Genomic DNA, 57,017 nt, shown 5'->3' with positions numbered 1-57,017 from the left:
CCACCGCCGCCAATGGCCAGCGAGGTCTCACCCTTCGGCGTCGCATAGCTCGATATGCCCGGAAGTTTCAGGTCGCCGACACCGTCCTTTTCCTGCGCAAGCGCAAGGGCCGTCGGCGCCATGAACAGCATGGTGCAGAGCCAGACCAGGAAAAGACGCAGGCGCCCCTCAAACATGTCTTGCGTTGAAGCCCATGGCGGTGGCAATTTCAAGGCTTAAGAGTCCGATCCGTGTCTCTTCAGCCCGGCGCTTTCGCGCCTTTGCCCGAGCCGCCCGAATTCCCGATGGTGCGCTTCAGCTCAAAACCGAGTGTCTAGGAGACTTGCGCCCATGGCGTGGCCGATCATCGACTTCCTGCTGACCCGCAATTCCGCGCCGATTCCCGAACTCAAGGAGCCGGCACCGAGCGATGCCGATGTCGCGACGATGATCGCGGCCGCTACAAGGGTGCCTGATCATGGCCGGCTCGAACCCTGGCGCTTCATCCTCTATCGCGGTGATGTCCGCGTCGAGATCGGCAAGAAGCTGGCCGAACTCGCCGAACAGCGGGAAGGCCCGTTGCCCGAAGGCCGCCGCAACCAGGAGCTGGCGCGGTTCTCGCGGGCGCCGCTGGTGATCGGGGTAGTGTCGGTACCGAAGGAGAGCCCGAAGATCCCGCAATGGGAAATGTTCCTGTCGGGCGGCATGGCGGCCATGAACCTGATGATATCAGCCAATGCGCTGGGCTATGGCACCAACATGATCAGCAACTGGTATTCCGATGTTGCGGAGGGCAGGGCGATACTCGGGCTGGCGCCGCAGGAACGCGTCGTCGGCTTCATTCACATCGGCTCCTACGCCGGGCCGGCGCCGGAACGCCCGAGGCCCGATCCCGCCAAGCTCTACGCCGATTATACCGGGCCCTGGGCGGGCTGAATGTTCTACGAGCCGTCCAAGGGGCATGGCCTGCCGCACGATCCGTCGAAAGCGATCGTGGCGCCGCGCCCGATCGGCTGGATATCGACATTGAACAAGGCGGGCGAGATCAACATCGCACCGTACTCCTTCTTCAATGCCGTTTCGACGCGCCCCTTCATTGTCTGGTTTTCCTCGGAGGGCGAGAAGGATAGTGCCTCCTTCGCGCTGGAAACCGGCGAGTTCGTCGCCAATCTGGTCAGCCGCGATCTTGCAGAGAAGATGAACTACACCTCGGTCAATGCGCCGCGCGGCATCAACGAGTTCACCTATGCCGACCTTGCCATGGCGCCGTCGCGTCTGGTGCGTCCGCCGCGCGTGGCGGCGGCGCCCGCGGCACTCGAATGCAGGGTGACGGAGGTCTTTCGCCCCAAGGGACTGGACGGAGCGCCGACCAGCGCCGTCGTCGTCGCCGGCGAGGTGGTCGGGGTGCATATCGACGATGCCTTCCTGAAGGACGGCCTGTTCGACATTACCAAGGCCGGCAACGTCGCCCGCCTCGGCTACATGGACTATGCCAGCGTCGACGAGGTCTTTTCGATGCGCCGGCCTCGCTGGGGCAAGGATTAGGGTCCGGACTTGGTCATCCTATCTTGCCGGCGTCTTGTCGCCGCCGGGCGGTCATGACGGCCCTGACATAACCGGCTTCACTGATCCGGATGCTTCCGTCGGGGAGGCCGAGTATGCGGTCGAGAGCGATCTCGTAGAGCCTGACGCGTCTTTCCAGGGCTTCAATCGCAACCTCCATGTCGGCATCGCCGCCGTTTATCGCCTTGGCCACGACATCGTGCGTGGCCATGCCGAACTGCATGACGATGTCGGCGACACCCTCCGGATCGAAGGTCTTGAAGGTGCCGTCCTCGACACCTTGCCGGATGATCCTGACCAGCAAGGGTGTAAACGATGCGCTCGCTGCCAGGTTGATGCGGTGGAAAAGCACCAGATTCTCTGGCCGGAATATCGTCTCGAAAAGGGCCCAGGCCTCCGGCGCGGTATCGATCTTGGCCCGCCGCGACTGGGCGAGCAGGCTATTCAGGCGGCCAAGCGAATCGAGGCCGGGGTCGCCCGATATGTGCTGGACACCGGCCATCGCCTGTTTCGCGAAACGATCGGCCAACGCCTCCAGCAGGGCCTCCTTGGAGGCAAAATAGTGATAGAAGGCGCCCTTCGAGATGCCGGCGGACGCTATGACATCGTTCAGGCTCGCCCGGTCGTAGCCCTGCGTCAGGAACAGCGCCTGGGCATGGTCCAGAAGTTCTTCTCGCCGTAGTTCCGGATGCTTGATCACACGGGGCATGACGAAACCTTCTGCACGCGATGGCCGCTTTCGTCCAGCCATTCCGGCGGCTCGCTTGAATTGTAGACCAATGGTCGGTATAACAGACCGGTGGTCTAATTCAGCCAATGCCGGCGGCGGCATATCGTGGAAAGTCGATCATGATCGCGAAACTGATCCTTCAGACGTTCATCTGGTTCGGCCTCATGGGCACCTTGCTCTTTCTGTCGGCCGGCACACTGCACTGGCCAGCCGCATGGGCCTATCTGGTCCTGATGGTGGGGCTCAGCCTCAGCCTTGGCGTGGCGCTGTCGCGGCGCGATCCCGGCCTGATGAAGGAGCGGCTGAGCCCTCCCATCCAGAAGAATCAAACGGCGGCCGACAAGGTGCTGCTGTCGGTGCTGCTGCTCGCCATCTTCGGCTGGCAGGCATTGATTGGACTGGACTTCCGTTTCGGCTGGTCGGCGGTTCCCGTCTGGGTGCAGGTCATCGGCGCTTTGGTGCTGCTGGTCGGCATCTGGCTCTGCTACCTGACGATGCTGGAGAACAGCTTTGCCGCGCCCGTCGTGAAAATACAGGACGAGCGCGGGCAGCATGTGATCAGCACCGGCCCTTACGCCTATGTCCGCCATCCCATGTATGCCGGCGCCATCCTCTTCTTCGCCGGGACGGCACTGCTGCTTGGTTCTTGGTGGGGGCTGGCATCGGTGGTCGTGTTCATCGTTCTGCTGGCCATGCGCACCTTCATCGAGGAGAAAACGCTGCGCGCCGGCCTGCGCGGCTATGAGGACTATGCATCCAATGTCCGCTACCGTCTGATCCCGCTTGTCTGGTAGTGTTCGAAGGCTAATTCCCGTCTGCCGTACGAGCCTGGCCCGCACGGAGGATTACCTCAGCTATGAAGATAGCGAAGCGTTTCCCGCAAACTTGATGATTATCTGTCGGGCAACTGTTTGGCTGAGTTTAGCTGATAGGCGCTTCTTGGATGCCTTCTGAGCCGCCATGCATTGAGAGATATAATCAGTACGAGGTATCCGAATAACGCAACAAGTCCCCAGAGGCCATCAACGATTCCAATAGACACCGTGGCCACGGATGCGACCACGGCCAATGTATAATATAGGACCGAGGCCCAGACATATTTCTCCATCTGAGAACTGCTCATGGATCGCTCCTGAAGGGCGGTTCACGACTCACTTATGCCGAGTGATACTTTTCGACAACGCCCTGCTAGGCGAATTCGCCGTTCGCCCAACCTTGCCGTAGTGGCCGCGCTGAGCGCGCCTTGCGTCTAGGCGAAAACTCCCGCCACCCTGGCGCGCGCCAAAAGCCTTTCCGCCAGCCGCAGATGCGGGCGGTCGTACATCTTGCCGTCGATGCCGACGACGCCGGGATTTCCCGCCGCCTTGAACGCCGCGACGATGGACGCCGACTGTTGCACGGCTTCGGATGAGGGCGTGAAGGCTGCATTGATGACCGGCACCTGGTCGGGGTGGATCGCCATCTTGCCGGTGAAACCGTCCCGTTCGGCCTCGGTGCACTCGGCGGAAAAGGCGGCCATGTCTCTGAAGCCGGGGAACACGGTGTCGATCGCCGCGACCTCCGCCGCCCCGGCGGCGAGAATGGTCATGGTGCGGGCGAGGCGGAAGACATCGGTGTAACGACCCTGCCCGTCGCGGGCGGAGCGTGCCCCGATCGCCGCGGACAGGTCTTCGGCGCCCCAGGTGAGGCCGGCGAGCCGCGCACTCGTGCCGGCATAGGTCGCAGCGGCAAGCACACCGGCCGGGGTTTCAGTGATGATCGGCAGGATTTTTGTCACGCCATCGGCCAGGCCGTTTTCGGCCTCGCGCACCCTCAACTTCGCGGCAAGCTGCTGGACATCCTGGCCGCTGTTGGATTTCGGCAGCATGATCCCGTCCGGCTTCGCCGGAACGAGAGCGGCGAGGTCATTGTCCGTAAGCCCGGTCGAAAGATCGTTGACCCTGACATAAATAGCCGAACGCGTTTGGCCGCGGCGTTCAACGATGAAGCGCGCCGCGATGTCGCGCGCGGCTGCCTTGTTCTGCGGGGCCACGGAGTCCTCGAGATCGACGATCACCACGTCGGCGCCGGCGGCAAAACCTTTCTCCAGCTTTCGCTCGGAATCGCCGGGAACAAACAGCAACGAACGCATCAGGCAGCCTTCTTCAGCATCATCGCCTGCCTCGTGCATTTGGCGACGAGAACGTCGTTCTGGTTATAGGCGCGGTGCTCGAACTCGACGATGCCGCGATCGGGCTTCGATTTGGACTCCCGTACCGAGACAACGGTTGTTTCGATCCTGACGGTGTCGCCGTGGAACACCGGGTGTGGAAACACGGTTTCCTTCATGCCGAGATTGGCCACCGTCGTGCCGACGGTGATGTCGTTGACCGAGATGCCGATCATCAGCCCCAGCGTGAACAGCGAGTTGACCAGTGGCTTGCCCCATTCGCTCTTGGCGGCGAAATCGAAGTCGATGTGCAATGGCTGCGGGTTCAGCGTCATCACCGAAAACAGCATGTTGTCGCTCTCGGTCACGGTCTTGCGCAGCGTATGCTGGAAGACATGGCCGACGACGAATTCCTCGAGATATAGCCCTGCCATGTCTGTCTCTCCTCCGCTGGTTGACGGTTGATAGGCGTTGCAAACCTGGCTCGCAAGCCAGTTAATGAACATGGTGAACCGTTCGTAAACCATTTCTGCCTACCGTCATCACCGGGGCCGGAAACCATCCGGCAAGGGGCATAAGCAGACAGGCATGGTTGTTGTTTCGCATTTCCTGAAATGGATCTACACGGCCAGGGTCTCGGAGCGCGCCGCCGCGGCCAACGCGCTGGCCCGGGCCTATGTCAATTCCGAACTGCCGTTCGAGGACCGCTGCGCCGCCGAAGCGGCATTGACGCTGCTCCTGGACGACGCCTCGTCGAAAGTGCGTCTGGCAATGGCCGAAGCGCTGTCGATGAGCCACCACGCGCCCTTGCAGATCATCAGCGCGCTCGCCGCCGACCAGCCGGAAGTCGCCGGTGTCGTTCTGGCGCGCTCGCCGCTGCTTACCGACGCCGACCTGATCAATCGCGTCGCGGCAAGCCAGAAGGCGACGCAGAAGCTGATCGCCGACCGCCCGCTCGTCTCGATGGCGCTTTCGGCGGCCATCGCCGAGATCGGCGAGGCCGAAGCCTGCGCCGTGCTGCTCGGCAACAGCGGGGCCGACATCGCTTCCCTGAGTTTCCGCCGCATGGCCGAACGGCATGGGCACTTGCCGCTGGTGCGCGAGGCGCTGATATCCGATGTCAGGCTGCCTGCCGACTGCCGCCATATGCTGCTGGTAAAGCTTGGCGAGACATTGAAGACCTCGCCGCTGGTGATGGCGCTCATGGGCGCCGCGCGCGCCGAACGCGTCATGCGCGATGCCTGCATCAAGGCATCGGTGACCCTCATTGAGGGCACGCGCCAGGAAGAACATGCCGCACTGATCGAGCATCTGAGGCTGCGCGGCGATCTCACCGCGAGCTTCCTCATCCGCACCATCGCGCATGGCAAAGTGGATTTCTTCGGCTCCACGCTGGTCGTGCTCGGTCAGCAGTCGGAACAGCGGGTGCGGGCGCTGCTGGCCGGCGGACACGACGTTGCCCTGCAGGCGCTGTTTCGCAATGCGGGCCTGGCTGCCGGAACGCATGCGATCATCCTGCGGGCGCTGAAGATCTGGCGCGAGGTTGCCAATGGCAAGCGCGTCGCTGGCGTGCAGGAAGTCACGTGGCTGATGCTGAAGGAATTGGGTGGGCAATCCGCCGAAGGCGACCTCGCCGCCCTGGTCAAGTCGATCCATCTCGATGCACTGCGCGAGAATGCGCGCGGCCATGCTCTGGCGATAGCCGCGGCGTAAAGGCGTCGATAGCGACCCAGTGCCGCAGACGACAGGATGTAGGTGATGATCTGCGCTCGCCTTCTCAAGAGGGCTTTCAGGTCTTGGGAGGCGGGCTGATTTGCAAACTCGCGCAACTATAGCTTTGCGCGACGAGAACGGGGATCACATAGGCCTTTGGGTCATCGAATATTCGAAGAGCCGCAACCTTTGATTTGTCAAAGAGAACACGAATGGCATAGGCATCAGCCGCCTTTGCGGCAGTTGCCTTGGCTTCAACCTTGAAGGCAAGGAACGTCCATCCAGCTCCGTCGACGCTCCGCTTGATAGTCTGGTCATCCGTCGGAACCTGGCAACCAAAGCGGCGAAAACCCAGCGCACGTAAGGTCTTGGCCAAGTCTGCTGCCGGTACGACTTTGCTCCCTTCCTGTAGAAGATTGGCCGTCGTCAAGTCATGGATCAACCCGGTCGGCGCCAGCGCCTTGACTAGAGTAGCGCGCGGTGTAGCGGGCTCTGGATCGGCCCGGCCATAGGCACTGAGGACGGCGATGACTTGGTAAGCCACATTCTGAACCCTGTCCGGGGCAGGCTGTTTCACGTCCGGCAAGTCGTTGTCGGGCGCACTTGAAAACACGTCTGCCACCGAATCGGCATTGATGGCTGCCATGCCCTTAAAAAGCTTCCGAATCTTCGGCGGGAACTCCGCGATCGCCGCAGCATACTCCTTGCCCAGTGTCTTCATCATCCCTTCGTCGTGGAGGCCGGCCCGCCGCGCCAGAAGGAAGAGCGCGAAGGCGTGATCAGCGGTGCTGTGGAAACCGAGATCGTCAACTGCACCATCGACTTTCGACCTTGTTGCGTCAGGATCGTCCGTGGCCGATATACTGGTGCCCGCGGTCTTCAATGATGCGGAAAAGTCTGTACGGAAGCGGTCGTCAAGAACCATGGACGCGATAGGGTAAATGTCGACTGTCACTTTGCTGAACGCTGTGAGCACAGTATATCTGCCGACGCGGAGTGGACGCGATATCGCTTGGTTTGCGCCAGTTGACAGCGTAGCTAGCAACGCTCCGTAGGGAGCGTCGAGCCTGTCTACTTTGGTTAGAGTGTCGGCGACATTTTTGGGCAGGTCAACTCCAGAGAAGAGGGAAAAGAGTGGAGGAATTATGTCGATCCCAGCCATAAGTGTCTTATAGAACGCAGACGGGGAATCTGACTTCCCGAGGGTTACTATCGAAACCAAGGACAGATCTGCCGCGCCTGCTATGTAGAATGAATTATCGCATTTAGTGTTGTTTACAGAGGACAGACTGTTGACGGAGTATATCGGAACGGCGATTTTAATGTCAGCGGCAGCGGGAAGATCAACGCTTTTTCCGTCTGCCTTTAACGCTGGTAGTGACGTTGATACGATAATAGTTTGAGTGGCAATGGTTGTGCTCCTGAAGAAAAGGCCGATCGTAGTCTCTCCGGCGAGTGGTTTTCTTGGTTCGCATTTAAAGTCGACCCGATAGGTGTTGTCAGACTCGCGTTTGACAACTTTCTTTGGCGTTTCGACAATGTTGGCGACGTCCTGTTTGGCGTCTCGAGGTAATTTGGCGATTGAAGCTCCCTGCGCGAGGCCGGTGGCAATGGCTATTCCAAATAGTGCGAGTAGCACTGTATAAATTCGCATTTTCCGCCCCTTTCACAGACCCATCTATTCTGTGGGCCGCGCCCCCAGCGACCGTTGAACGATAGGCCGGAATCTTGGTCACGTCGATGGAGATGTATGTCATTTTAGCAAAAAACAGAGAAAATAATGAATGTTACTCTTTATGTATTTATATTTTCAGCAACGTGATTTTTGTGATCGTATTGCTTGAATCAAAATCGATGTATGGCCAGAAACATCCCGATGGAATTGCGTCTCGGCCGACGGATTCTACGGAGTATTTTTATCCATAGAAACTTGTCACTCGATGCCGTTGATTGATCTGGCGAAATGTCCAGCCTAACCCCGATCTTTTGCAAAAAAATCCGGAAAATCCTCCATTGCCGCGGCGATGATGCGCAGCGAGGCCGCGATCTGCAACATATCGCCCGTGGCGTTTCGCTGGGCTATGCTGGCCGCATACTGTCGGGCGACGGCGATGGTCGCAGTCTGAGGGTCGCCGGGGGCTCGAAACAGCAATTCGCGCGCCAGCCCTCTCAGGAAATTGGCGACCGAAAGCGCCGTTTCGGACGGGATGGCATGGTTCAGGCTCGCACCGCGCAACCGCAGGATCTCCAGGCCGACCGTGACGGCGGCGACGCCGCCGCCCAGAACCGCTTCGCCGGTTCGGCCTGAATTCTGCACCAGCGGCATCAACTGGTTGACCCGGTCATAGGCCAGGCTCTCGAAGGCCGAACGCCTGGGCACACGCTCATGCAGGCAAAGCCGCGCCAGGTCCTCGCGCATGGCGCGCACGATGCGGTTGGCCGCGAGCCAGGGATCGGCTGGCAACACGACGATGAACACGCCGATCGCCAGCAGGATGCCGACCAGGATCGATGCCGAGCCGGCGAAGAACGGGCCTGGCGCGTAGGTCATCGCCTGATGCGGGCTGAGGAAAGCGAGGAAGTTGATGGCGAAGGCCGTCGCCACGCCGACATAGCGAGGATTTGCCATGGCAAGGGCAGCCGGCACCATGATGGGCACGACAAAAAGCATGAACCAGCCGAAGCCGGGCAGAGCGGGAAGCGCGATCTGCCCGACGAGAAAGGCAAAGGGCAGGGCGATCAACGTTCCCTTGAAGAATCCCCAGGACACCTGCACTGGGTCGGGGCGCGCGGCGAACAGGCTCGACACGACGGCGACGAGAATGACGGTGCCGGCTGCTTCCGACCATTTCGTCGTCAGCCAGAAGGCGGCGACCAGCAGCGTGGCAAGGGCGGCGCGGATGGCATTGCGGGTGGCGCCGGGATAGTCGCGATGCACCACCAGCGCGGGTTGCCGGCTGCCGGGGCCTGGGCGGCGTGTGGCCGGCGCGCGCAAGGCATCCAGACCGCGCAGCACCTGTTTGAGCGCCTCGGCGAAATCGGCGGCGATGGTCAGGCGGGTGATGGTGCCGACCCTGTCGTCGCCTTGGTCGGCGGCGGCATCGGGCAATTGCCTGGCCTTGGCCGCGATCGCATCAAGCCGTTCCACCCAGGGCGCTGTGTCATCCAATGCACCCGGTTTGGCCGCCAATTCACTGACCAGTATGTGCAATTCGCTGCGCACCGGAATGAGCGCGGCGTTCTTTGGGGCGGCATGGGAATAGAGCGCGCGCGCTGCCGACAGGGCGGAAAGAAGCTGGCCGATGGTGCGCCTCACCGGGTGGGAGCGCGGCGCGAAGCTTGGTGCCTCGAGCCGGGCATAGGCGCGCATCTCGCCAAGTGTCTGGGTGTCGGCGACAAGCTTGCGGTGCAGGCCGATGAGCGTCGCCCGATCGCCGCCCGAAAACGCGCCGCCGGCGTAGGTGGCGAGATCGATGATGCAGCGTTTCAGCCGCGAGATGATGGCGTCGCTGGCAAGCTTGGGTAGGATCAGCCGGCTGGTCAGCCCGGCGCACACGATGCCCAGCACGATCTCGGCGCAGCGCGCGACCGCGAGGTCGACCACCAGATGGGGTTGGCCGAAGGCGGGCAGGCCGATGATCATCGCGGTATAGCCGGCAAGCGCGGCGCCATAGGCTTCCGGATTGCGCAGCAGTGACGAGACGAAGGTGCAGATGCCGATCCAGATCGCAAGCACCGTCACCAGCACCCATGGACTGGTGCCGAAAACCGTTGTGATGCCGATCGCCGCGACGCCGCCGGCAAGCGTGCCAAGCAGCCGGTAGAAGCCTTTCGCCAGCACCATGCCGGCAACGGGCTGGGCGACGATGAACACCGTCATCATCGCCCACTGCGGATGGTCGAGCTTCAGCGCGTAGGCAACCAGCAATGCGATCAGGCCGGCCGAAACGGTTCGCAGGGCGAAAATCCAGTCTGAGCGCGTCGGTTGCGTCAACCCGGCCAGGCTGGTCTCGAAATAGGCTTTCAGCCGTGCGCCGGTCACATGCTCGTCTCCGCGGGGTTGAGCTTGTTATGGACCGGCAGGCGGCTAGATATCCAGCACTTCCGTCTCGGCGAATTCGGCGCGTTCCTGGATGAAGCGGAAGCGGGCTTCCGGCTTGGTGCCCATCAGCGCGTCGACCGCGTCCTTGGTCGCGGCCTCGGCGTCGATCACATCGACCCTGAGCAATGTGCGCTTCCTCGGATCCATGGTGGTTTCCTTGAGCTGCGAGGCCATCATTTCGCCCAGGCCCTTGAAACGGCCGATCTCGACCTTGCCGCGCCCGGTGAACTCGGTGCGCAGAAGTTCGTCCTTGTGCGCATCGTCACGGGCATAGCCGACCTTGCCGCCCTGCCGGATCGAATAGAGCGGCGGCACCGCCATATAGAGATGGCCGCCACGGACCAGGCCCGGCATCTCCTGATAGAAGAAGGTGATCAGTAGCGAAGCGATGTGGGCGCCGTCGACGTCGGCGTCGGTCATGATGATCACGCGGTCGTAGCGCAGATCCTCGTCGCGGTACTTCGATCTAGTGCCGCAGCCGAGCGCCTGGATCAGGTCTGATATCTGCTGATTGGCGGCCAGCTTGTCGTTGCCGGCGCTGGCGACGTTGAGGATCTTGCCGCGCAGCGGCAGCACCGCCTGGCTGGCGCGGTCGCGCGCCTGCTTGGCCGAGCCGCCGGCCGAGTCGCCTTCGACGATGAAGAGCTCGGCCCCGGCCGCGGCATTCTGCGTGCAGTCCGCGAGCTTGCCCGGCAGGCGCAGCTTGCGCACCGCGCTCTTGCGCGAGACTTCCTTCTCCTGGCGGCGGCGCACGCGCTCATCGGCGCGCGCGATCACCCATTCGAGCAGCTTCGAGGCCTCTTGCGGGTTGTCGGCCAGCCAGTGGTCGAATGGATCGCGGATCGCGGTCTCGACGATGCGCATCGCCTCGATGGTCGCCAGCCTGTCCTTGGTCTGGCCGACGAATTCCGGTTCGCGGATGAACACCGACAGCATGCCGGCGGCCGAGATCATCACGTCTTCCGAGGTGACGATCGAGGCGCGCTTGTTGCCCACCAGTTCGGCATAGGCGCGCAGGCCGCGCGTCAGCACGTTGCGGAACCCGGCCTCATGCGTGCCGCCTTCTCCGGTCGGGATGGTGTTGCAGTAGGAATTGATGAAGCCGTCGCCGCCGAACCAGGTGACCGCCCATTCGAGCGAGCCATGGCCGCCCTGCTTGTCGCTCTTGCCGGCGAACACCTCGCGCGTGACCTGGAACTCGTCGCCCAGCGTGGCTTTCAGATAATCCTTCAGGCCGCCCGGGAAATGGAACTCGGCCTTGGCCGGCGTCGGATCTTTGTCCTTGATCAGCGATGGATCGCAGGTCCAGCGGATTTCGACGCCGCCGAACAGATAGGCCTTCGAACGCGTCATGCGATAGAGCCGCGCCGGTTCGAAGGCTGCGCCCTTGCCGAAAATCTGCTCGTCGGGGTGGAAGCGGGTCCTTGTGCCGCGGCGATTATGCACCTCGCCAAGATGCTCCAGGCCGCTCACCGGTATGCCGCGCGAAAAGCGCTGGCGGTAGAGCTGGCGGCCGCGCGCCACTTCGACCTCGAGATGGTCGGACAACGCGTTGACGACGGAGACGCCGACGCCGTGCAGACCGCCCGACGTTTCATAGACCTTGGAATCGAATTTGCCGCCCGAATGCAGCGTCGTCATGATCACTTCGAGCGCCGGCTTCTTGAACTTCGGGTGCGGATCGACCGGGATGCCGCGGCCATTGTCGGTGACGGTCAGGAAGCCGTCGGCCGACAGCTCGACATCGATGAAGGTGGCGTGGCCGGCAACCGCCTCGTCCATCGAATTGTCGATGACCTCGGCGAACAGGTGGTGCATGGCCTTGTCGTCGGTGCCGCCGATATACATGCCCGGCCGCCGGCGCACCGGCTCCAGGCCTTCCAGCACCTCGATGTCGGCGGCACTGTAGCCTTCGGAGCCGTCACGGCTCGCGGCGGGGCGTTTGGCCGCCGCCTGGACCAGCGGATCGGCAGGGCGCGCCGGGGTGCGAACGGGCTGCGGCTGCTTGTCCATATTGCCGAAGAGATCGTTGTTGTCGTCCATGCCTGCCATAGGGTCCGGTGCTGCGAATCACCCGCCGATACTGCCACGCTTTTCAGCGCCAAGCGACGGAGGTTCCTGTTACGTTCGGGGATTTAGCCCCTCTTATCCTAAAACCATTCGATAACCAAGCGGGCGGAAATAGGTCCGCCGTCGGCCTTCTGGATTCCTGATTCTTTAACAAACCGGCCTAGCGTGAGCCTCACATAACAAGAAATTACGGGCATCAGGGGTTTCGGCGTGAGGGGCAAGGCCATAACGATGATCGGCATCGCCGCCGTTTTCGGCGCGATCTCGATCTTTGCCGCGGATTTCTGGGTCAAGAGCCAGGCCAGGGCCAACGGCGAAGAGAGGACGGCGTCGATCGCCGCTCCGGCGCCGCCAAAGGTAGAGTTCAAGACCATCGTCGTGGCGAACGCGCCGTTGCGTTACGGCATGGAACTCGACCGCGCCAAGCTCAGCGAAATTCCCTGGCCGCAGGATTCCCTGCCGCAGGGCGCCTTTGCCACCGTCGACGCGTTGCTTGGCGACGGCAACCGCGTGGTGCTGTCGCCGATCGATGTCAACGAGCCGGTGCTGCTCACCAAGCTCTCGGGGCCGAACGGCCGCGCGACGCTCTCCAACATGCTGTCCCCCGGGATGCGCGCGGTCACCATCCGCACCGACGAGATTGCCGGCGTCGGCGGCTTCGTCACGCCGGGTGATCGGGTCGATGTCATGCTGACGCGCGATGCCGGTGAAATCCAGGAAGTGGCCAAGAACGCCCAAGGGGCGGCCGGGTCGACCATCACCTCCGAAATCGTCGTCGCCGACGCAAGGGTGCTGACCGTCGGGCAGGGCGCCGACGTGCGCCAGACCACGCCGCAGGTCGCCAATTCCGTGACCATCGAGGTGACGACCGAAGGCGCGCAGAAAGTGGCGCTGGCCCGCACCGTCGGCACACTCTCGCTGTCGCTTCGTTCGGCCGGCGAAGGTGGCGACGGCAAGGATGGCGTCACTACCATCTCCTCCTTCGGCGGATCGGTGGCGTCCAAGGCCCAGGCCGCGGCCGGCTCGCTGTTCGATGCGATCACCAAGGAGCCGGAGAAGCCGAAGTTCAAGACAGTCATCGTGACGCGCGGCACGCAGGCTGAGGAATACCAGGTTCCTGCGCGGGACCAGAAATAAAGGCCGGTGGGGACCGGGCGGGACGGGACAATGCTGATGCGTACCCAATATCGAATGACAGGCTGGCTGCGCCCCCTGGGCGCTCTGGCGATAGCGGCTTCATTGGCCGTAGGCGGCGTGCTCACGTTGCCCGGCGTAGCCAGGGCGGACAATGACGTCGTCTATGTCTCGGCGACCAAGAATGCATCGATCAAGGTCGCCAAGGGCAAGCCCAAGACGATCGTGACCAGCGCGGCCTTCTACCAGATCGTCATCGGCGATCCGGAGATCGCCAACGTCAACCCGCTGACCGACAAATCCTTCTATGTGCTGGGCAACAATCTCGGCACGACCGGTATCGCGCTGTTCGACGACAAGAAGCAGCTTGTCGGCACTGTCGACATCGAGGTGACGCTCGACACCGACCAGTTGGCAAGCACCATCCGCGCCAGCGTGCCGGACGCCAAGATCAAGGTCGGCTCGGCCAATGGCCGCGTCGTGCTGTCGGGCGAGGCCGATGATGCGGTTGCCGCCGAAAAGGCCAATCAGATCGCCACGCGCTTCTCCGGCAAGGAGGACGTGATCAACTCGGTCAACATCTCGTCGTCGCAGCAGGTCCAGCTCAATGTCCGCTTCGTCGAGATCAACCGTCAGGCAGGGCAGGATCTGGGCGCCAAGTACAGCGCCAATTTCGCCTACGGCATCGGCGGGCGTAGCGTGGTGCTGAGCCCGGATGGAGCGTCGGTGCCGACGGCGGGTACGGGCGAGATCATCGGCAGCCTGCTGTCGAACGGCGTGTCCATCGATATCGCCGTCAAAGCGCTGGAGGAGCGCGGCCTGGCCCGGATGCTGGCCGAACCCAACCTGATCGCCCGCTCCGGCGAGACGGCAAGCTTCCTCGCCGGCGGCGAATTCCCGATCCCGGTCTCGGAGGACAACGGCAAAATCTCCGTCACCTACAAGAAGTACGGCGTCAGCCTGGACTTCACGCCGACCGTACTCAAGGACGGGCTGGTCAGTCTCGACATCGCGCCGGAAGTCTCTTCGATCGACGCGTCGGCGTCCTACAACATCGGCAACATTTCGGTGCCGGGCTTTACCGTTCGTCGCGCCAAGACCTCGGTCGATCTGAAGAATGGCCAGAGCTTCATGATCGCGGGGCTGCTGCAGTCGCAGAACGACATCACCACGTCGCGCATTCCGGGCCTCGGCAAGATGCCGGTGCTCGGGTCGCTGTTCTCGTCGAAATCCTACCAGCGGCGCGAGACCGACTTGGTCATCCTCGTGACACCCTATCTGGTCAAGCCGGTCGATCCGTCGAAAAAAATGGTTGAGCCGACCGATGGCACGCAGCCGGCCAGCAATGCCGACTATTTCCTCAACAACACCGAGGAAGTGAAGGCGCCGGACGCTGGTCGGGCGCTTGCGCTGGCCGACGGCGGCACCGCACGGACCGCGCCCGCCACCACGGTCGGACATTTCCTCGACCTGCCGAAGGATTGAGAGCCATGCGTCTGGTCTTGAGATCGAGCCTCGCCCTGCTTCTTGCCGGTCTCGCCGGGGGCTGCACCAGCGACGATTATGTACGCAGCGAAGGGGTGACCACGGGTGTCGGTAACGCCCAGGCCGCCAACACCGCCATGCAGATGGTCGATCCCTGGAAATACGGCGTCCAGAACACCAGGCTCCTGGTGCCAGCCAAGCGTCCCGCGGCGGCGCCTGTTACCGCGGATCAGGCCGCCGCTTCGAAGGCATCGCAGTCGACCACCTCCGACTGATCCAAGGGACGACTGCGTCAACAGGCTGGCAAAATGGCAAACGGCATCAAGACAAGGAAAATCCTGCTCGTTTCGACGGACAGGACCTTCGTGCAGGACACGCGGACGGCTTTCGCCGCTTCCGAGATCATCCAGCTTTCGACTGTGGAGAAAAACGTCACCGAACTGCGCGGTGAGATCCAGGAAGCCGAGTTCGGCGTCATCATCGTCGACATGGACGCGGCGCGGCTGGAGGAGATCGAATCGCTGCAGCGCATCATGCGCCGGCTGGAAGGCAAGGCGCCGGTCGTCGTCGTCACCCAGGAGTTCAACGCTGCCGCCGTGCGCATCCTGGTGCAGCTCAAGGTCGCCGACTTCCTGGTCAAGCCGATCACCACCGCCGATCTGGTGCGCTCTGTCGTGCGCGCCCTGCAAGGACCGGGCCGCGAGGAAAACACCGAATCGCAGATCTACACCTTCATGCCGGCCGCCGGCGGCGTCGGCACCACGACACTGGCGCTGCAAACCGCGTTCCAGCTGCATCACTCGGTGACGCGCGGCGCCTCGACCTGCGTGGTTGATCTCAATTTCCAGCAGGGCGCCTGCGCCGAATATCTCGACCTCGAGCCGCGTTTCGACATCACCGAGATCGAGAACCAGCCGGAACGCCTCGACCGGCAACTGCTTGACGTGATGCTGTCCAAGCATGCGAGCGGCCTTTGCGTGCTGGCGGCGCCGACCCATCCGGCCGAAATGCGCTCCTTCAAGACCGATGTCGTGGTGCGCATGCTGGATCTCGTCTCGGCCTATTTCGACAATGTCGTCATCGATATGCCGCGCACCTGGTTTCCGTGGACGGAGACCGTGCTGCTCGGGTCCAACAAGCTCTACATCGTCGCCGAAATGACGGTGCCTTGCCTGCGCCACACGCAAAGGCTGATCCAGGCGGTCTACGAGACCGCGGGCAAGGAAGTGAAGCCGAACGTCATCGTCAACCGGTTCGAGCAGAAGATGTTCGACAATGGCATCAAGCAGGCGGACGTCCAGGAAATCCTCGGCGAGCATTTTGTCGGCGGCATCGCCAACAATTACAGGCTGGTGCGCGAGGCGGTCGATCGCGGTGTGCCGCTGCACGAGATCGATGCCAACGCCAATGTCGTCAACGACCTGAAGAAGATCATCCTGCCCGAAGAAGCCGTCGCGACCGGCGGCAAGTCGAGATCCCTGTTCAGCCTCGGCAAGGGCCTGCTCAAGAGGAAAGCCGGATGAGCAGCCGCTTCTCCACCCTGCAGAACCGGGACACCCGACCGCAACGACCCGTGGAATCGACGCCGGTCGCGCATCATGCGGTGATCATCCCGACCAGCCGCAAGTCTTCCCCGGCAAAAGCCGAGATCGCGCCGGCCAAGAACGCCAACAAGGTGCTCGACGCCCGCGTGCGTATCCACCGCATGTTGCTGGAGGAGATCAACCTCGTCGCGCTGGAGCGTTTGCCTCGCGATGAGATGCGCCGCCAGGTCCATGACTTCGTGTCGGAAAAGACCCGCCAGGAGCGGATGGCGATCAACACCGCCGAGCTCGACGCGCTCGTCGACGATATCGTTGACGAGATGGTCGGCCTTGGTCCGCTCGAGCCGCTGCTTAAGGATCCCGACATCAACGACATCCTGATCAACGGCCATCAGAACTGTTTCATCGAAAAGAAGGGCAAGCTGCAGCAGGTCCACATCCCGTTCAAGGATGAGGCGCATCTGCTGCGCATCATCAACAAGATCGTCGCCGCCGTGGGCCGCCGCGTCGATGAATCGCAGCCCATGGTCGACGCGCGCATGCTGGATGGCTCGCGCTTCAACGCCGCCATCCGCCCGGTTGCCGTCGATGGGCCGCTGGTGTCGATCCGAAAATTCTCCAAGAACAAGCTTGGCCTGCACAGGTTGGTCGAATTCGGCGCCATCACCCAGAACATGGCCGAAGTGCTGGCCGCCGCCGTCCATGCCCGCAAGACGACGATCATTTCGGGCGGCACCGGCACCGGCAAGACGACGATGCTGAACGCGCTGTCGGCCTTCATTCCGGAAGACGAGCGGCTGATCACCATCGAGGACGCTGCCGAACTTCAGCTCCAGCAGCCGCATGTGGCGCGCATGGAAACGCGTCCCGCCAATATCGAGGGCCATGGCGAGTTGAAGCAGCGCGACCTGGTCAAGAACGCGCTGCGCATGCGTCCCGACCGCGTCATCCTCGGCGAGTGCCGCGGCGAGGAAGCCTTCGACATGCTGCAGGCCATGAACACCGGCCATGAAGGGTCGATGGCGACCATCCACGCCAACACGCCGCGCGATGCGATTTCGCGTCTCGAGCAGATGCTGGGCATGACCGGCATGCCGATGACGGTGCAGTCGATCCGCAGCCAGATTTCCAGCGCCATCGACATCATCGTCCAGCTGACGCGCCTTTCCGACGGCAAGCGCAAGGTGACCAGCGTTGCCGAAGTGACCGGCATGGAGGGCGACGTCATCCAGATGCAGGAGATTTTCCGCTTCGTGCGCACCGGTATGGATGCCGATGGCGGGATCCTCGGCTACTTCGAGGCGACCGGCATTCGGCCGCGCTTCCTCGAGGACCTCCGCGCCATGGGCATCGAATTTCCCGGGCGCTATTTCGAACCTGGCCGGCCGCAGGAGTAGCCACGTGTTCGACGGGTTCAGTGCGCTCTATGTCGTCTATGCCGCAGCCGCGCTGACCGGCATCATGATCGCCGAGGCCTGCTACCTGCTCTATGCCGGCCGCACTGACAAGCGCACCGCCATCAACCGGCGCATGAAGCTTCAGGAAAACAAGATCAGCCAGGAACAGGTGCTGATCCAGTTGCGCAAGGAGCGCGGCCTCGAAGCCGGTTCCTCGCTGTTCTCGCCGGACCGGTTCCGGGCGCTGCGCACGCAGTCCGGCATGATCATGCCGCTGTCTAAGTTCCTGATGATCACCACGGCTGTGGCGATGGCCATGGCGCTCGTCGCCGTTTGGTACGGCCTGCCGCTGCTGATGGCCCTTATCCTGTTTCTCGTGCTCGTACCGCTGGTTCCGGTGATGACGATGCGCTTCATGCGCAAGCGTCGGCACAAGCGTTTCGGCGCGCAGCTGCCGGAGGCGCTGGAATTGATCACGCGCGGCCTCAAGGCCGGTCACCCCGTGCCGGTGGCCATCGCCATGGTGTCGCGCGAGATGCCGGATCCGATCGGCACCGAATTCGGTGTCATCGCCGACGAGGTGACTTATGGCTCCGATCTGGTTTCGGCGTTGAATTCGCTGTTCGACAGGGTCGGCCATGAGGATCTGCCGCTGTTCGTCACCGCGGTCTCGATCCAGTCGAGTTCAGGCGGCAACCTGCGCGAGATTCTCGACGGCCTGGCGCTGACGATCCGCGAGCGCGGCAAGCTACGCCGCAAGGTGCGCGCCATTTCCACGGAAGGCCGCATGTCGGCCTACATCCTGACGGCGATACCGGCGCTGCTTTTTGCCGGCATCATGGCGCTGATGCCTGGCTTCTACCGCGACGTCTGGGGCGAACCCAAGACCTGGTACCTGATCGGCGGCTCGGTCACCTGGCTGATGCTGGGCAATCTCATGATGTTCAAGATGTCGAACTTCAGGTTCTGAGATGCAGGGCTTCATCGAATTCCTTGCCTCGCTCGCGCCCACCTCGCTGATGCCGGTGGCCATCCTGCTGCTGGCCCTGGGCAGCGCCGCGGTCGCGTGGCCCATGGTTGTGGCGAAGGGAGACCGTAACGACGTGAAGCGCCGGCTTAAGGTCGATGCCAGTCCGGCGGCGGCCAAAGCCGAGCCGGTGCAGAAGAAGAACACCGATGTCGTGCGCGAGAAGGCGGTGAAGCGGGCGCAGGAGTTCTACGCCAAGAGCGATCCCGAAAACGTCGCGCGGCTGCGCATGAAGCTCATCCAGGCCGGCTACATGGAGCCGCGCGCCGTCGGCATGTTCTTCATCATCAGGTTCTCGATGCTGATCGGCGCCGCGATGAGCGCCTTTATCGTCAATCGCTGGATGGCCAGTGCCGACGCCACCATGACCAGCCGCTGGGCGTTCGTGATCCTTTCGGGCGTGGCCGGCTACTTCCTGCCCAGCCTCGTGCTGACACAGAAGACGCGGGAAAAGATGCGCGAATACCGCAATGGCTTTCCCGACTTCATGGATCTGATGATCGTCTGCTCGGATGCGGGAATGAGCATGGAGGCCGGTATCGAGCGGGTTTCGAAGGAACTCGCCAAGACCTACCCTTCGCTCAGCCAGAACCTGCAACTGGTGTCGTTGGAATTGCGGGCCGGGCGCAGCCTGGACGACGCTCTGAAGGCGCTCGCCGATCGCCTCAGCCTCGACGAGGTACGCTCCTTCGCCACGCTCTTGCAGCAGTCGAAGGAACTCGGCACCAGCCTGTCGGGCGCGCTGCGGGTCTTCTCCGACGAAATGCGCCACAAGCGCATGTCGCTGGCGGAGGAGAAGGCGCATGCCCTGCCGGCCAAGATGTCGATACCGGTGACCGTGTGCATCCTGCCGGTGGTGCTGATGATCGCGATCATTCCGATCATCGTCAAAATGACCAGCGGACATTATTGACGGTTGCCGGCGATGCCGCCTTTCGATGCGGGTATCGTTCAAATAGACTGCGCTCATGGCATTCGCGATCAAGGCCGAAATCACCGATATCAGGGCGAAGACGTTCGCATTTGCCGCGCAGAAGACGATGTATGGCGGCAAGCATATAACCAAAGGCGACGAGATTTTCCTGTTCGCCAGCGAGAACGAAGGCGGCCAGGGCCTTGTCGCGCGCGGCGTCGTCACGTCGGTCGAAGCGGTCGCGCGCACGCCCGGCGTAGCCCGGCAGACGCCACGCGTGAGCCTTGCCATCGAGCGCACGGCGCTGGCCAGGCGGCCGCTGGGCCGCAACGAACTCAAACGTCTTACGGACTGGCATGACGGCCGGCCGGAAACCGAGCTCAACTTCAAATTCTACCGTCAGGCGACGAACAAGGTTGTCGGCATCTCGGACGCCGTGGCGGCATTTCTGGGCGACTTTTTCTAACCTGTACTTCGGCGGTAGCCCAAAGTGTTCAAGCCTGCCGCTGGTGGTTAATAGGCGGTTCTGCGGAAACCAAATCTTAGGTGCATTTCGGCACCGAAGCTTAATCGCTGTGCTGTAGTGTCTTTCCCAGAGAACGACCCGACAAATCGGGCGACGGGGCAGGGCATGCGTCAGACAAGATTCGCGGCGGCGGCCATGGTGGCGGCCGTCCTGATGGTTACCGGGTGCACGACGAACGACAATGTCGACACCACCAAGACCACGGCGATCCCGCCGAGGGCCAAGGACGTCAGCGCTTCCGACCTGGCGCAAGGCAAGGCGCAGTTTCGCGACGCCAATTACGGCTTGGCCGAACAGCATTTCCGCAAGGCGGTCGAGCTGAAGGCCGACAATGCCGAGGCCTGGATGGGGCTCGCCGCTTCCTATGATGAACTCGGCCGTTTCGATTTTGCCGACCGCGCCTATGACCAGCTGCTGAAGGTCGCCGGCCGCAAGCCGCAGGTCGTCAACAATATGGGCTACTCGCAGTTGCTGCGCGGCAACAAGAAAAAGGCCAAGGCATTGCTGCTGGAAGCCAGGGCCGGCATGGCCGACCCCACGGTCGTCAACGCCAATCTCGCGCTTCTGAACAAGGGGTGATGCCTGTCAATCCTCGCGCCGGCCATCGGCGCGGTTTCGGGCAGCTTGTATCGACGCTTTGTAAACCCTAACCGCAGCTTGGGTCGGACGATCGGCTGAAAACCGTATCTGAGGGTTGCCGCTGGCCTAGAATGCCAGGCAAACGCCGACGCTCAAGAGGCCCCCGCCCGATATGCTGGATTTCAGTTCGCTTCTGCTTGCGGCCGCGCTGTCGGGCACCTGCCTGGCCGTCACCATGTTCGCGATCTGGTTTACCGCGCCGCGGGCTCGTTTCGTGCTGACGGTGGCATGCGGCATCCTCGTGCTGGTCGCGCATGTGATCGTGTTCTGGCGGTACACGAGGGAGCCCGATCCGGCGCTCTGCCAGATCGCACTCGCCTTGCTCAATCTCGGCTTCCTGATCATATGCGTTTCGGCAATGCAGTATCTTGGCGTGCCGGACCACAGGCGTGCCGTGGTGCCGACGCTTGCCGCCATGTCCGTTTGCGCGGCCGTGACGTTCCTCGGCCTTGATGGCATCGGTTTCATCGTCACCTATGCGACGGTAACGCCGCTGCTCTCGGCGATAGGCGTGATGTTCTGGGTAAACGGCAGCCACGATCGACGGATCCTGCTGGTGGTTTCCTTCTTGAGCGGCAGCTGCGCGGTATCGTTTGCCCTTTGCGGCGTGGTTCTTCTGGCCAACGGGCAATGGACGCTCGCAGTGGCGCCCGACAATTGGGCCGAGCGGCTGAATTCCGTCGTGGCGGTGGCGTGCATGACCGGTCTTGGTGCGTTGACGCTCTCTCTTCACCATCTGCAGGCGCAGATCGAGCTGAAGGCCGAAACCATGACCGATCCATTGACCGGACTGATGAACCGTCGGGGGCTGACATCCCTCTATGGCGAGCGGACGTTCGGTCCGTTCATGGCTATCGCCATGTTCGATCTCGATCACTTCAAGAAGACGAACGACGTTTACGGCCACCCGGTCGGCGACCAGGTTCTGTGCCGGTTCGCCGCCGTCATCAGGAAATATGCCAGGACCGGCGTGGACGCCTTCCGCCTGGGTGGCGAGGAGTTCGCGATCGTCATGACACGCATGACGGAAGCGCGGGCACATGATCTCGCCAGCAAGATCGGTGTTGCCTTCGGCACCGAGATCGTTGCCACCCAGCACGGTCCGTTACGCAGCACGGTCAGCGGCGGCATCGGCTTTGGCGAGGCAGGCGGCAGCAGCCTGAATGACGTGCTGGCCGAGGCGGACGCCGCGCTCTATGCCGCCAAGCGCGCCGGCCGCAACTGCGTCGTCAACGGCAAGAGAATGGGCAAGGCCGAGCCGGTCAGGCCGGCCTTGCGCTCCGCGTGATTTATTCGGCCGCGCCCAGATAATCCGAAAGCGGCGGGCAGGAGCAGACAAGGTTACGGTCGCCGGCGACATTGTCGATGCGCGACACCGGCGGCCAGTACTTTGCGGCCGTATCCGCGTCACCGGCGGGGTAAGCCGCTTCCAGGCGCGAATAGGGATGGTTCCACTGGCCGGCCAGCGTCTCGGCCGATGTGTGGGGGGCATTGACCAGCGGATTGTCGGCCAGCGGCCATTCACCCCTTGCCACTTTCGCGGCCTCTCCGGCGATGGCGATCATCGCCTCGCAGAAGCGGTCGAGTTCACGCTTGGGCTCGGAATCGGTCGGCTCCACCATCAGCGTGCCTGCGACCGGGAACGACATGGTCGGCGCATGGAAGCCGTAGTCGATCAGGCGCTTGGCGACGTCGTCGACGCTGATGCCGGCACTCTCCTTCAGCACGCGGGTATCGAGGATGCATTCATGCGCGACGCGGTCGCTCCTGCCCTTGAAGAGGAGCGGGAAATGCGGCGCGAGCCGCGTCGCCACGTAGTTGGCCGAGACGATGGCCGTCTCGGTCGCCTGTTTCAGGCCCGAACCGCCCATCATGCGGATGTACATCCAGGTGATCGGCAGGATCGAGGCGCTGCCGAACGGAGCCGCCGACACTGCATGGGCGGAGCCTTCGGTGACATGGCCCGGCAGGTAGGGCTTCAGATGCGCCCTGACGCCGATCGGGCCGATGCCGGGGCCGCCGCCGCCATGCGGAATGCAGAAGGTCTTGTGCAGGTTCATGTGGCAGACATCGGCGCCGATGTCGCCGGGGCGGGCGAGGCCGACCAGCGCGTTGAGGTTGGCGCCGTCGAAATACACCTGGCCGCCATGCTCGTGGATGAGCGCGCAGAGATGGCGCGCGCCTTCCTCGTAGACGCCGTGGGTGGACGGATAGGTAAACATCAGCGCAGCGAGATTCTTCGAATGCTCGTTGGCCTTGGCCCGCATGTCGTCCATATCGATGTTGCCGTCTTCCAGGCAGCGCACGACGACGACGCTCATGCCGGCCATCGCCGCGCTCGCCGGATTGGTGCCGTGCGCCGAGGACGGGATCAGGCAGACGGTGCGATGGCCTTCGCCGCGCGAGCGGTGATAGGCGCGGATGGCCAGCAGTCCGGCATATTCGCCCTGGCTTCCCGCATTCGGCTGGAGACTGACGGCATCGAAGCCGGTAATCTCGGAAAGCCAGCCCTCCAGGTCGCCGATCATGGCGCGATAGCCCGCAGAATGGCTGGCCGGCGCGAACGGATGCAGATTGGCGATCTGCGGCCAGCTCACCGGCATCATTTCGGCCGCCGCGTTGAGCTTCATCGTGCACGAACCCAGCGGAATCATCGCGCGGTCGAGCGCCAGGTCCTTGTCGGCCAGCCTGCGCAGAAAACGCATCATTTCGGTTTCCGACTTGTTCTCATGGAACACCGGCTGGGTGAGAAACTCCTTGCCGCGCGGCTTGCCGGGCATCGTGCTTTCGGCGGAGGTGCCGGCCTTGGCGCCGAACAGGGCCGCGATCGCGTCCAGGTCGACATCTGTCGAGGTCTCGTCGAAGCTGACGCCGACATGGTCGGCATCGATGACGCGCAGCAACCGTCCGGTCTTTTCGGCGGCGGCGGCGATCTGCGCGGCCTTGCCCTTCGCTTCCACCGTGACCGTGTCGAAACGGCTGACTCCCAGCACGCTCACTCCGGCAGCCTTGAGACCGCCCGCCAGACGGTTGGCGAGGTCATGGATGCGACCGGCGATCGCCTGCAAACCGACCGGGCCATGCCAGATCGCGTAAGCCGTCGCCATGTTGGCCAGCAGCGCCTGCGCGGTGCAGATATTGGAGGTGGCCTTGTCGCGGCGGATGTGCTGCTCGCGCGTCTGCAGGGCCAGCCGGTAGCCGGGGCGGCCCTTGCTGTCGGTCGACTGGCCGACCAGGCGGCCGGGCATCAACCGGGTCAGCTTGTCGGAGACGGCGCAATAGGCGGCGTGCGGGCCGCCAAAGCCCATCGGCACGCCGAAACGCTGCATCGGCCCGACGGCGATATCGGCGCCGAGCTTTGCCGGGGCGTCGGTCAAGGTCAAGCCGAGCGGGTCGGCGATGAAAACCACCAACGCGCCCGCCGCGCGGGCTTTGTCGATCGCGGCCTTGTGGTCGCCATAGACGCCATGGGTATCAGGCCAGGAGACGAGCAGCGCGGCCGTGTTGTCGTCGATCGTCTCGCCATCGACCTCAATGCCGAGCGGCTCGGCGCGCGTGCGCACGACGTCCAGAGTCTGCGGGTGGGGCGCGCCGGCGAGCGCCACCTTGGTGCGCTTGTCGCGATGATGGCGCAGCGCGATGCCCACCGCCTCGGCGACCGCCGTCGCTTCGTCGAGCAGCGAAGCCGACGCCACCGGCAGTCCGGTCAACTCGGCCACCAGCGTCTGGAAATTGAACAGCATTTCCAGTCGGCCCTGGCTGATCTCCGCCTGATAAGGCGTGTAGGCGGTATACCAGGCCGGATTCTCGAACAGGTTGCGCTGGATCACCGGCGGCACGTGGACGCCGTGGTAGCCGGCGCCGATAAAGCTCTTCAACACGGTATTGCCGGCCATCTTCGCCGACAATTCGGCCAGCGCTTCCGCTTCGCTGGCCGCAGCCGGCAAAGCGAGCGGCTGGTCAAGCCGGATCGATCTCGGCACGGCCTGGCTGATCAACGTCTCGACCGAGGGCACGCCGATGACGGCGAGCATCGCCCTGACGTCGTTGAGGCCGGGGCCGATGTGGCGGGCCGAGAAGGGGTAGGGTACTGCGGTCATGTCGATATGTCCTGCTGTCAGCCGATATGGGCTTTGTAGGCGGCTTCATCCATGAGGCCGGCGAGCTGGCTTTCGTCGGCGAGCTTCATCTTCCACAGCCATCCGGCGCCCGATGCCGACGAGTTGACCAGCGACGGGTCCGAGGACAGCGTACCGTTGGCTTCGGTGATCTCGCCATCGACCGGTGCGTAGACATCCGAAGCGGCCTTGACGGACTCGACCACGACGGCCGTATCGCCCTTGGTGAGCTTTTTCCCGACATCGGGCAGTTCGACGAAGACGAGATCGCCAAGCTGTTCCTGCGCGTAGTCGGTAATGCCGACCGTGGCGATGCCGCCCTCGACGCTGAGCCACTCGTGATCCGATGTGAAATAGGTCTTTGCCATGAGATTATCCTTTGCGGTAGCGATGTTGGGTAAAGGGCAGGGGGCTGACGTCGACCGGGATTTTCGTGCCGCGCACGTCGGCGAAAACCCGGGTCCCGGGCTTGGCCAGCGATGTGGAGACGTAGCCCATGGCGACCGGATGGCCGGCCGAAGGTCCAAAGCCGCCCGAGGTGACATGGCCGGCGGGGTTGCCGTCGGCGTCGAACAGCGCAGCACCCCCGCGCACCGGCTGGCGGCCCTCGGGCTTCAATCCGACGCGCTTTTGCGGCGGGCCGCGTTCCACGGCGGCCGGCAGCGCATCGGCGCCAATGAAAGCGCCGGTAGCCCTGATATCCCTGGGGATGGCCCACATCAGGGCAGCGGCGGCCGGATCGGTCTCCGGCGTGATATCCTGGCCATGCAGGCAGAGCCCGGCCTCTAGCCGCAGGCTGTCGCGCGCGGCAAGTCCGATCCACATCACACGCTCATCTTCCAGCAGTTTCGCCACAAGCTCGCGCGCGTCGGCCGCCGGCAAGCCGATCTCGAAACCGTCCTCGCCGGTATAGCCGGACCGGCTCATGAACCAGTTCTTGCGCGGCTCGACCCCATGCATGAACAGGAGCGAGCCGGTCTCGATGCCGGCGCGTGACAGCGCCGCCCAGGCTTCCGGTCCCTGGATGGCCAGGAAGACGCGGTCGAGCGGTTCGACCCTGACGTCGAAATCCCTGGCGAGCTCCCGCAGATGTTTTTCGTCGGCCACGGCGTTGCCTGCATTGGCGACCACCATGAAACGCTCGTTGCCAAGGCGGGTGACGATCAGGTCGTCCAGGATGCCGCCGGCTTCGTTGAGGAAGAAGGTCAGCTTGGATTGCGAGATTTCGAGCGTGCCGGCGTCCAGCGGGCAGGCGCGGTCGAGCAGCGCAATCGCTTGCGGACCGCTGACCTCGAACAGTTTCATATGCGAGATGTCGAAAAGGCCCGCATGCTCGCGTGTATGCAGATGTTCCTTCATGACGCCGGCCGGATAGGTCAGCGGCATCGACCAGCCGGCAAAGGCGCCAAAGCGCGCGCCGACGGCGGTGTGGATATCCTCGAGGGGAAGGTGTTTGTCGTCGTCGCCCGTCATGTCATCTCCAGAGTCGCACGCAAACGGCCGCTGATGGCGGCCAGTCCGTGCCCCTCTGTCTGAAGCCTGAGAGACTCGCGCAGCCGGAACTCTGTCAGCGGCGCTTACACCTTCGGCGCGGGGGCAAGCCCCGACTTTCCAGAGTGTCTTTCCCGTCTACGGTTCTTTTGCCTGAGAGATTTCGGGCGATTTCCCCTTCGGCGGCAGCTCTCGCTGCTCTCTCCCGCAAACAGGTAGGACTCGAAACCTCGAGCCCTCGACGCGCCATCCATAGCCCGGGCGCGACGGCTTGTCACCTGTCAGCGACATCGAAAGCGCATCTGGCTGGAACGGATCATTCCCGGTGGCATGAATTGTTCGACAAGTCTTCGCTAACCACGCCGTTTGCCGGTTTTTCAAGACACTCCTGATATACCGAGGAGAATGGCGCCGGCCCTTCTTCCGGCGGACGGGGACGAAAGATGGGCGAACTGATCATGAGCGCGCCGGTGGCGGGGCTGACTTCGAAGAACCGAATCGCGGCGGAAGACGTGGTGATGCTGCGCCGCGAAGTGTTCGCGGACGGCGTGGTGACCCGCGGCGAGGCCGAGGCGCTGTTCGCGCTCGACCAGACGGCGCGCGACAAATGCGATGAATGGGCGCCGTTCTTCGTCGAGGCGGTGACCGACTACATCGTCCATCAGGAAAAGCCCGCGGGCTATATCTCGCAGGACAATGCCGACTGGCTGGTCCGCACGATCTCGCGTGACGGCATGGTCGACAGCCGCACCGAACTCGAATTGCTGGTCCATGTCCTGGAAGAGGCGAAATCCTCGCCGAGCCGGCTTTGCGTCTACGCGCTGGAGCAGGTGGCCCACGCCGTCATCGACGGCAAGGGGCCGCTGATGCTGGGCGGCGCGCTGGTGCCTGGCCTGATCGCCAGGGCCGAGGTCGAACTCTTGCGCCGCATCCTCCATGCCCATGGCGGCGAAGGCAACATTGCCATCACAAGGGGTGAGGCCGAGGTGCTGTTCAAGATCAATGAGCGCACCGCCCAGGCCAAGAATGATCCGGCCTGGAACGAGCTGTTCGTCAAGGCGATCGCCAACTTCGTCATGTGCTCGGCGGGCTATGAAGCGCCGACCCGCGATGTGGCGCTACGCCAGGAAAATTTCCTCGATCACGCCGATCCGGAAGTCGGCGGCTTCTTCCGCCGCATGGTCTCAGGCGGCCTTTCCGGCATCATCGAGTCCTATCGCTCGCCCGGCGATATCGAAGCCGAGTGGGAGGCCAGGAACAGAGCCTCCGAAGCGCTCGCCCGCCGCGCCGAGACGATCGATGCCGGCGAAGCCAGATGGCTGGTCGACCATATCGGCTTGAATCGGCCTCTGCACGAGAACGAGCGTGCACTGCTGACCCTGATCAAGCACGCCTCGCCGGAAATCCATCCGGCGCTAAAGCCGCTGCTCGACAAGGTGGCTTAGTAAAGGCGATCAAACCATTGGTTTAACATCTGCTTTCTCAATATCAGATGCCGCCATACCAGTCGTAGCCATTGTCCTCCCAATAGCCGCCGCGACCGCCGCCGACATCGGCGAAACCGTCGACAAGCTCGATCTTATAGAGATACTTCGGCATCTTGTAGCCGAGCTGGCGCTCGACGCGCACGCGTAGTGGCGCGCCGTTCTCGACCGGCAGCGGCTTGCCGTTCAGCCCGTAAGCGAGGATCGTCTGCGGATGGCGGGCATCGATGAGGTCGATCGTGCCGTAATACTTGATGTCGCCGGACAGGCTGCGGTCGATCGTATCCAGGCAATGGAACATCACGTATCGCGCTTGCGGCTTGACCATCGCCTGGTCGAGCACCAGCGACAGCGGCGTGCCGGTCCATTTGGCGATGCAGCTCCAGCCTTCGACGCAGTCGTGGCGGGTGATCTGGGTGCGGCTCGGCATGTTCTGCAACTGCTCGCGGGTCAACGACAGCGGCTTTTCGACAAGACCTGAAACTTCCAGCCGCCAATCGGCGAAATTGTTGGCCAGCATGGCCTTGTAGTCATCATCGTCGGGCGACGTCACGCCATTCGGCCGCATTGGCTGGCGGATGTCGGCCTCGGTAAATTCCGGCGCCAGAGAATCACGGCCGGCGAGCAGGCGTTGTGCGCGGTGTGTGAGGTCATTGGCGTTCTCGAGGAAACTGCGCAGGCCGCTGCCGATGCTGAGCTGGCTGTCGAAGGCATCGCAGCCCGAGAGGGCAATGCCGGAAAGGCCAAGGCTCGCTCCGGTAAGGAATTTCCGGCGGCTGATCTGAAACTTCGCCATCTCAGGCACTCCTCTCGGCGGCTTTGTCGTCATGCGCGGGAGGGTCGGTGCGGTACCAGCCGGTGATGATCGAGCGCAGTTCGTTGATCGGGCCGGCGGCAAGGATCATCAGGATGTGGATGATGAAGAATGCGACCAGCAGCACCATGACGGTGAAGTGGATGGTGCGCGCCGTCTGCCGGCCGCCGAGCAGATCGTTCAGGAACGGCAGCACCGAGTTCATGCTGGGCGACATGGCAAGGCCGGTGATGATCATCAGCGGCAACAGCACGAACAGCACCCCGCCATAGGCCATCTTCTGCAGGGTGTTGTATTCGCGCGTGTGGTGGAATTTCAGCCTGACGTGGTTGGCGACATCCTGCGGCAGGCGCTTCAAGTCATCCAGGCGTGGCGCCAGATCGCGGCGGATGTGGCCATTGATCAGGCTGGCGATCAGCCAGACGATCAAGGTGGTGGTCAGGATCCAGGCAAAGAAGAAATGGATCACGCGGGCCGTGCCGAGGTCGTAATAGGACGGTATCGTCGCCCAGGACGGGAAGCCGCGAGCCGTTTCGTTGCCGGGAGGGCCTGACCAGCCGAGCACGCCTGTCGTGTCGAAGCGGTGGCCGAAGATTTCGGTATAGCCGCGCGGGCCGGCACTGGTGTTTTCGGCGCCGATCTCGAAGATGGTGTTGTCGTAGCCGAAACCGGATTGCTTGCCGATATAGAGCTGCGGCCGGGCGTTGAAGATCTGCAGGCCGGAAAGCAGCATGAAGAACAACGAGATGGCCCAGATCCAGTGCGTCAGCCGCGTCCAGCGCGACTGCCGGTAGATCAGCGTCTTGTCATTCGAGGCCGGAGCGCCCGGTCCAATCTCGGATTGGCTTCTGGCAACGGATTCCATCTGTCTCGTCTCCCGGCCCGCTGTGTGACCTGCACGTTCATTGTCCCCCTGATACGTCGCGATCCAAACCGATGTTTCATGCGATCACGGATTTATTACGGGGCCCATATCATGGGCCGCCGAGACTGACGGCGAGGTTGACGGCGGCGGCGACGATGACGGTGTTGAAGAAGAACGACAGGATCGAATGGACGAGCACGACGCAGCGCATATGGGTCGTCGAGATGTTGGTGTCGGCGGTCTGCGCCGTCATGCCGATGACCGCCGAGAAGTACAGGAAGTCCCAGCCTTCAGGCCTGGTATCACCTGGGAACAGCAGGCCGCCCACGGGGATCTTCTTCTTTGTCTTCGCGTCGACCTCATCGCCGTCCATCCAGTAGACATGCGCATAGTGGAGCGCCGCCATGGCGTGGATGGTGAACCAGCCGAGCGGGATCGACATGAGCGCGAAGACGAGTTCGAGCGGATGGCCCTTGTCCTTCTGATTGATCAGCAGGAACAGGGAGATAACGGCGACGACGACAACAATGAGCGTGACGGCGAAGATGACCAGCACCGGCTGGTCCGTGGCGCGCGCGTTCTTGCTCAGATATTTGCCGGTGAATTTCGGCATCTGGGAAACGACAAGAACGACGTAGGCGGCGAAAAATGCGTTGGCGCCGATCGAATAGGCAAGCGGTGCGTGCAGGAGCAGCGCCACGAGGAGCGCGAGGATACCGACACACGCCGACATTGCGAACAGCATGTGGCGCTGCATGGGCTTGCTGATCGCCGTTTCGACGGCCATGGCGGTCTCCACCCTGGATGGCGCTCGGTCTCTAATCCGGTGTGGCGGATTTCAAGGCGCGCCGCAAGATGCGGTCGAGTTCGCCGAGAAACTGCGATCTGTCCTTCTGGGTGAAGCTGGCGTTGAAGCCACGGCTTTCGCCGGTTTCGCGCAGGTGCTGTTTGAGGTCGCGCATCGCGACCGCCATGCCGATGGTCTCGGGCGTGAACGGGCGGCCGGTCGGCCCCAGCACATGCGCGCCGAGCGCCACCGTGCGCGCGGCAAGCGGGATATCGGCTGTCACAACGATATCGTTGGCCTTGGCGTTCTCGACGATCCAGTCATCGGCCGCGTCGGCACCCTTGGAGACGACGACATTGCAGATCATCGGATCGCGAGACGGGCGCAAGCCGCCATTGGAAACATAGGTGACGACCACGCCATGCCGCTCGGCGACCTTTTCCACCTCGGCCTTGACCGGGCAGGCGTCGGCGTCGACGTAGATCAAGGGTGCTGGCATCGTCTCTCCGAAACGGGCAGGGGCCGGAACGTGTCCGGCCCCCATATCTCTAAATCCCGGAACTGTCAGGCCGGCAAGGCACCGGATTTCTTGGCCGTCCAGGTGGCAATATAGTCCATCAGGCCGGGGCTCAGGCAGTCATAAGGCTCAAGCCCGGTCTTCTTCAACTGGCCGCGAATGCCGTCCATGCGCTTGGGGTCGACGCCGGATTCGATGATCGACGACACGAAGGCGGCGAAGCCCGGGGGTGACCAGCCATCCTCCTCGAAGCGCTCGGGATGGATGAAGGTCAGCCCCTTGAAGGGATGGTCGCGCTCTACCGGCCCATGCATGTGGACGCCGCAGCCGGTGCAGGCATGGCGCTGGATCAGCGCCGCCGGGTCGACCACTTTCAGCTTGTCGCCATTCTCGGTGACGGAGACGTCGCCCGTGCCGGCTACGGCAACCACCGAAAACACCGCGCCGTCCGGTTTCCAGCATTTGGTGCAACCGCAGGCGTGGTTATGCGCGATCTGGCCCTTGACCTTCACCTTCACCGGTTTGCTGGTGCAGGCGCAGACCAGAGTGCCGCCGGCAAAGCCGGCGCTCTCCTTGGGCAGGCCATTGTCGATCGAGTGATGCAGTTTCTCCGCCATTCCATTTCCTCCCAGTTTAAGAACCACAGAGGTCGCTGGCCGGTTGGTCGGCGGCTTGTGGCTTTGGCTTCAGTAAACGACGACGCTGCGGATCGACTTGCCCTCATGCATGAGGTCGAACCCCTTGTTGATGTCCTCGAGCTTCAGCGTGTGAGTGATCATCGGGTCGATCTGGATCTTGCCGTCCATGTACCAGTCGACGATGCGCGGCACATCGGTGCGGCCGCGCGCGCCGCCGAAGGCCGTGCCCATCCAGGTGCGGCCCGTGACCAGCTGGAACGGACGCGTCGAAATCTCCTGGCCGGCGCCGGCGACGCCGATGATGACCGATTTGCCCCAGCCGCGATGCGAGGCCTCTAGCGCCTGGCGCATCACCTTGGTGTTGCCGGTGCAGTCGAACGTGTAGTCGGCGCCGCCGATCTGGTCGGCGCCACGTTTGGTCATGTTGACGAGATAAGGGACGATGTCGCCGTCGATTTCCTTCGGGTTGACGAAATGCGTCATGCCGAACCGCTCGCCCCAGGCCTTCTTGTCGTTGTTGAGGTCGACGCCGATGATCATGTCGGCGCCGGCAAGCCTGAGGCCCTGGATGACATTGAGGCCGATGCCGCCCAGGCCGAAGACGACAGCGGTGGCGCCCTGTTCGACCTTGGCGGTGTTGATGACGGCGCCGATGCCCGTGGTCACCCCGCAGCCGATGTAGCAGATCTTGTCGAATGGAGCGTCGGGATTGACCTTGGCTACCGCGATCTCGGGCAGCACGGTGAAATTGGAGAAGGTCGAGCAGCCCATATAGTGGAAGATCTTGTCCTTCCCGATCGAGAAGCGCGAGGAACCATCGGGCATCAGGCCCTGGCCCTGCGTGGCGCGGATGGCGGTGCAAAGGTTGGTTTTCCTCGACAGGCAGGACGGGCACTGCCGGCACTCCGGCGTATAGAGCGGAATGACATGGTCGCCCTTCTTGACCGAGGTGACGCCCTTGCCGACATCGACGACGACGCCCGCTCCCTCATGGCCGAGGATGGCCGGGAACAGCCCTTCCGGATCGGCGCCCGACAGCGTGAACTCATCGGTATGGCAGATGCCGGTCGCCTTGACCTCGACCAGCACCTCGCCATCGCGCGGACCGTCGAGGTCGACCTCCATGATCTCCAGCGGTTTTCCGGCGGCGACGGCGATGGCGGCGCGGGTTTTCATGAGAAATTCCTCCAATGCAATTTTGTGTCCAAGGTTTCAGCATTCCTGCGCCGATTCAACCCATCTTGGCGACGAATGATGACGCAAAATCATTCGTCCAGGCGTTTATCAAGCATACCAGCCAGCAGTCCGCAGGATCGCATCCGCCAGTTCCGCTGGAGCTTTGCCGTCCGTCGTTATCTGAAGCAAACCCTGTTTGTCTTCCTCCGCCATGCGCCGTGCCTGATTGAGGGTGCGCTGCAACTGCTCTTCCGCGCCAGATCCAACCTCGCGCCGGCTCAGGCGCTCGGTCAGTATCGGTTGCGAAGCTTGCAGGCGCACCACCGAGATTTCGGCGTCCGGTATCGCGGCGAGAATCCAGCGAAGGTCGAAGGCGAGATGCATCATGACGCCCGACATTACCAGTCGTGAGTGGCCCATCGCACGATATGTCGACCAGATCGCCGCCAGGTTGATGGTGCTGATATCGGTTGTGCCAGGTCGCAAAAGCTCCAGTTCTTCGGCCTTGGGGCGGGGATAAACCCGGTCCAGTTCGTCGGTTTCGATGATCGCATGGCTTATCTGCGCACTGGCAAGCTGCTTGCCGATCTCCCAGCAAACGGTGGATTTCCCGACGCCTGCGGGTCCCGTGATCAAAAGGATATGCACTGCGTCTGGCTTCATGCGTCGGTTCCGGTGGCGACGGTCGCACCTTCCGGCAGGCGGCATGACGTTGGCAAGCCGAAAGGTTTGGTTTCTTGGACCGCCTCGAAGCGCTTGAGCCTATGTCTCGAAGCCCATAAGAAGAGGGAGCATCCGAGGGAAGGCCTTTAATGTTCACGAAAATCCTGATCGCCAACCGCGGCGAGATCGCCTGCCGCGTCATCAAGACGGCGCGCAAGATGGGGATTGCCACCGTCGCGGTCTATTCGGATGCCGATCGCGATGCCGTGCATGTCGAAATGGCCGACGAGGCGGTGCATATCGGGCCGGCGCCCGCCGCGCAGAGTTACCTGGTTCCGGAAAAGATCATCGCCGCCTGCAAGGCGACCGGCGCCCAGGCTGTGCACCCCGGTTACGGCTTCCTGTCCGAACGGGCGGCCTTCTGCGAGGCGCTGGAGAAGGAAGGCATTGTCTTTATCGGCCCGAAGCCCAAGACGATCATGGCGATGGGCGACAAGATCGAATCGAAAAAGTTTGCCAACGCCGCCAAGGTATCGACGGTTCCGGGCTGGCTTGGCGTCATCGAGGATGCCGATCATGCCGAGAAAATCGCCGGCGAGATCGGCTATCCCGTGATGATCAAGGCCTCGGCCGGCGGCGGCGGCAAGGGCATGCGCATCGCGTGGAACCAGTCGGAAGTGCGCGACGGTTTCGACCGGGCCCGCTCCGAGGCCAAGAGCTCGTTCGGCGACGATCGCGTGTTCATCGAAAAATTCGTCGTCGATCCACGTCACATCGAGATCCAGGTGCTGGCCGACGCCCATGGCAACGCACTCTATCTGGGTGAGCGCGAATGCTCGATTCAGCGCCGCAACCAGAAGGTCGCCGAGGAGGCGCCATCGCCGTTCCTCGATGCCAAGACGCGCAAGGCCATGGGCGAACAGTCGGTGGCCCTGGCCAAGGCGGTCGACTATCAGAGCGCCGGCACTGTGGAGTTCATTGTCGACAAGGACAAAAACTTCTATTTCCTTGAAATGAATACGCGATTGCAGGTCGAGCATCCGGTCACGGAGCTTGTCACCGGCATCGATCTGGTCGAACAGATGATCCGTGTCGCCGCCGGCGAGAAACTCGCTCTCAAACAGAGCGATGTGAAGCTCAACGGCTGGGCAGTGGAAAGTCGCCTCTATGCCGAGGATCCCTATCGCAATTTCCTGCCGTCGATCGGTCGGCTGACGCGCTACCGGCCGCCGGAGGAGGGGCAATTCGGCGATGTCGTCGTTCGCAACGACACCGGGGTCACCGAAGGCTCCGAGATTTCGATGTTCTACGATCCGATGATCGCCAAGCTCTGCACCTGGGCGCCAACCCGCATCCAGGCCATCGATGCGATGTCGGAAGCGCTCGACAGTTTCGTCGTCGACGGCATCGAACACAATATCCCGTTCCTGGCCGCCCTGATGCAGCATCCGCGCTGGCGCGAGGGAAGGCTGTCGACCGGCTTCATCGCTGAGGAATATCCCGACGGCTTTGCTCCTGTCGCGCCCGATTCCGGGGAAAAGGCCGTGCTGGCCTCGATCGCGACCGCGATTGAATTGCTGCGCCGCGACCGCCTCGACAGGCTTGGCGGCCGGCTGGCGCCGCATTCGGGCGCGCTCAAGCGCGACTGGGTGGTGAAGATCGGCGAGGACTATCTCAGCGCATCCATCCTCGAAGGCATGATTTCCATTCCGATGGAAGTCGACCTGTCGATCGACGGCGGCAAACCGCTGACCGTGTCATCCGACTGGCGGCCGGGCGACCTGATCTGGCGCGGCACGGTCGGCAGGCATGGAGTGGCCGCCCAGATCCGGCAGGTGGCCAATGGTCTGCGTATCGCCTGGAAAGGCATGTCGGTGACCGCGCGCGCCATGCTGCCGCGCACGGCCGAACTCGAAAGGCTTATGCCGGAGAAGGTGGCGCCTGACACGTCGAAACTGCTGCTGTGCCCGATGCCGGGCCTTGTCGTGTCGATCGCCGTTGCCGAAGGGCAGGAGGTCAAGGCCGGCGAGACCTTGGCCGTGGTCGAGGCGATGAAGATGGAAAACGTGCTGCGCGCCGAACGTGACCTGACCGTCGCCAAACTCAACGCCAAGCCGGGCGACAGCCTGGCCGTCGATGCGGTAATCATGGAATTCGCCTGAGACAATCTGGGGGCATACCCCGGCGGCCCGAAGGCGTTCGCAGCAGGTCGGTCGAACCTGTGGTCAGGATCGGTTTGTGCTGGACTGGTTTAGCCCGGTCCGGGACAATACATCTCCATCGACTCAAGATTTGCGGGCAGCGCGAGAAACCATGGCGGATGAGAGACTTCCACGCGACCCCTTGAAACGCGAAGCCGTGATCGCTGCCATGCCGCCCAAGGCGCCGGTGCGGCCTTTCGTGCATCTGCGCGTACATTCGGCCTATTCGCTGCTCGAAGGCGCGCTTCAGCTTGGCAAGATCGTCGGCCATGCGGTGAAGGACGAGGCGCCGGCCATCGCCGTCACCGACACCAATAATCTGTTCGGCGCGCTCGAATTCGCGCAGAAGGCGGTTAAGGATGGCATCCAGCCGATCATCGGCTGCCAGATCGCGCTCGCCTTTTCCGGAGAAAGCAGCGACGGCCAGCGTGACCGCCGCCGGCAAGGGCCGGAGATGCGGCCGGTCGTCCTGATCGCGGCGACCGAAGCGGGCTATTCCAATCTTGTCCGGCTGGTCAGCCGGGTCTATCTGGAGACCCCGCCGGGCGAGGCTGTGCATCTCACCACCGACATGCTGGAGGGGCAGGCCGACGGGCTGATCTGCCTGAGCGGCGGGCCGCGCGGCCCGATCGGCAACGCCTTGAAGGAGGATCGCCGCGATCTGGTCGAGGCTCGGATGGCGACACTCAAGACGCTGTTTGGCGACCGTCTCTATGTCGAGTTGGAACGGGTTGCGGGTTACGATCGGATCATCGAACACCAGACAATCGAACTCGCCTACGCGCACGCGCTTCCCCTGGTTGCGACCAATGAAGCGTTTTTCTCCTCGCGCGACGATTATGAGGCGCACGACGCGCTGATAGCCATCGCCGAGGGCTCGGTGGTCGCTGTCGATACGCGCCGCCGGCTGTCGCCGGACAATTTCCTGCGCAGCCAGGCCGACATGTCGCAGCTGTTCGCCGACCTGCCGGAAGCGATCGACAACACGATCGAGATCGCGCTGCGCTGTTCTTACTACCCGAAAAACCGCAGCCCGATCCTGCCGCGCTTCACGGGTGGCGACGCCTCCGACAAGGATGCTGCGGAAAAGGCCGAGGCCGCCGAACTTGCCCGCCAGGCGCGGGAAGGGCTCGACGCGCGGCTTGCCTTGCACGGGCCGACACCCGGCTACACGGTGGAGCAATATCGCGAGCGGCTCGAGTTCGAGCTCGGCATCATCGAGAGGATGAAGTTCCCCGGCTACTTCCTGATCGTTGCCGACTTCATCAAATGGGCGAAGTCGCAAGGCATTCCGGTCGGCCCTGGCCGTGGCTCGGGCGCCGGATCGCTGGTCGCCTATTCCACCACCATCACCGACATCGATCCGCTGCGCTTTTCCCTGCTGTTCGAGCGCTTCCTCAATCCGGACCGCGTGTCGATGCCCGACTTCGACATCGACTTCTGCCAGGACCGGCGCGAGGAGGTGATCCGTTACGTCCAGCAGAAATACGGCCGCGACCAGGTCGGCCAGATCATCACCTTCGGTACGTTGCAGGCGCGCGCCGTGCTGCGCGACGTCGGCCGCGTGCTGCAGATGCCCTATGGCCAGGTCGACAAACTGTCCAAGATGGTGCCGCAGAATCCGGCCAATCCGGTCAAGCTGGCGGACGCCATCGCCAATGAACCGCGCTTTGCCGAGGAGGCCGAGAAGGAACCGATCGTCCAGACGCTGCTCGACATGGCGCAGAAGCTGGAGGGGCTCTACCGCCACGCCTCCACGCACGCCGCCGGCATCGTCATTGGCGACCGGCCGCTGTCGCAGCTGGTACCGATGTACCGGGATCCGCGTTCGGATATGCCCGTGACCCAGTTCAACATGAAATATGTCGAGCAGGCCGGCCTGGTGAAGTTCGACTTCCTCGGCCTGAAGACACTGACGGTGCTCGAAACGGCGGTGAAGCTGATCCGCCGGCGCGGCGTGGATATCGATCTGGCGACGATCCCGCTCGACGATCCCGAGACCTATGCCATGCTGTCGCGCGGCGAGGTGGTCGGCGTGTTCCAGGTGGAAAGTGCCGGCATGCGCAAGGCGCTGATCGGCATGCGGCCGGACTGTATCGAGGACATCATCGCGCTGGTCGCGCTCTACCGTCCGGGCCCGATGGAGAACATCCCGACCTACAACGCCAGAAAGCATGGCGAGGAGGAGATGGCCTCGATCCACCCCAAGATCGACCATCTGGTGAAGGAGACGCAAGGCGTCATCGTCTACCAGGAACAGGTCATGCAGATCGCGCAGGAGCTGTCCGGCTATTCGCTCGGCGAAGCCGACCTTCTGCGACGCGCCATGGGCAAGAAGATCCGCGCCGAAATGGACAAGCAGCGCGAACGCTTCGTGTCCGGAGCCGTCGAGCGCGGTGTGAGCAAGCCGCAAGCCGACTTCATCTTCGACCTGCTGGCCAAGTTCGCCGACTATGGTTTCAACAAATCGCACGCCGCCGCCTATGCCGTCGTGTCGTATCAGACCGCCTATCTCAAGGCGCATTATCCCGTGGAGTTCCTGGCGGCCTCGATGACGCTCGATATGGGCAACACCGACAAGCTCGCCGATTTCCGCCAGGACGCCTTGCGCCTCGGTATCGAGGTTCTGGCGCCTTCCGTGATGAGCAGTTTCCGTCCCTTCGAGGTCGGGGAGAACCGCATCTACTATTCCATGGCCGCGCTCAAGGGGGTCGGCGACGCTGCGGTCGAGCATATTGTGGCGGTGCGTGGCGAAAAGCCGTTCAAGAGCCTTGCCGATTTCTGCGAGCGCGTCGACCCCAAGATCGTCGGCAAACGCGTCTTCGAAAGCCTGATCATGGCCGGCGCGCTCGACTGTTTCGGCCACGACCGCGCCCAGATGATGGCCGGCGTCGAGCGCATGATGGGCCTTGCCTCGCTTGCCCAACAGAATGCCGTTTCCGGCCAGGCCGATATCTTCGGCGCGTCGCTTGGGGCGCAGTCGCAGGCGCTTAACCTGCCGGCGACCGATCCGTGGCTGGCCGCCGACCGGCTGCACCGCGAATTCCAGGTTGTCGGCTTTTATCTCTCGGCTCATCCGCTCGATGAATACAAGGCCGCCCTGCAGAAGATGCGGGTGCAGAACTGGGCGGAGTTCTCGGCCGCCGTCAAGCGGGGCGCCGCCGCCGGCCGCCTGGCGGGAACCGTCACCAGCAAGCAGGAGCGCAAGACGCGCACCGGCAACAAGATGGGCGTCGTGGCCTTTTCCGACACTTCCGGCCAGTACGAGGCCGTGCTGTTCTCGGAAGCACTGGCACAGTATCGCGATCTTCTGGAAGCCGGGCGCTCCGTCGTCATCACCGTGGCGGCCGAAGACAGGCCCGAGGGCGTCAACCTGCGTATCAATTCGGTGCAGTCGCTCGAGGATGAGGCCAGCCGCATCCAGAAGGCGCTGCGCATTTTCGTCAGAAACGATGGGCCTGCCTCGATGATCCAGTCTCAGCTTACCCAACGCGGCGAGAGCCAGGTGAGCATTATCGTGATCAAGGAGGAAGCACAGGGCGAGATCGAGATCGCCTTGCAGGGGGGCTATCGCGTGTCGCCGCAGATCGCCTCGGCGATGCGGGCCGTGCCGGGCGTGGTCGAAGTGGAGCTGGTGTGACCATCGCCGCTGGCGGATCGCGGTCCGGCGGCCGCCATTGGCGGCTTGCCTCGTCGCGGCTTTCATGAACACCGCCGACAACAACCGATCTCGCGATCTTTCGGGAATGGCGCGGCTGCGCGATAGCTTGCGAAAGCTCTATCACGGGCGCTCGCCGGCCGCTTTCCGGTTCCAACTGGTGGCGGTCGTCATCGACCTCGCCATCATCGCTTTCTTCATCGCGACGCCCGTCATCCAGCAGTCGGATTCGTTTCTGTGGCTGGACTATGCGGTGGCGGCGCTTGTCGCCGCCGACCTTTTTGCCCGGCTGCTCGCCTCCAACGACATGCTGCGGCTGATGAAGCAGCCGACCTCCTGGGTGGATGTCTTCATCCTCTTGACGCTGCTGATGCCGACGGCGCTCGCCAGTCTCGGCTTCCTGCGCATCCTGCGGCTATGGTCGTTGTCGCGCAGCGGTTCGATCTGGCGGCATTTCCAGATGCGCGGCTTGCGACCCTGGCGCGAGGCAAGCCATGCGGTCATCAACCTTTTGACGTTTCTGTTCGTCGTCACCGGCTTCGTCTACACGTTCTTCTTCCGCAACGGAGCGGGGCTGGAAAACTATGTCGACGCGCTTTACTTCACCGTTGCCACGGTGACCACGACAGGCTTCGGCGACATCGTGCTGCCCGGTATCGCCGGCAAGCTGACGGCCATCGTCACCATGATCATCGGCATATCGCTGTTCGTCAGGCTGGCGCAGGCGATCTTCCGGCCTGCCAAGGTTTTCTATCCCTGTCCGCAATGCGGCCTGCAACGGCATGAACCCGATGCCGTGCACTGCAAGGCCTGCGGGCACATCCTCAACATCCCCGACGAAGGGATTTGAGCCTGCTATGACGCTGCGGCCTCGGCTGGCTTTATCGGCTTGCGCTGAAGGTTCAGCAGATTGCCCATCAGGATCAGCAGCGCGCCGCCGGCGGTGAAGACGTCGATCTGTTCCTGGTAAAGCAGCCAGCCGACCAGCGCCGACAGGGGCACGCGCAGGAAATCCATCGGTGAAATCACGGTGGCGTCGGCATAACCGAGCGCGCGTGCCATGCAGAAATGCGACGACATGCCGGTAAAGGCGATCAGCAGGATCCATGGCCACAATTCGAGCGACGGATTGCGCCACTCATAGAGTGCCGGCACGAGGCCGACCACGGACTGGATGATGAGCATCCAGAAGATGATGCGCACGACGCTGTCGGTTCGCGTCAACGACTTGACCAGGACCAGCGAAATGCCGAAGCAGACCGCGGCGCCCAGCACCACCAGATGCCCGGCATCGATCGCGCCTGCGCCGGGGCGGACGATAATCACCACACCGATGAGCCCGAGAACGACCGCGGCCAGTTTGGCCCGGCTCAGCCTTTCGCCAAGGAAGGTCACCGCCAGGATCGCCGTCCAGATCGGCGTGGTGAATTCGATCGAGATCAGCACCGCCAGGGGGATCAGCGTCAGGGCATAGAGCCAGGCCGCCTGGCCGGTATAGTGGACGACATTGCGCGCGATATGGGCAAGCGGGCGTTGCGTGCGCATCGCGGCAAAGCCGCCGCTCGCCATCACCAGCGGCAGGAGGATGAAGAAGCCGATCACCGAGCGCAGTTCAAGCACCTGGAAGACGTTGAGTTCGGCCGTCGTGGCCCGGCCGGCAACCGACATCGCCAGGAATGACGTGATCGAGAGCGCCATCCAGAATGCGGCCTTGGGGATAGAGGGGGTGGGTGCCATCTGAGCTATGTCGCAGGCCAGGGCTTGTGGGGCAATCGCTAGCAGGCCCATTCTTCTGGGCCAGTTCAAACGGGCTCGCGGCGGAACAGTCGCCCTGGCCGGGCGGAACTTGACACGGCAAGGGGCGTTGAGACGTGGTATGCACCCAAGCCTGATGGTTGCCGTTCCAATCCGACGAGGAGAGCTTCGATGATGTCACCAGCGCGGTTTGTGCTTGCCGGTTGCCTGCTGTTTGCGGCGAGTTCGGCGCATGCGGACGAGAGCAAGTTCCTCCAGTCATTCCAGGGGAATTTCGCTGGCAAGGGAACGGTCCAGGTGACGACGCAGGCGCCCACGGTCAGCGTTTCCTGCACGTTCAAATCGGATGCGACATCATCCTCGCTGTCGCTGGACGGCAAATGCACCGGCCTTGTCCTGGTGAGCCGCGCCATCAGCGCCCGGCTCAAGACCAGCGGCAGCAAGTATTCGGGCGTCTACATAGGCTCACGCACCGGTCCGGCTCAGCTCAACGGCAGCCGCTCCGGCAACGCCATCAACCTTGCCATACGGTGGGCCAAGGTCGTGAATGGCGACCGCAGCGCGCAGCTTACGGTGGAGAAAAAGGGCGCCAACGGCATTGTGCTGACCGTCACCGATCGCGATCCCAAAACCGGCAAGAACGTGGTGACGAGCCGCATCGACCTGAAGCGCACCTGAGGATCGACTAGTCCTCGAGCGGCTCCGGCGGATGGGCATCACGGCCTCGGCCGAACGTGTAGCCTGTTTCCACCGCCTTGCGGCCGAACTTGTCGCGCAATGCGTCGATGGCGCCTTCGGCCATGGCGCGCTTGCGCGACTGCACGTCGACCAGGTCAGGCGGATCGGCCTTGTCGTCGTCGGAGAGATCGCTGACGCCGATGCCGAGCAATCGGTATTTCGTTCCGTCCGCTTCCTTGCGCAGAAGCTCCACACCGGTCGAGAAGATGCGGTCCGCCAGCCGGGTCGGGTCGCCGAGTTGCCGGTTGCGCGTGCGCAGTTTGAAATCCTGGGTTTTCAGCTTCAGCACCACCGTGCGTCCGGCAATGCCTGCCTTTTTCAACCGCGCCGAAACCTTTTCCGACAGGCCGCGCAATACTGAGACGAGTTCATCCAGCGACGCGATGTCGGTGTCGAAAGTGGTCTCGGCCGATACGCTCTTGGCGTCCTGGTCGGGATCGACCCGGCGAACGTCCTCGCCGCGTGAAAGCCGGTATAGCCGGTCGCCCATCACGCCGTAGCGGCGCATCAGGTCGCCGCGCTCCATCTTCTGGAGTTGGCCGATGGTGCGGACGCCGTCGCGCTCCAGCGTGGCGCTGAATGCCTTGCCGACGCCCCAGATCATGGTCACAGGCTGCGGCGCCAGGAAGCCGATCGCTTCGGCCTCGCCGATGACCGAAAAGCCGCGCGGCTTGCGAAGGTCCGATGCAATCTTGGCGAGGAACTTGCAGTAGGAGAGACCGGCCGAAACGGTGATGCCGATCTCCTTCTCGACGGCCTGGGCGAAGCGCGCCAGCACCACGGCCGGCGGCAGGCCGTGCAACCGTTCCGTGCCCGCCAGGTCGAGAAACGCCTCGTCGATCGACAGCGGCTCGACCAGCGGTGTCAGCGCCTGCATCATGGCGCGCACCTCGCGGCCGACGCGCACATATTTTTCCATGTTGGGCGGTATCACGACCGCCTCGGGACAGGCTTCGAGCGCCTTGAACATCGGCATTGCCGAGCGCACGCCCCGGATACGGGCGATGTAGCATGCGGTGGAGACCACCCCGCGTTTGCCGCCGCCGACGATCAGCGGCTTGTCCTTCAGCGCCGGATTGTCGCGTTTTTCGATGGCGGCATAGAAGGCATCGCAATCGATATGCGCCAGATGCAGCCGGTAAAGCTCGGGATGGCGGGCAAGGCGAGGGCTGCCGCAGCGGTCGCAGCGGCGCGTTTCACCGCGCTGAAACGTCAGGCAGTCACGGCAAAAACCGTGCTCGGGATTGTTGACAGGGGCCGCCATCGCTGCGAACATAAAGAGAACAAACGCAATGGTACGACAGCGCAAGGCCAGCGACAAGCTTGGCCTGGGGAGAACGCATGAGCACGAGCGTGGTACCGCTGACGCCTGATCTGTGGCCGGAATTCGAGGATCTCTTTGGCAAGCAGGGTGCCTGTTACGGCTGCTGGTGCACGCATTTCCGGCTGGCGCCGGCGGCGCGGCGCGAAAGCAGCCGAGAGCGCAACAAGGATCACATCAAGGCCCGCATCGAAGCCGGCCCGCCTCCGGGCCTGCTGGCCTTCGAGGATGGTAAGGCGGTTGGCTGGATGCAGATCGGGCCGCGCGCCGACGTGCCCGAATGGAACAACAAGGGCAGGGGTTCGGCACCGATCGATGCCGCGGACGCCACCGATCCCGATGTCTGGGCTATCTCCTGCTTTTTCGTGCGCACAAAAGCGCGCGGCAGGGGCATCACGCATCGCCTCGTCGAAGGTGGCATCGACTTCGCCCGCAGCAATGGCGCGCGGCTTGTCGAGGCCTGCCCGATAGACGTGTCCCGTGATTCCCGGTCGATCGGCCTGTTTGTCGGCTCTTCCCAGGTCTTCGAAAAGGCCGGATTCGAGCGGATCGTGGAGCGCAAGGCGGGTCGCCCGCTGATGCGGCTGGTGCTGGCGGCGGCCAGCTAAGCGTCATCGTCTTGCAGTTGTGATGGTATTTCACTACCAGAATCCGGACGACCTTTTTTGCCTTTCGATCAAACGGAGAGTTCCCGTGAACCGTATGTTGCCAATCGCCTTTACCGCGTTGCTGTTCAGCGCGCCCGCTTTCGGCCAGTCCGTCGACAGCCAGGGCGCCAAGCAATTGTCCGACGATCTGTCACGCTATGTCGGCAAGCAGGCGATCGACAAGGGCATTCTGAAGGTTTCTGTCGAGGGCCAGGCTTACAAGATCGTGTTTGATTTCAAGGCGCTGGCCGCGACCTTTCCCGACCAGAAACTGGTGAAGTTCGACTTTGCGCCCTACGCCCTGCTGGTCAAGCCGCGCAGCGACGGTTCTTGGGACGTCTCGATGGATTTTTCGCAGAGCGCCTCGTTTGAATTCGAAGGCCCCGAGGGAAAGCAGACGACACAGTTTTCGATCAAGGACGGCAAGGGCAGCGGTGTTTATGACCCGGCGCTGGCCGCCTTTACCAGCGGCACGAGTTCGATGTCCGGGATGACGATGTCGTCCGTGGAAGCCAAGCAGCAGATGGACATGAGCGCTGGCGCCGGAAGCGCGACCCTTTCCGCGACCAAGGCCGGCAATGGCGGCGTCGATTTCACCATGTCGCAGAAGATCGCCAACTTCGTCGAAACGATAAAGCTCAACGATCCCGAAAAGGGATTGAATTTTCCCGTCACGGTGAAGTCGCCGGAACTGTCGGTGGAGGCCAGCGGCAAGGGAATGCAGACCAAGCCGCTGCTTGATCTCCTGGCATTTGCCGTGGCCAATGAGGACGAGAAGACGCTGAAGGCCAATCAGGCGCAACTCAAGTCGCTCCTGCTCGCCGCGCTTCCGGTGTGGGAGCGCATCGATGGTACTTACGGCTTCAAGGACTTCGCGGTCGAGATTCCGCTCGGAGCCTTCGGCGCCACGCAGCTCAGCACCGCGTTCGGCTCCGATGGCATCGCCCAGAGCGGCAAGGTCAATTACGGCATCAAGGCGTCGGGGCTGAGCGTGCCGCATCAGCTTTTGCCGAGCTGGAGCGTGGCGCTGTTGCCGACCGACATCGACCTGAATTTCGGCGGCGCCAACATCGATCTCGACAGCATGGCGAAGAAGGCGATCGAAGCCTTCGATCTCAATCAGGACCCACCGCTGTCTCCGGAGTTCGGTGATCAGCTCAAGGCCGACTTCCTGGCCAAGACGCCCAAGGTCGTCATTGGTCACAGCACGGTGAAGAACAAGGACATGGAGATCGCGCTGGAAGGCGAGATGACGAGCTTCGGCCAGAAGCCGGATGCGAATCTCACGGTCGATGTCGCCGGCTTCGATAAGATCGTCGCCGGTCTGCAGGAGGCGGCGAAGTCCGAACCTGAAGTGGCGCAGTATGTGCCTGTCGCTCTCGTCGTGAAAGGCTTTGCCAAGACCCTGCCGGACGGCCGCCTGGAATGGGTCGTCAACACCAAGGCCGATGGCTCGGTCACCGTCAACGGCGTCATGCTGAAGGCCGCCGACCCGGCGGCGGGCGATGGCGTCGAAGACGGTGACGGCGCTGGCGATGAGAGTGGCGGTGACAATGGCGGCAATGACAATGCAGGCAGCGTCAATGCCGGTGACGGCAACGCCGGCAGCGATAATGGCGGGGCAGGCGCGAAGCTTAATCCTTGAGGGGTAGGCCCTAAACTCCCAGAGCGCCGGCAATCCTTGGCGCTGCTTCGTGCCAGTCCTGGACGACGATGACATCGTCCGGGACCGGCGGCAGGAATGCGCGCAGCGAATTGTCCGCCATCAGGTGGAAGAGATTTGCCTCTGCCACCGACTCCCGTACCGACGCCAGATTGTGCGGTTGATCGTCGACGAAGACCACCGGCCGGCCGTTCTTGCCGCGCAGCTTGGCCACCGCCGGCCCCTTGGCCATTTCCGTGGTCAGCAAGGGGTAATTTAGCCCCAGCGCATCGAGATGCGCCCGCCGTGCGGCGCGATGCCTGTGCGGCATGGCCGTCAGCAGGATGATTTCGGCGCGGTCTCCGATGCCCGCGAGCGCTTGCGCGGCCCCGTCGGTGATGCCCTGCCACTCGGCCTGCGCGTCGAAGAAATCGCCCAGCAGCGCAGTGACTTCCGGCTGCTCGATCAGCCGGCCGCTGGCCGTTTCGGCGATGTTGCCGGTCAGCCGGAAGGACGCCAGCGTCAGGCCGTAGCCGCGCGCCTTGAGGAAATGCGGGAAGGGACGGATGAATTCGAGCACGACGTCGTCGACATCGAGCACCAGCAAGGGCCGGTCATCGGCCGCCAGTTCCTCGATCTGGCGCGCGGTTTCCGGATCGTCACTCATATGGAACGCTCATGGTTGTCGTCGCCGAGCGGCAAGGCCCGCAACGCCTTGCCGATGGCGGCCGGCGGCGTGCCGGTTTCCTCGGCAAATCTGATCAGGGTCGGTTCGTGGGCGAGAATGAACTGCAGCACGCCGGCCAGGAAGCCCGGTTCGCCCGCGGCTCTGCGGATCGAATGCGCTTCTATCCCGGTGATCGCCAGAAAGCGCGGCAACAGTTCCGGGTCGGAGGCAACGAAGCCCAGCGCCTTGATGGCAAGAGCTTCGGCTTCTTCGCGCATTGACGCCGCGTTTGCCATCACTACCTTTGGCATGTGGAATGAGTCTCTCCCGCAGTAATGGCAAGAGTTGCCTGCGGCAAGCCTTTACAGCGCGGCGCGCCCTTTGGACGCGCAGGGAGGCGAGGTGGAAATCGCGCTGCTTGGCGGCCGTGGGTTTCCGTTTCGTCAATCATATTGCCGTATAGTGAAGCAGGGTTTGGTGCGTTCAAGGACGGGCGCATGACGGCCACTTTCGAGCGGAAGGCGGCCGGGACGGGATATCGATGCCTAAGAAGGTCATGATCGTCGAGGACAATGAGCTCAATATGAAGCTCTTTCGGGACCTCATCGAAGCCAGCGGCTACGAGACGGTGCGCACCCGCAATGGTCTGGAGGCGCTCGATCTCGCGCGCCAGCACCGGCCCGATCTCATCCTGATGGACATCCAGTTGCCGGAGGTGTCGGGGCTGGAAGTGACCAAGTGGCTGAAGGAAGACGACGATCTGCATGTCATTCCGGTCATCGCGGTGACCGCCTTCGCCATGAAAGGCGACGAGGAGCGCATCCGCCAGGGCGGTTGCGAGGCCTATATTTCGAAGCCGATCTCTGTGCCGCGTTTCATCGAGACCATCAAATCCTATCTGGGCGATGCCTGATGCGCCCATTTTCCAAAGTCGGAGCCTTGTGAAATGACCGCGCGGATCCTCGTCGTCGACGATATCCCTGCCAATGTCAGGCTGCTGGAGGTCCGGCTACTGGCCGAATATTTCGAGGTGCTGACGGCCAGCAATGGCGCCGATGCCATCGAGACCTGCGAAAACGGCAAGGTCGATGTCGTGCTGCTCGACGTCATGATGCCCGAGATGGACGGGTTCGAGGTCTGCCGGCGCCTGAAGAGCGATCCGGCGACGTCGCACATCCCGGTGGTGATGATCACCGCGCTGGACCAAGTCTCGGACCGCGTGCGTGGGCTCCAGGCCGGCGCCGACGATTTTCTGACCAAGCCGGTCAACGACCTGCAACTGATGACACGCGTCAAGAGCCTGGTCCGCCTGAAATCCCTGACCGACGAGTTGCGGCTGCGGGCCTCGACCACGCGCAACATCGGCATCGAGGAACTTCTGAGCCGCAACTTCGCCTCTGCCGAAACGACGCCGAAAGTGCTCCTGATCGATGAGCGCAAGTCGTCTGTCGAACGCATCCAGAAGATGCTGCGCGACAGCGCCGATCTCGATGTAACCAGCGATCCGCATGCCGGTTTCTTCCAGGCGGCCGAAACGCCCTATGAGTGCGTGATGATCTCGACGGCCTTCGCCGACTTCGATCCGCTCAGGCTCTGCTCGCAATTGCGTTCGCTCGATCGCACGCGCTTCCTGCCGATCATTCTGCTGGCGGAGGAGGGCGAGGAGGAACGCATTATCCGCGGCCTCGAACTCGGCATCAACGACTATCTGATGCGGCCGATCGACCAGCAGGAACTGACCGCGCGGCTGCGCACTCAGGTGCGCCGCAAGCGCTACAACGACCAATTGCGCGCCAGCGTCACCCAGACCATCGAAATGGCTGTGACCGACGGCCTGACGGGCCTGCATAACCGCCGCTATCTCGACAGCCATCTGCAGACGCTGTTCGACCGCGCCGTGGCGCGGCGCCGGCCGCTGTCGGTGATGATCACCGACCTCGACCGCTTCAAGTCGATCAACGACATGCATGGCCATGATGGCGGTGACGAAGTGCTGCGGGAGTTTGCCCGGCGGCTGCGCAAGAATGTGCGCGGCATCGACCTTGCCTGCCGGTTCGGTGGCGAGGAGTTCGTCGTCGTCATGCCCGACACGGATGGCATGGTGGCCGAGAAGGTGGCCGAGCGCATCCGCGCCGAAATCGCCCAGAAGCCGTTTGCCATCGGTTCCGACGGCAAGACCATCGAGGTGACCGTCAGTGTCGGCGTGTCGTCGGTGCTGAAGGGGGTGGACACGGTGGCCGCGTTGATGAAGCGCGCCGACCTGGCGCTCTACGAGGCCAAAAGCGGCGGCCGCAACCGCGTCGTCGCCAAGGCCGCCTGACCGATTCGGCCGGATATCCAGTCAAGCAACAGGGTTAGCCATTTACCTTAATCCAAGCGATTCGCGAGGCTTGGTTAAGAAACTGTTGATTTTCATAAGTTCTTGCGCAAATGTGCGGGCCATAGACCAAGACGACCTGGGCACGAGGGTAGACAGCCAGGTCGATCGCAGGAATACCCCATGATGCTCAGGTCCGCCGCATCTCCTGGGTCCGTGGGGTCGGCCGGCCGGCGCTGGCACATAGTGGCCTCCTCGTACCGCTGCCAAACGCCGACCGGCCCCCTTTGCCCGATATGGCATCAGGAGCCGATCAAGCCCCGGACAATCCGGGGCTTTTTTATGCGCGGAAAATCTCGGTAACGCCGGCTGCAAAAAGTCCGTTTGAATGCGGAAGGCCGGGCCCACAGGGAAGACTGTTGCGCGCTTCTGGCCGGCGCGGGAGGAGTATTGTCCTCTCGTAAAGTATATATGGCGCCCGGGGGACTTGCTTCAAGCCCCGGTTCCTCCCGTAAAACCGCGCCCTTGCCAACGGAACGGGAGTATCGAAATGCCGGTATCCATGCCGACAAACCAACCGCCGCGCGATCATTCGGTGCTGATAGTCGGGGGCGGCCCGACAGGGTTGATGCTGGCGGGCGAACTCGCGCTGGCGGACATCGATGTCGCCATTGTCGAGCGGCGCCCGACCCAGCAATTGGCCGGCTCGCGCGCGGGCGGCCTGCATGCGCGCACCATCGAAGTGCTCGACCAGCGCGGAATTGCCGACAGGTTTCTGTCGCAGGGAAAGCTGTGGCCGGCCGCCAGCTTCCACATGGTGCGCCTGGATACCAGCGACTTTCCCAGCCGGCACAACTATCTGCTGGCACTGCGGCAAAACCATATCGAGCGGATAATGGCCGACTGGATCGGCGAACTGGGGGTGCCGATCTATCGCGAACGGGAAGTCACCGGTTTTGCGCAGGACGAAGACGGTGTCGATCTGGAACTGTCCGGCGGTCAACGGTTGCGGACGCAATACCTCGTCGGCTGTGACGGAGGCCGCAGCGTCATCCGGAAGGCTGCTGGCATAGAGTTCGCCGGCTGGGACCCGACGATGAGCTGGATCATTGCCGAGGTTGAAATGGCACGGGAGCCTGAATGGGGATTTCGCAGCGATGCCCATGGCGTCCACGCGATAGGCAAGATCGAGGAGAGCGGCCGGGTCGGCATCGTGCTGACCGAGCGGCAGCTGACGATCGGCGGCGAACCCACCTTGCTCGATCTGCAGCAGGCGTTGGACGGCATCTACGGCACCGACTACGGGGTTCACGGCCCGACCTGGATTTCCCGTTTCACCGACATGGTGCGCCAGGCAACCGCTTACCGGGACAGGCGGGTTGTGCTCGCTGGTGATGCCGCGCACATCCATCCTCCGATGGGCGGGCAGGGGCTCAACATCGGTGTGCAGGACGCAGTCAACCTGGGGTGGAAGCTGGCGCGGGTGGTCAAAGGCATGTCCCCCGAAAGCCTGCTCGACAGCTACCACAGCGAACGTCATCCGGTCGCCGCCCGCGTGTTGCGCAATTCCATGGCGCAGGTTGCGCTGCGTCGCATGGATGTCCGCACCAAGGCATTGGCTGATACTTTTGCCGAGTTGCTCGCCATGGACGAGCCACGCAAGCGGCTGGCCGGGGAGATGTCGGGGTTGAGCGTCCATTACGATCTGGGCGAGGGGCATCCCCTGCTTGGACGGCGAATGCCCGATCTCGATCTGACCACGGCGGACGGGCCGCTTCGGGTCTACAGTCTGATGCACGATGCCCGTCCAGTGCTTCTTAATCTGGGCGAGGCCGGTAGCCTCGATGCCGGCCCCTGGAAGGAACAGCTGCGGCAGGTCGATGCTGCGTATGACGGTGCCTGGGAGCTTCCGGTCCTTGGTGCGGTCGATGCGCCGGCCGCCGTGTTGATCAGGCCCGACGGATATGTGGCCTGGGTCTCGGATGCAACAGATTGGGGATTGGCCGACGCGCTGACAAAATGGCTCGGTCTGCCCGTCGCCTCTTAGCGCATTGGGCGCAAGGCGCCGCATCCTGAAATCTTCAACAGCCAGATCACGAGACTCCTGACAAGCGATTGACAGGGGTCTCGCCAGTGTGCAGATTGGTTGGACCATTGGACCACTTGGAGGAAATGTGGACCAGAACAGCCTGCCACCCATCCAGACCACGGCGCGCGATGACGCGGTGCTGAAGGCGTTGGTGGGCTTTGTCCGCGCCGAGGCCCTGCAGCCCGGCGAGCGGCTCCCCACCGAGCGCATACTGGCTGAGCGGCTGAAGGTCAGCCGCAACACGGTGCGCGAGGCGCTGACACGATGGGAGGGGCTTGGTCTGGTCGAACGCCGGCAAGGCAGCGGCACTTACCTCAAGGCCGCTGTTTCACCCGACATGCTGCATTTGCCGCTGACGCTTGCCGGCGGCAACGACTTCACCAGCCTGATGCATACGCTGGAGATCAGGCGCGCGCTGGAAGCGGAGGCCGCGGCATTGTGCGCGGAGCGCGCCAGCCCGGGCGACATCGCCGAGATCGAGCGCAAGCTCGACATCATGGAGCAGGCGTTCCGCACCCGCGACGGCATGTCCTCGGAGGAGGACTGGGAGTTTCACCAGGCGATTTACCGGGTCTCCGGCAATCCGCTGTTCGAGCAGATCATCGCCGCCATGCACGAGCTGTTCCACCGTTTCTGGGAGCATCCCCTCGGTGTGCGCGATTTCGGCCACGCCAGCTTTCCCTACCATCGCACCATCTACGAACGCATCGCCGCGCGTGATCCGCAAGGCGCCCGCGACGAGGCGCTCAAGCTGATCGCCACCGTCGAGGACGATCTCAAGCGCGGTGCGGCCAAACTCAAACTTCCGAGCCGGACATGAACGAGCATCCCTCAGGTTTCGACCACGATTACCTCGCCGAGGCGGCGACGCTGCTGGCGCATGATGAGCCGTTTCCCAGCGGCGCGGTGGTGCCGCCAATCTATCAGACCTCGCTGTTCACCTTCGCCAACTACGCCGAAATGGCCGATACGTTTGCCGGCAAACGAAAGCAGCCGATCTATTCGCGCGGTGACAATCCGACTGTCATGGAGTTCGAGGCGCGCGTGGCGGCACTTGAGGGCACTGAGGCCGCGCGTGGCTTTTCCAGCGGGATGGCGGCGATCAGCGCCACCGTCCTTGCCTTTGTCGGCGCGGGCGAACGCATCGTTGCGGTGCGCAACTGCTATGGCGATGCCTACCGGCTGTTCGAGCGGTTCCTGCCGCGCATGAACATCAAGGTCGATTATGTCGACGGCTCCGATCCCGATGCGGTCGCGGCGGCGCTGCCGGGAGCCAAGCTGCTCTATCTGGAAAGCCCGACCTCGATGTTGTTCGAGCTGCAGGACCTGCCGCATCTGACGCGGCTGGCGAAAGAGCAGGGCATCATCACCACCATCGACAATTCCTGGGCGACGCCGGTATTCCAGAAGCCGCACACGCATGGCGTCGACCTCGTGCTGCATTCGGCCTCCAAATATCTCGGCGGCCATAGCGATACGGTTGCCGGCGTCGTGGCCGGCTCCGCCGCGCACATCAAGCATATCAACGAGCAGACCTATTCCTATCTCGGCGGCAAGCTGTCGCCCTTCGAGGCGTGGCTGCTGTTGCGCGGCCTGCGCACATTACCGTTGCGCCTGCCGCATCACATGAAAAGCGGACTGACCATCGCAGAGCGGCTGAAGGCGCATGCCAATGTAGAGCGCGTCAACCATCCCGCCTATTCGAACCATCCCGGCAAGGCGACGCTGCGCGGCTATGCCGGCCTGTTCTCCTTCGAGGTGACCGAGGACATCGACATCCCCGTCTTTGTCGATGCGCTGAAATTTTTCCGCATCGGCGTCAGCTGGGGCGGTCATGAGAGCCTGGTCGTACCGGCCAAGGCGTCGCTGGAGCAGACGCCGGGACTGAATTCGATGGCGCGCTTCGGCGTCAGCCCCCGAACCATCCGCTTCAATGTCGGATTGGAAAATGTCGAGGACCTCTGGGCCGACGTGGTCCAGGCCTTCGAAAAAGCCAGAAAATAACAAGCCGCTTCAAAATGGGAGTCTTGAAGATGAAGAAACTGACCGTCATGCTTGCCACCGTTGCGGGGCTGGCGATTTCAGCCGGAAACGCCTTGGCCGACACGACCCTCAAGATGGTCGAGGTGATCACCAGCCCGCCGCGCACCGAGTTCCTGAAGAAGCAGATAGCCGAATTCGAGGCGGCCAACCCCGGCGTCAAGGTGGAGCTGGTGTCGCTGCCCTGGGGCCAGGCCTTTGAGAAGTTCCTGACCATGGTGCAGGCCGGTGATACGCCAGACGTGGTCGAGATGCCGGAACGCTGGATGGGCCTTTACGCCAACAACGGCCAGCTCGAGGACCTCGGACCCTATATGGCCAAGTGGGACGATGCCAAAACGCTTGGCGATCGCGCCAAGCAGTTCGGCTCCACCGTCAACAACACCCAGTACATGATACCGTACGGCTACTATATCCGCGCGCTCTTCTGGAACAAGAAGTTGTTCAAGGAGGCTGGCCTCGACGGTCCGCCGGCAACGCTCGACGATTTCGTCGCCGACGCCAAGAAGATTTCCGCGATGCCTGGCAAGTATGGCTATTGCCTGCGCGGCGGCCCGGGCTCGTATACCGGCGTCAACATGTTCATGAACATCGCTGCCGGCAATGGCGCCGCTTTCAACGCGGACGGCACCTCGACGGCCAATGCGGAAGGCTCCGTCAAAGGCCTGCAGATGCTGGCGGACCTCTATAAAAACGGGTACGCGCCGAAGGACAGCGTGTCCTGGGGCTTCAACGAAATCGTCACCGGTTTCTATTCAGGCACCTGCGCGATGCTCGACCAGGATCCAGACGCGCTGCTCGGTATTGCCGACAAGATGAGTGCCGATGATTTCGCCGTGGCGCCGATGCCGGTCGGGCCAAGCGGCAAGTCGTTCCCGACGCTGGGCTATGGCGGCTGGGCAATGTTCGCCAACTCGCAGCACAAGGACGATGCTTGGAAACTGATGGCGACGTTGTTGTCTCCCAAGGACAATCTTGACTGGGCCAAGGAAGTCGGTGTCATCCCGATCCACAATGGCGCCGATCAGGATGCTCATTTCAAGACCGAACAGTTCAAAGGCTGGTTCGAGGAGCTCAACAACACCAGCAAGTACCAACTGGTGACGCCGCCGACGCATCTGGAGAATCTCGGCAACTTTGTCGACCAAGTCGCCATCAAGAACTTCCAGGAGGTTCTGCTCGGCCAGAAGACGGCCAAGGACGTGGCCGACGAATGGGCTGCTTTCCTGACCAAGGAGCAGCAGGACTGGATGGCGAAGAACAAGAAGTAGTTTTCTTCCCTTCTCCCCGTTTCACGGGGAGACGGTGTCACGAAGTGACGGATGAGGGGCAGCGCCGGGTTCTTAGAAGTTAGCGCCGCCCCTCATCTGCCTGCCGGCATCTTCTCCCCGTTACGGGGAGAAGGAAGCTGTGTTGGCCCCGGCATCCACCCATCACCGCAGAGCCACCAATGTCCTATGCCGTGTCCGAAATACGATCCGCAGGCCCGCCACGAAAAAAGCGGTTCTCCTACGCGACGTTTGAGCCCTGGCTCTACCTCAGCCCGGCGATCGTGCTCCTGGTGATCGTGCTCGTGGTGCCGCTCATAATCGGCATCGGCTATTCGTTCCGCAAATTTTCCGCCTTCAAATCCGAATATGTCGGCCTTGGCCAGTACCATGCCATGCTGTCCGACCCGGTGCTTGGGCAGGCGCTTGTCAACACGCTGTGGTGGACGGTCGCCAGCCTGTTCTTCCAGTTTTTCCTTGGCCTTGGCCTCGCCCTGCTTCTCGACAGACCGTTCGCCGGACGCAAGATCGTGCAAGCGGTGGTGTTCCTGCCCTGGGCGGTGCCATCCTTCCTGTCCGGCCTCACCTGGGCATGGCTGTTCAACCCGATCATCGGACCGCTGCCGCACTGGCTTTTCGCTTTGGGGCTGAGGTCCGACCCAACCACCAGTATCCTTTCCGATCCGGCCACAGCGATGTGGGGACCGATCATCGCCAACATCTGGTTCGGCATCCCGTTCTTCGCCATCACGCTGCTGGCGGCGCTGAAGTCGATCCCTTCGGAACTGCACGAGGCGGCAGCGATCGACGGCGCCTCGCCATGGCAGCGCTTCAGCAAGGTCACGCTGCCGTTCCTGGCGCCAACCATCGTCATCACCGTCATGCTGCGCACGATTTGGATCGCGACCTTTGCCGACCTGATTTTCGTGATGACGGCAGGCGGGCCCGCCGGGTCGACCAGCACGGTTCCGGTCTACATCTATGTCAGCGCCTTCAAGTCGCTGGACAAAGGCTATGCTTCCGCGGTCGCGGTGTTGCTCCTGGTGCTTTTGATCGCCTATGCGGTGGCGCTGATCGCCATCCGACGCACGCTTGTGAGGCATGTCTGATGATCGCCGGACGCTCCGCAACCTCGCGCATAGCAGGCGGCATCGGTCTCTACGCGGCGATCGCCGTCTATGTGGTCTTCGCGCTCTTTCCGATCTTCTGGACGCTGAAAATCTCGGTGACGCCGGAGCGGCTGCTTTATTCGGAGGGTATCACCTTTTGGCCGTCGCAGACGACGCTCAAGAACTTCGCCACCGTGCTCGAAGCCTCCGACTTTCCACGCTATTTCCTGAACAGCGTCATAGTCTCGGTGTCGACCGCCGCCCTGGTGACGGTGATCGCCACGCTCGCCGGCTACGCGATGTCGCGCTTCGCCTTCCGCGGCAAGGCAACGCTTGCCATCCTTTTGCTGCTGACCCAGACCTTTCCGCTGGTCATGGTCATTCCGCCGATCTACCGCATCATGGGCGATATCGGCCTGACCAACAGCCTGATCGGGCTGATCATCATCTACACCGCCTTCAACACAGCCTTCGCCACCTTCCTCATGCAGTCCTTCTTTGACGGCATCCCGAGGGATCTCGAGGAGGCGGCGATGATCGACGGCTGCACGCGCGCCGAGGCCATGCGCCGGGTGATCGTGCCGCTGACGCTGCCCGGCATGGGGGCGACGCTCGGCTTCGTCTTCACCGCCGCCTGGAGCGAGCTTCTCTTCGCGCTGATGCTGATTTCCAGTGACGCCCAGAAGACTTTCGCCGTCGGCCTGCTCACCTTCATCGGCAAGTTCGCCGTCGACTGGGGGCAGATGATGGCGGCCTCCATCCTGGCGCTGATCCCGGTCTGCATCTTCTTCGCCTTCCTGCAACGCTATCTCGTCACCGGCCTCACCGCCGGCGCCGTCAAAGGATAGATCGATGGCCTCTGTTACGCTTGAAAAAGTCCGCAAGGATTATGGCGCCGTCCGCGTGCTGCACGCGGTCGATCTCAAGATCGCCGACGGCGAGTTCGTGGTGTTGGTCGGTCCCTCAGGCTGCGGAAAATCCACGCTTCTGCGCATGATCGCCGGGCTCGAGGAAGCATCCGGCGGCGAGATCCACATCGGCGAGAGGCTGGTCAACGACGTCGCTCCCAAGGACCGGGACATCGCCATGGTGTTCCAGTCCTACGCGCTCTATCCGCATATGGACGTATCGAAGAACATGGGCTTCAGCCTGATGCTGCGCAAGGCTGAGAAGTCGGCCATCGATAGTCGCGTCGACGGTGCTGCCAGGCGGCTGGGGCTCGACAGTTTTCTCGGACGCCTGCCCAGGCAATTGTCGGGCGGCCAGCGCCAGCGCGTCGCCATGGGCCGCGCCATCGTGCGCGATCCCCAAGTCTTTCTCTTCGACGAGCCGCTGTCCAATCTCGACGCCAAGCTGCGTGTCCACATGCGCGCCGAGATCAAGGCGCTGCACCAGCAACTGAAAACCACCTCTGTCTATGTCACCCACGACCAGATCGAGGCGATGACCATGGCCGACCGGATCGTTGTCATGCATGACGGGCTGATCCAGCAGGTTGGCGCGCCGCTCGACCTCTATGATCGCCCGGCCAACATCTTCGTCGCCGGCTTCATCGGTTCGCCGGGCATGAATTTCCTGCCGGCGACGGTGGAGAAGGCCGACAAGGCCGACGCCGTGCTCGCCGACGGCCAGAAGCTGCGGCTCCCGGATGGCCTGCCGTTGAAGGGTGGTGACGCCATCACCGTCGGTCTGCGCCCCGAGCATATCCGGCTGTCCGACGATGGGGCGCTGGGAGGCGAGGTGGGGGTGGTCGAGCCGCTTGGCCTGTCGACGCAATTCTATGTCAAACTGGCCGGCCAGCAGCTCTGCGTCTTTGCGATGGGCCGTGCGGGTGTGAAACCCAGCGACGTCGTGCGGCTGGCCGCCGATCCGGCGGCGCTGCATCTGTTCGACGCCAAAAGCGGCGATCGCATCGGGTAAGCGCAGCCTCTGACTTGCAAACAAAAACGCCGCCCGATGGGCGGCGTTTTTGTTTGCAAGGGGAAAACCCAGATTACTTGATCTTGGTTTCCTTGAATTCGACGTGCTTCTTGGCGACCGG

At 62.9% G+C, this 57,017-nt stretch carries 51 protein-coding genes and 1 riboswitch (1 of these 52 running past the window's edge); of the genes, 30 read left to right on the top strand and 21 right to left on the bottom strand.

Annotated elements, in window-relative coordinates; genetic code table 11:
• A protein-coding gene (locus J0I79_RS06430; RefSeq protein WP_292855809.1) for a hypothetical protein crosses the window boundary here: on the bottom strand, positions 1–176 show its 5' portion. 787 nt of this gene lie to the left of the window's left edge; the window shows 176 of its 963 coding nt (coding positions 1–176); it begins with the start codon at positions 174–176; its stop codon lies beyond the left edge, outside the window.
• A 154-nt stretch (positions 177–330) separates the two neighbouring features.
• Here J0I79_RS06430 and J0I79_RS06425 point away from each other — a divergent pair, with 154 nt between their 5' ends.
• Complete coding sequence (locus tag J0I79_RS06425; protein ID WP_292855808.1) at positions 331–915, top strand: nitroreductase; 585 nt, start codon at positions 331–333, stop codon at positions 913–915.
• Positions 916–1,524 carry a flavin reductase family protein gene (locus J0I79_RS06420; protein ID WP_292855807.1) on the top strand — a complete coding sequence of 203 codons (609 nt, stop codon included), beginning with the start codon at positions 916–918 and terminating at the stop codon, positions 1,522–1,524.
• 13 nt (positions 1,525–1,537) lie between these two features.
• On the opposite strand, the gene J0I79_RS06415 is transcribed toward J0I79_RS06420, so the two are convergent.
• Positions 1,538–2,251, bottom strand: a complete 714-nt coding sequence (locus J0I79_RS06415) for a TetR/AcrR family transcriptional regulator (RefSeq protein ID WP_292855806.1) — start codon at positions 2,249–2,251, stop codon at positions 1,538–1,540.
• Between the two features lie 140 nt (positions 2,252–2,391).
• Here J0I79_RS06415 and J0I79_RS06410 point away from each other — a divergent pair, with 140 nt between their 5' ends.
• Complete coding sequence (locus J0I79_RS06410) at positions 2,392–3,066, top strand: isoprenylcysteine carboxylmethyltransferase family protein (RefSeq protein WP_292855805.1); 675 nt, start codon at positions 2,392–2,394, stop codon at positions 3,064–3,066.
• A gap of 455 nt (positions 3,067–3,521) precedes the next feature.
• Here J0I79_RS06410 and J0I79_RS06405 read toward each other — a convergent pair whose 3' ends face one another.
• Positions 3,522–4,403: a CoA ester lyase gene (locus J0I79_RS06405; RefSeq protein WP_292855804.1), complete on the bottom strand. Its 882-nt coding sequence runs from the start codon at positions 4,401–4,403 to the stop codon at positions 3,522–3,524.
• Positions 4,403–4,855 carry a MaoC family dehydratase gene (locus J0I79_RS06400; RefSeq protein WP_292855803.1) on the bottom strand — a complete coding sequence of 151 codons (453 nt, stop codon included), beginning with the start codon at positions 4,853–4,855 and terminating at the stop codon, positions 4,403–4,405. The genes J0I79_RS06405 and J0I79_RS06400 overlap by 1 nt, the downstream gene beginning before the upstream one ends.
• A gap of 154 nt (positions 4,856–5,009) precedes the next feature.
• Here J0I79_RS06400 and J0I79_RS06395 point away from each other — a divergent pair, with 154 nt between their 5' ends.
• The gene (locus J0I79_RS06395; protein WP_292855802.1) at positions 5,010–6,134 is read left to right on the top strand and encodes a DUF2336 domain-containing protein; all 1,125 of its coding nucleotides are present in this window, start codon (positions 5,010–5,012) and stop codon (positions 6,132–6,134) included.
• Between the two features lie 76 nt (positions 6,135–6,210).
• On the opposite strand, the gene J0I79_RS06390 is transcribed toward J0I79_RS06395, so the two are convergent.
• The 3 genes from J0I79_RS06390 to parE form a co-directional block, all read right to left on the bottom strand.
• On the bottom strand, positions 6,211–7,788 hold the full coding sequence (locus J0I79_RS06390; protein WP_292855801.1) for a hypothetical protein: 1,578 nt from the start codon (positions 7,786–7,788) through the stop codon (positions 6,211–6,213).
• A gap of 318 nt (positions 7,789–8,106) precedes the next feature.
• On the bottom strand, positions 8,107–10,176 hold the full coding sequence (locus J0I79_RS06385) for an FUSC family protein (protein WP_292855800.1): 2,070 nt from the start codon (positions 10,174–10,176) through the stop codon (positions 8,107–8,109).
• 45 nt (positions 10,177–10,221) lie between these two features.
• Positions 10,222–12,279, bottom strand: coding sequence for a DNA topoisomerase IV subunit B (parE, locus tag J0I79_RS06380; RefSeq protein WP_292855799.1), 2,058 nt, complete (start codon positions 12,277–12,279; stop codon positions 10,222–10,224).
• Positions 12,280–12,516: 237 nt separating this feature from the next.
• On the opposite strand from parE, the gene cpaB reads away from it, so the two are divergent.
• From cpaB to J0I79_RS06330, 10 genes are all read left to right on the top strand, one after another.
• Positions 12,517–13,443, top strand: coding sequence for a Flp pilus assembly protein CpaB (cpaB, locus tag J0I79_RS06375; protein WP_292855798.1), 927 nt, complete (start codon positions 12,517–12,519; stop codon positions 13,441–13,443).
• A 30-nt stretch (positions 13,444–13,473) separates the two neighbouring features.
• Positions 13,474–14,925 carry a type II and III secretion system protein family protein gene (locus tag J0I79_RS06370; RefSeq protein ID WP_292855797.1) on the top strand — a complete coding sequence of 484 codons (1,452 nt, stop codon included), beginning with the start codon at positions 13,474–13,476 and terminating at the stop codon, positions 14,923–14,925.
• A 5-nt stretch (positions 14,926–14,930) separates the two neighbouring features.
• Complete coding sequence (locus tag J0I79_RS06365) at positions 14,931–15,200, top strand: hypothetical protein (RefSeq protein WP_292855796.1); 270 nt, start codon at positions 14,931–14,933, stop codon at positions 15,198–15,200.
• A 33-nt stretch (positions 15,201–15,233) separates the two neighbouring features.
• Positions 15,234–16,448 (top strand): response regulator/pilus assembly protein, encoded by a 1,215-nt coding sequence (locus J0I79_RS06360; RefSeq protein ID WP_292855795.1) that lies wholly within the window; start codon positions 15,234–15,236, stop codon positions 16,446–16,448.
• Positions 16,445–17,866, top strand: coding sequence for a CpaF family protein (locus J0I79_RS06355; RefSeq protein ID WP_292855794.1), 1,422 nt, complete (start codon positions 16,445–16,447; stop codon positions 17,864–17,866). Before J0I79_RS06360 ends, J0I79_RS06355 begins: the two co-directional genes overlap by 4 nt.
• A 4-nt stretch (positions 17,867–17,870) precedes the next feature.
• Entirely contained in the window at positions 17,871–18,836 is a 966-nt protein-coding gene (locus tag J0I79_RS06350; protein ID WP_292855793.1) for a type II secretion system F family protein, read from the top strand.
• A gap of 1 nt (position 18,837) precedes the next feature.
• The gene (locus tag J0I79_RS06345; RefSeq protein ID WP_292855791.1) at positions 18,838–19,806 is read left to right on the top strand and encodes a type II secretion system F family protein; all 969 of its coding nucleotides are present in this window, start codon (positions 18,838–18,840) and stop codon (positions 19,804–19,806) included.
• Between the two features lie 55 nt (positions 19,807–19,861).
• Positions 19,862–20,272 carry a hypothetical protein gene (locus tag J0I79_RS06340; RefSeq protein ID WP_292855790.1) on the top strand — a complete coding sequence of 137 codons (411 nt, stop codon included), beginning with the start codon at positions 19,862–19,864 and terminating at the stop codon, positions 20,270–20,272.
• 165 nt (positions 20,273–20,437) lie between these two features.
• Positions 20,438–20,911, top strand: a complete 474-nt coding sequence (locus J0I79_RS06335) for a tetratricopeptide repeat protein (protein WP_292855789.1) — start codon at positions 20,438–20,440, stop codon at positions 20,909–20,911.
• A gap of 172 nt (positions 20,912–21,083) precedes the next feature.
• Positions 21,084–22,259 carry a diguanylate cyclase gene (locus J0I79_RS06330; RefSeq protein WP_292855787.1) on the top strand — a complete coding sequence of 392 codons (1,176 nt, stop codon included), beginning with the start codon at positions 21,084–21,086 and terminating at the stop codon, positions 22,257–22,259.
• A gap of 1 nt (position 22,260) precedes the next feature.
• On the opposite strand, the gene gcvP is transcribed toward J0I79_RS06330, so the two are convergent.
• From gcvP to gcvT, 3 genes are read right to left on the bottom strand one after another with little or no spacing between them, the layout of a single operon-like run.
• Positions 22,261–25,071: an aminomethyl-transferring glycine dehydrogenase gene (gene gcvP, locus J0I79_RS06325; protein ID WP_292855785.1), complete on the bottom strand. Its 2,811-nt coding sequence runs from the start codon at positions 25,069–25,071 to the stop codon at positions 22,261–22,263.
• Positions 25,072–25,088: 17 nt separating this feature from the next.
• Complete coding sequence (gcvH, locus tag J0I79_RS06320) at positions 25,089–25,457, bottom strand: glycine cleavage system protein GcvH (RefSeq protein WP_292855783.1); 369 nt, start codon at positions 25,455–25,457, stop codon at positions 25,089–25,091.
• Positions 25,458–25,461: 4 nt separating this feature from the next.
• Complete coding sequence (gene gcvT / locus J0I79_RS06315) at positions 25,462–26,562, bottom strand: glycine cleavage system aminomethyltransferase GcvT (RefSeq protein WP_292855781.1); 1,101 nt, start codon at positions 26,560–26,562, stop codon at positions 25,462–25,464.
• 149 nt (positions 26,563–26,711) lie between these two features.
• Positions 26,712–26,798, bottom strand: a riboswitch (glycine riboswitch).
• A gap of 225 nt (positions 26,799–27,023) precedes the next feature.
• Between gcvT and J0I79_RS06310 the strand changes: the two genes are divergently transcribed.
• A complete protein-coding gene (locus tag J0I79_RS06310; protein ID WP_292855779.1) occupies positions 27,024–28,025 on the top strand; it encodes a hypothetical protein in 1,002 nt (333 codons plus the stop codon).
• A 43-nt stretch (positions 28,026–28,068) separates the two neighbouring features.
• Here the strand turns inward: J0I79_RS06310 and J0I79_RS06305 are convergent, their stop codons facing one another.
• The 7 genes from J0I79_RS06305 to J0I79_RS06275 form a co-directional block, all read right to left on the bottom strand.
• The gene (locus J0I79_RS06305) at positions 28,069–28,860 is read right to left on the bottom strand and encodes a molybdopterin-binding protein (protein WP_292855777.1); all 792 of its coding nucleotides are present in this window, start codon (positions 28,858–28,860) and stop codon (positions 28,069–28,071) included.
• Between the two features lies 1 nt (position 28,861).
• Positions 28,862–29,743: a cytochrome b/b6 domain-containing protein gene (locus J0I79_RS06300; protein WP_292855775.1), complete on the bottom strand. Its 882-nt coding sequence runs from the start codon at positions 29,741–29,743 to the stop codon at positions 28,862–28,864.
• A 109-nt stretch (positions 29,744–29,852) separates the two neighbouring features.
• Positions 29,853–30,530, bottom strand: a complete 678-nt coding sequence (locus tag J0I79_RS06295) for a DUF1345 domain-containing protein (RefSeq protein WP_292855773.1) — start codon at positions 30,528–30,530, stop codon at positions 29,853–29,855.
• A gap of 31 nt (positions 30,531–30,561) precedes the next feature.
• A complete protein-coding gene (locus J0I79_RS06290; RefSeq protein ID WP_292855771.1) occupies positions 30,562–31,029 on the bottom strand; it encodes a YaiI/YqxD family protein in 468 nt (155 codons plus the stop codon).
• A gap of 65 nt (positions 31,030–31,094) precedes the next feature.
• Positions 31,095–31,664: an S-(hydroxymethyl)glutathione synthase gene (gene gfa, locus J0I79_RS06285; protein WP_292855769.1), complete on the bottom strand. Its 570-nt coding sequence runs from the start codon at positions 31,662–31,664 to the stop codon at positions 31,095–31,097.
• A gap of 69 nt (positions 31,665–31,733) precedes the next feature.
• On the bottom strand, positions 31,734–32,861 hold the full coding sequence (locus J0I79_RS06280) for an S-(hydroxymethyl)glutathione dehydrogenase/class III alcohol dehydrogenase (protein WP_292855767.1): 1,128 nt from the start codon (positions 32,859–32,861) through the stop codon (positions 31,734–31,736).
• Between the two features lie 108 nt (positions 32,862–32,969).
• On the bottom strand, positions 32,970–33,524 hold the full coding sequence (locus tag J0I79_RS06275; protein ID WP_292855765.1) for an AAA family ATPase: 555 nt from the start codon (positions 33,522–33,524) through the stop codon (positions 32,970–32,972).
• A gap of 149 nt (positions 33,525–33,673) precedes the next feature.
• Between J0I79_RS06275 and J0I79_RS06270 the strand changes: the two genes are divergently transcribed.
• The 3 genes from J0I79_RS06270 (at position 33,674) to J0I79_RS06260 (ending at position 40,233) form a co-directional block, all read left to right on the top strand.
• Entirely contained in the window at positions 33,674–35,686 is a 2,013-nt protein-coding gene (locus J0I79_RS06270) for an acetyl/propionyl/methylcrotonyl-CoA carboxylase subunit alpha (protein WP_292855763.1), read from the top strand.
• A 208-nt stretch (positions 35,687–35,894) separates the two neighbouring features.
• A complete protein-coding gene (gene dnaE / locus J0I79_RS06265) occupies positions 35,895–39,365 on the top strand; it encodes a DNA polymerase III subunit alpha (protein WP_292855860.1) in 3,471 nt (1,156 codons plus the stop codon).
• A 64-nt stretch (positions 39,366–39,429) separates the two neighbouring features.
• Complete coding sequence (locus tag J0I79_RS06260; protein WP_292855761.1) at positions 39,430–40,233, top strand: potassium channel family protein; 804 nt, start codon at positions 39,430–39,432, stop codon at positions 40,231–40,233.
• A 5-nt stretch (positions 40,234–40,238) separates the two neighbouring features.
• Here the strand turns inward: J0I79_RS06260 and J0I79_RS06255 are convergent, their stop codons facing one another.
• Positions 40,239–41,120, bottom strand: coding sequence for a DMT family transporter (locus J0I79_RS06255; protein ID WP_292855759.1), 882 nt, complete (start codon positions 41,118–41,120; stop codon positions 40,239–40,241).
• Between the two features lie 189 nt (positions 41,121–41,309).
• On the opposite strand from J0I79_RS06255, the gene J0I79_RS06250 reads away from it, so the two are divergent.
• Positions 41,310–41,816, top strand: a complete 507-nt coding sequence (locus J0I79_RS06250; protein WP_292855757.1) for a hypothetical protein — start codon at positions 41,310–41,312, stop codon at positions 41,814–41,816.
• 7 nt (positions 41,817–41,823) lie between these two features.
• Here J0I79_RS06250 and J0I79_RS06245 read toward each other — a convergent pair whose 3' ends face one another.
• Positions 41,824–43,152, bottom strand: coding sequence for a DNA polymerase IV (locus J0I79_RS06245; RefSeq protein WP_292855755.1), 1,329 nt, complete (start codon positions 43,150–43,152; stop codon positions 41,824–41,826).
• A 65-nt stretch (positions 43,153–43,217) separates the two neighbouring features.
• On the opposite strand from J0I79_RS06245, the gene J0I79_RS06240 reads away from it, so the two are divergent.
• Positions 43,218–43,805, top strand: a complete 588-nt coding sequence (locus J0I79_RS06240; RefSeq protein WP_292855753.1) for a GNAT family N-acetyltransferase — start codon at positions 43,218–43,220, stop codon at positions 43,803–43,805.
• 94 nt (positions 43,806–43,899) lie between these two features.
• A complete protein-coding gene (locus J0I79_RS06235) occupies positions 43,900–45,489 on the top strand; it encodes a hypothetical protein (RefSeq protein ID WP_292855858.1) in 1,590 nt (529 codons plus the stop codon).
• Between the two features lie 10 nt (positions 45,490–45,499).
• On the opposite strand, the gene J0I79_RS06230 is transcribed toward J0I79_RS06235, so the two are convergent.
• Together J0I79_RS06230 and J0I79_RS06225 are read right to left on the bottom strand one after the other, a co-directional pair.
• Positions 45,500–46,153 carry a hypothetical protein gene (locus J0I79_RS06230; protein ID WP_292855751.1) on the bottom strand — a complete coding sequence of 218 codons (654 nt, stop codon included), beginning with the start codon at positions 46,151–46,153 and terminating at the stop codon, positions 45,500–45,502.
• Positions 46,150–46,449 carry a DUF3572 domain-containing protein gene (locus J0I79_RS06225; RefSeq protein WP_292855856.1) on the bottom strand — a complete coding sequence of 100 codons (300 nt, stop codon included), beginning with the start codon at positions 46,447–46,449 and terminating at the stop codon, positions 46,150–46,152. Before J0I79_RS06225 ends, J0I79_RS06230 begins: the two co-directional genes overlap by 4 nt.
• A gap of 245 nt (positions 46,450–46,694) precedes the next feature.
• Here J0I79_RS06225 and J0I79_RS06220 point away from each other — a divergent pair, with 245 nt between their 5' ends.
• The 9 genes from J0I79_RS06220 to ugpC all read left to right on the top strand — a co-directional run bounded on the left by J0I79_RS06220 (position 46,695) and on the right by ugpC (position 56,896).
• Complete coding sequence (locus J0I79_RS06220) at positions 46,695–47,066, top strand: response regulator (RefSeq protein ID WP_006334976.1); 372 nt, start codon at positions 46,695–46,697, stop codon at positions 47,064–47,066.
• 33 nt (positions 47,067–47,099) lie between these two features.
• Positions 47,100–48,473: a PleD family two-component system response regulator gene (locus J0I79_RS06215; RefSeq protein WP_292855748.1), complete on the top strand. Its 1,374-nt coding sequence runs from the start codon at positions 47,100–47,102 to the stop codon at positions 48,471–48,473.
• A 547-nt stretch (positions 48,474–49,020) separates the two neighbouring features.
• Entirely contained in the window at positions 49,021–50,517 is a 1,497-nt protein-coding gene (locus tag J0I79_RS06210) for an FAD-dependent monooxygenase (RefSeq protein ID WP_292855746.1), read from the top strand.
• 127 nt (positions 50,518–50,644) lie between these two features.
• Positions 50,645–51,379: a FadR/GntR family transcriptional regulator gene (locus J0I79_RS06205; RefSeq protein WP_292855744.1), complete on the top strand. Its 735-nt coding sequence runs from the start codon at positions 50,645–50,647 to the stop codon at positions 51,377–51,379.
• Complete coding sequence (locus tag J0I79_RS06200) at positions 51,376–52,563, top strand: PLP-dependent transferase (protein ID WP_292855742.1); 1,188 nt, start codon at positions 51,376–51,378, stop codon at positions 52,561–52,563. Before J0I79_RS06205 ends, J0I79_RS06200 begins: the two co-directional genes overlap by 4 nt.
• Positions 52,564–52,592: 29 nt before the next feature.
• Positions 52,593–53,870: a sugar ABC transporter substrate-binding protein gene (locus J0I79_RS06195; RefSeq protein ID WP_292855740.1), complete on the top strand. Its 1,278-nt coding sequence runs from the start codon at positions 52,593–52,595 to the stop codon at positions 53,868–53,870.
• A 179-nt stretch (positions 53,871–54,049) separates the two neighbouring features.
• On the top strand, positions 54,050–54,976 hold the full coding sequence (locus J0I79_RS06190) for a sugar ABC transporter permease (protein ID WP_292855738.1): 927 nt from the start codon (positions 54,050–54,052) through the stop codon (positions 54,974–54,976).
• Positions 54,976–55,824, top strand: a complete 849-nt coding sequence (locus tag J0I79_RS06185) for a carbohydrate ABC transporter permease (RefSeq protein ID WP_292855736.1) — start codon at positions 54,976–54,978, stop codon at positions 55,822–55,824. The genes J0I79_RS06190 and J0I79_RS06185 overlap by 1 nt, the downstream gene beginning before the upstream one ends.
• A gap of 4 nt (positions 55,825–55,828) precedes the next feature.
• Positions 55,829–56,896 (top strand): sn-glycerol-3-phosphate ABC transporter ATP-binding protein UgpC, encoded by a 1,068-nt coding sequence (ugpC, locus tag J0I79_RS06180; protein ID WP_292855734.1) that lies wholly within the window; start codon positions 55,829–55,831, stop codon positions 56,894–56,896.
• Positions 56,897–57,017 lie beyond the last annotated feature (121 nt).

Origin of the sequence: Mesorhizobium sp. (assembly GCF_017306585.1) — a bacterium.
GTDB lineage: Bacteria > Pseudomonadota > Alphaproteobacteria > Rhizobiales > Rhizobiaceae > Mesorhizobium.
This window is presented reverse-complemented; position numbering and strand designations above follow the sequence as displayed.

Coding starts and splice junctions, on each gene's coding strand:
- J0I79_RS06260 (WP_292855761.1), top strand. CDS start 39,430: ATGAACACCGCCGACAACAACCGATCTCGCGATCTTTCGGGAATGGCG.
- J0I79_RS06400 (WP_292855803.1), bottom strand. CDS start 4,855: ATGGCAGGGCTATATCTCGAGGAATTCGTCGTCGGCCATGTCTTCCAG.
- J0I79_RS06270 (WP_292855763.1), top strand. CDS start 33,674: ATGTTCACGAAAATCCTGATCGCCAACCGCGGCGAGATCGCCTGCCGC.
- J0I79_RS06365 (WP_292855796.1), top strand. CDS start 14,931: ATGCGTCTGGTCTTGAGATCGAGCCTCGCCCTGCTTCTTGCCGGTCTC.
- J0I79_RS06255 (WP_292855759.1), bottom strand. CDS start 41,120: ATGGCACCCACCCCCTCTATCCCCAAGGCCGCATTCTGGATGGCGCTC.
- J0I79_RS06300 (WP_292855775.1), bottom strand. CDS start 29,743: ATGGAATCCGTTGCCAGAAGCCAATCCGAGATTGGACCGGGCGCTCCG.
- J0I79_RS06420 (WP_292855807.1), top strand. CDS start 916: ATGTTCTACGAGCCGTCCAAGGGGCATGGCCTGCCGCACGATCCGTCG.
- J0I79_RS06370 (WP_292855797.1), top strand. CDS start 13,474: ATGCTGATGCGTACCCAATATCGAATGACAGGCTGGCTGCGCCCCCTG.
- gcvH (WP_292855783.1), bottom strand. CDS start 25,457: ATGGCAAAGACCTATTTCACATCGGATCACGAGTGGCTCAGCGTCGAG.
- J0I79_RS06335 (WP_292855789.1), top strand. CDS start 20,438: ATGCGTCAGACAAGATTCGCGGCGGCGGCCATGGTGGCGGCCGTCCTG.
- J0I79_RS06250 (WP_292855757.1), top strand. CDS start 41,310: ATGATGTCACCAGCGCGGTTTGTGCTTGCCGGTTGCCTGCTGTTTGCG.
- J0I79_RS06280 (WP_292855767.1), bottom strand. CDS start 32,861: ATGAAAACCCGCGCCGCCATCGCCGTCGCCGCCGGAAAACCGCTGGAG.
- J0I79_RS06230 (WP_292855751.1), bottom strand. CDS start 46,153: ATGAGTGACGATCCGGAAACCGCGCGCCAGATCGAGGAACTGGCGGCC.
- J0I79_RS06200 (WP_292855742.1), top strand. CDS start 51,376: ATGAACGAGCATCCCTCAGGTTTCGACCACGATTACCTCGCCGAGGCG.
- dnaE (WP_292855860.1), top strand. CDS start 35,895: ATGCCGCCCAAGGCGCCGGTGCGGCCTTTCGTGCATCTGCGCGTACAT.
- J0I79_RS06340 (WP_292855790.1), top strand. CDS start 19,862: ATGGCATTCGCGATCAAGGCCGAAATCACCGATATCAGGGCGAAGACG.
- J0I79_RS06240 (WP_292855753.1), top strand. CDS start 43,218: ATGAGCACGAGCGTGGTACCGCTGACGCCTGATCTGTGGCCGGAATTC.
- J0I79_RS06410 (WP_292855805.1), top strand. CDS start 2,392: ATGATCGCGAAACTGATCCTTCAGACGTTCATCTGGTTCGGCCTCATG.
- gfa (WP_292855769.1), bottom strand. CDS start 31,664: ATGGCGGAGAAACTGCATCACTCGATCGACAATGGCCTGCCCAAGGAG.
- J0I79_RS06305 (WP_292855777.1), bottom strand. CDS start 28,860: ATGGCGAAGTTTCAGATCAGCCGCCGGAAATTCCTTACCGGAGCGAGC.
- J0I79_RS06295 (WP_292855773.1), bottom strand. CDS start 30,530: ATGGCCGTCGAAACGGCGATCAGCAAGCCCATGCAGCGCCACATGCTG.
- J0I79_RS06355 (WP_292855794.1), top strand. CDS start 16,445: ATGAGCAGCCGCTTCTCCACCCTGCAGAACCGGGACACCCGACCGCAA.
- J0I79_RS06185 (WP_292855736.1), top strand. CDS start 54,976: ATGATCGCCGGACGCTCCGCAACCTCGCGCATAGCAGGCGGCATCGGT.
- J0I79_RS06345 (WP_292855791.1), top strand. CDS start 18,838: ATGCAGGGCTTCATCGAATTCCTTGCCTCGCTCGCGCCCACCTCGCTG.
- ugpC (WP_292855734.1), top strand. CDS start 55,829: ATGGCCTCTGTTACGCTTGAAAAAGTCCGCAAGGATTATGGCGCCGTC.
- J0I79_RS06225 (WP_292855856.1), bottom strand. CDS start 46,449: ATGGCAAACGCGGCGTCAATGCGCGAAGAAGCCGAAGCTCTTGCCATC.
- J0I79_RS06425 (WP_292855808.1), top strand. CDS start 331: ATGGCGTGGCCGATCATCGACTTCCTGCTGACCCGCAATTCCGCGCCG.
- J0I79_RS06290 (WP_292855771.1), bottom strand. CDS start 31,029: ATGCCAGCACCCTTGATCTACGTCGACGCCGACGCCTGCCCGGTCAAG.
- J0I79_RS06210 (WP_292855746.1), top strand. CDS start 49,021: ATGCCGGTATCCATGCCGACAAACCAACCGCCGCGCGATCATTCGGTG.
- J0I79_RS06360 (WP_292855795.1), top strand. CDS start 15,234: ATGGCAAACGGCATCAAGACAAGGAAAATCCTGCTCGTTTCGACGGAC.
- J0I79_RS06390 (WP_292855801.1), bottom strand. CDS start 7,788: ATGCGAATTTATACAGTGCTACTCGCACTATTTGGAATAGCCATTGCC.
- J0I79_RS06395 (WP_292855802.1), top strand. CDS start 5,010: ATGGTTGTTGTTTCGCATTTCCTGAAATGGATCTACACGGCCAGGGTC.
- parE (WP_292855799.1), bottom strand. CDS start 12,279: ATGGACGACAACAACGATCTCTTCGGCAATATGGACAAGCAGCCGCAG.
- J0I79_RS06195 (WP_292855740.1), top strand. CDS start 52,593: ATGAAGAAACTGACCGTCATGCTTGCCACCGTTGCGGGGCTGGCGATT.
- J0I79_RS06235 (WP_292855858.1), top strand. CDS start 43,900: ATGTTGCCAATCGCCTTTACCGCGTTGCTGTTCAGCGCGCCCGCTTTC.
- J0I79_RS06245 (WP_292855755.1), bottom strand. CDS start 43,152: ATGTTCGCAGCGATGGCGGCCCCTGTCAACAATCCCGAGCACGGTTTT.
- J0I79_RS06330 (WP_292855787.1), top strand. CDS start 21,084: ATGCTGGATTTCAGTTCGCTTCTGCTTGCGGCCGCGCTGTCGGGCACC.
- J0I79_RS06220 (WP_006334976.1), top strand. CDS start 46,695: ATGCCTAAGAAGGTCATGATCGTCGAGGACAATGAGCTCAATATGAAG.
- J0I79_RS06415 (WP_292855806.1), bottom strand. CDS start 2,251: ATGCCCCGTGTGATCAAGCATCCGGAACTACGGCGAGAAGAACTTCTG.
- gcvT (WP_292855781.1), bottom strand. CDS start 26,562: ATGACGGGCGACGACGACAAACACCTTCCCCTCGAGGATATCCACACC.
- J0I79_RS06190 (WP_292855738.1), top strand. CDS start 54,050: ATGTCCTATGCCGTGTCCGAAATACGATCCGCAGGCCCGCCACGAAAA.
- J0I79_RS06275 (WP_292855765.1), bottom strand. CDS start 33,524: ATGAAGCCAGACGCAGTGCATATCCTTTTGATCACGGGACCCGCAGGC.
- J0I79_RS06215 (WP_292855748.1), top strand. CDS start 47,100: ATGACCGCGCGGATCCTCGTCGTCGACGATATCCCTGCCAATGTCAGG.
- J0I79_RS06310 (WP_292855779.1), top strand. CDS start 27,024: ATGGGCGAACTGATCATGAGCGCGCCGGTGGCGGGGCTGACTTCGAAG.
- J0I79_RS06405 (WP_292855804.1), bottom strand. CDS start 4,403: ATGCGTTCGTTGCTGTTTGTTCCCGGCGATTCCGAGCGAAAGCTGGAG.
- gcvP (WP_292855785.1), bottom strand. CDS start 25,071: ATGACCGCAGTACCCTACCCCTTCTCGGCCCGCCACATCGGCCCCGGC.